This window comes from Virgibacillus ainsalahensis (assembly GCF_055380755.1).
Window position 1 is genome coordinate 3,748,642 of the sequence record NZ_AP043943.1, and the last position, 57,671, is coordinate 3,806,312.

Annotated in this window: 54 protein-coding genes and 2 riboswitches (2 of these 56 only partly in view); of the genes, 40 read left to right on the forward strand and 14 right to left on the reverse strand. The window is 41.1% G+C overall.

What is annotated here, in order from left to right; translation table 11 throughout:
• The 5 genes from ACZ427_RS18605 to ACZ427_RS18625 form a co-directional block, all read left to right on the forward strand.
• Positions 1 to 801, forward strand: the 3' portion of a protein-coding gene (locus ACZ427_RS18605) for an MFS transporter (protein WP_461177336.1). 330 nt of this gene lie to the left of the window's left edge; only the last 801 of its 1,131 coding nucleotides appear in the window; its start codon lies off the left edge, out of view; it ends in the stop codon at positions 799 to 801.
• A gap of 99 nt (positions 802 to 900) precedes the next feature.
• Positions 901 to 1,047: a hypothetical protein gene (locus ACZ427_RS18610; RefSeq protein WP_461177335.1), complete on the forward strand. Its 147-nt coding sequence runs from the start codon at positions 901 to 903 to the stop codon at positions 1,045 to 1,047.
• Between the two features lie 1,103 nt (positions 1,048 to 2,150).
• Complete coding sequence (locus tag ACZ427_RS18615) at positions 2,151 to 2,354, forward strand: hypothetical protein (RefSeq protein WP_461177334.1); 204 nt, start codon at positions 2,151 to 2,153, stop codon at positions 2,352 to 2,354.
• 45 nt (positions 2,355 to 2,399) lie between these two features.
• Positions 2,400 to 3,365, forward strand: a complete 966-nt coding sequence (gene argF, locus ACZ427_RS18620; protein WP_461177333.1) for an ornithine carbamoyltransferase — start codon at positions 2,400 to 2,402, stop codon at positions 3,363 to 3,365.
• A 184-nt stretch (positions 3,366 to 3,549) separates the two neighbouring features.
• Positions 3,550 to 4,194, forward strand: a complete 645-nt coding sequence (locus ACZ427_RS18625) for an SDR family oxidoreductase (protein ID WP_461177332.1) — start codon at positions 3,550 to 3,552, stop codon at positions 4,192 to 4,194.
• Between the two features lie 348 nt (positions 4,195 to 4,542).
• Here the strand turns inward: ACZ427_RS18625 and ACZ427_RS18630 are convergent, their stop codons facing one another.
• Together ACZ427_RS18630 and ACZ427_RS18635 are read right to left on the reverse strand one after the other, a co-directional pair.
• Positions 4,543 to 5,604 (reverse strand): NAD(P)/FAD-dependent oxidoreductase, encoded by a 1,062-nt coding sequence (locus ACZ427_RS18630; RefSeq protein WP_461177331.1) that lies wholly within the window; start codon positions 5,602 to 5,604, stop codon positions 4,543 to 4,545.
• Between the two features lie 177 nt (positions 5,605 to 5,781).
• Positions 5,782 to 6,459 (reverse strand): universal stress protein, encoded by a 678-nt coding sequence (locus tag ACZ427_RS18635; protein WP_461177330.1) that lies wholly within the window; start codon positions 6,457 to 6,459, stop codon positions 5,782 to 5,784.
• A 783-nt stretch (positions 6,460 to 7,242) separates the two neighbouring features.
• Between ACZ427_RS18635 and ACZ427_RS18640 the strand changes: the two genes are divergently transcribed.
• The 11 genes from ACZ427_RS18640 to ACZ427_RS18690 all read left to right on the forward strand — a co-directional run bounded on the left by ACZ427_RS18640 (position 7,243) and on the right by ACZ427_RS18690 (position 16,615).
• Complete coding sequence (locus tag ACZ427_RS18640) at positions 7,243 to 9,648, forward strand: Na+/H+ antiporter subunit A (RefSeq protein WP_461177462.1); 2,406 nt, start codon at positions 7,243 to 7,245, stop codon at positions 9,646 to 9,648.
• The gene (locus ACZ427_RS18645) at positions 9,638 to 10,060 is read left to right on the forward strand and encodes a Na(+)/H(+) antiporter subunit B (RefSeq protein ID WP_461177329.1); all 423 of its coding nucleotides are present in this window, start codon (positions 9,638 to 9,640) and stop codon (positions 10,058 to 10,060) included. The genes ACZ427_RS18640 and ACZ427_RS18645 overlap by 11 nt, the downstream gene beginning before the upstream one ends.
• A 3-nt stretch (positions 10,061 to 10,063) precedes the next feature.
• Complete coding sequence (locus tag ACZ427_RS18650; protein WP_461177328.1) at positions 10,064 to 10,402, forward strand: Na(+)/H(+) antiporter subunit C; 339 nt, start codon at positions 10,064 to 10,066, stop codon at positions 10,400 to 10,402.
• A complete protein-coding gene (locus ACZ427_RS18655; protein WP_461177327.1) occupies positions 10,395 to 11,873 on the forward strand; it encodes a Na+/H+ antiporter subunit D in 1,479 nt (492 codons plus the stop codon). The genes ACZ427_RS18650 and ACZ427_RS18655 overlap by 8 nt, the downstream gene beginning before the upstream one ends.
• A 36-nt stretch (positions 11,874 to 11,909) precedes the next feature.
• Positions 11,910 to 12,392, forward strand: coding sequence for a Na+/H+ antiporter subunit E (locus tag ACZ427_RS18660; protein ID WP_461177326.1), 483 nt, complete (start codon positions 11,910 to 11,912; stop codon positions 12,390 to 12,392).
• Complete coding sequence (locus ACZ427_RS18665) at positions 12,392 to 12,676, forward strand: Na(+)/H(+) antiporter subunit F1 (protein ID WP_461177325.1); 285 nt, start codon at positions 12,392 to 12,394, stop codon at positions 12,674 to 12,676. Before ACZ427_RS18660 ends, ACZ427_RS18665 begins: the two co-directional genes overlap by 1 nt.
• Positions 12,654 to 13,022 carry a Na+/H+ antiporter subunit G gene (locus ACZ427_RS18670; RefSeq protein WP_461177324.1) on the forward strand — a complete coding sequence of 123 codons (369 nt, stop codon included), beginning with the start codon at positions 12,654 to 12,656 and terminating at the stop codon, positions 13,020 to 13,022. The genes ACZ427_RS18665 and ACZ427_RS18670 overlap by 23 nt, the downstream gene beginning before the upstream one ends.
• A gap of 88 nt (positions 13,023 to 13,110) precedes the next feature.
• Positions 13,111 to 13,554, forward strand: coding sequence for a small multi-drug export protein (locus ACZ427_RS18675; RefSeq protein WP_461177323.1), 444 nt, complete (start codon positions 13,111 to 13,113; stop codon positions 13,552 to 13,554).
• 99 nt (positions 13,555 to 13,653) lie between these two features.
• Positions 13,654 to 14,262, forward strand: a complete 609-nt coding sequence (gene wrbA, locus ACZ427_RS18680; protein WP_461177322.1) for an NAD(P)H:quinone oxidoreductase — start codon at positions 13,654 to 13,656, stop codon at positions 14,260 to 14,262.
• Positions 14,263 to 14,370: 108 nt separating this feature from the next.
• Positions 14,371 to 15,642, forward strand: a complete 1,272-nt coding sequence (locus ACZ427_RS18685) for a cytochrome P450 (protein ID WP_461177321.1) — start codon at positions 14,371 to 14,373, stop codon at positions 15,640 to 15,642.
• A gap of 172 nt (positions 15,643 to 15,814) precedes the next feature.
• Entirely contained in the window at positions 15,815 to 16,615 is an 801-nt protein-coding gene (locus ACZ427_RS18690; protein ID WP_461177320.1) for an ion transporter, read from the forward strand.
• Positions 16,616 to 16,714: 99 nt separating this feature from the next.
• On the opposite strand, the gene ACZ427_RS18695 is transcribed toward ACZ427_RS18690, so the two are convergent.
• On the reverse strand, positions 16,715 to 17,734 hold the full coding sequence (locus ACZ427_RS18695; protein WP_461177461.1) for an LLM class flavin-dependent oxidoreductase: 1,020 nt from the start codon (positions 17,732 to 17,734) through the stop codon (positions 16,715 to 16,717).
• Between the two features lie 170 nt (positions 17,735 to 17,904).
• On the opposite strand from ACZ427_RS18695, the gene rlmN reads away from it, so the two are divergent.
• Positions 17,905 to 18,990, forward strand: coding sequence for a dual-specificity RNA methyltransferase RlmN (rlmN, locus tag ACZ427_RS18700; protein WP_461177319.1), 1,086 nt, complete (start codon positions 17,905 to 17,907; stop codon positions 18,988 to 18,990).
• 449 nt (positions 18,991 to 19,439) lie between these two features.
• Here rlmN and ACZ427_RS18705 read toward each other — a convergent pair whose 3' ends face one another.
• The gene (locus ACZ427_RS18705; RefSeq protein WP_461177318.1) at positions 19,440 to 20,333 is read right to left on the reverse strand and encodes an EamA family transporter; all 894 of its coding nucleotides are present in this window, start codon (positions 20,331 to 20,333) and stop codon (positions 19,440 to 19,442) included.
• Between the two features lie 154 nt (positions 20,334 to 20,487).
• Between ACZ427_RS18705 and ACZ427_RS18710 the strand changes: the two genes are divergently transcribed.
• The 11 genes from ACZ427_RS18710 (at position 20,488) to ACZ427_RS18760 (ending at position 33,176) form a co-directional block, all read left to right on the forward strand.
• On the forward strand, positions 20,488 to 21,282 hold the full coding sequence (locus ACZ427_RS18710) for a DUF4097 family beta strand repeat-containing protein (protein WP_461177317.1): 795 nt from the start codon (positions 20,488 to 20,490) through the stop codon (positions 21,280 to 21,282).
• A 135-nt stretch (positions 21,283 to 21,417) separates the two neighbouring features.
• Positions 21,418 to 23,466, forward strand: a complete 2,049-nt coding sequence (locus tag ACZ427_RS18715; RefSeq protein WP_461177316.1) for a catalase — start codon at positions 21,418 to 21,420, stop codon at positions 23,464 to 23,466.
• 483 nt (positions 23,467 to 23,949) lie between these two features.
• Positions 23,950 to 25,131, forward strand: a complete 1,182-nt coding sequence (locus ACZ427_RS18720; protein WP_461177315.1) for an Alp7A family actin-like protein — start codon at positions 23,950 to 23,952, stop codon at positions 25,129 to 25,131.
• Positions 25,132 to 25,140: 9 nt separating this feature from the next.
• Positions 25,141 to 25,707, forward strand: a complete 567-nt coding sequence (locus ACZ427_RS18725) for a hypothetical protein (RefSeq protein ID WP_461177314.1) — start codon at positions 25,141 to 25,143, stop codon at positions 25,705 to 25,707.
• A 276-nt stretch (positions 25,708 to 25,983) separates the two neighbouring features.
• Positions 25,984 to 27,192 carry a carboxylate--amine ligase gene (locus ACZ427_RS18730; protein WP_461177313.1) on the forward strand — a complete coding sequence of 403 codons (1,209 nt, stop codon included), beginning with the start codon at positions 25,984 to 25,986 and terminating at the stop codon, positions 27,190 to 27,192.
• A gap of 17 nt (positions 27,193 to 27,209) precedes the next feature.
• Positions 27,210 to 27,953 (forward strand): cysteate racemase, encoded by a 744-nt coding sequence (gene cuyB, locus ACZ427_RS18735; protein WP_464883484.1) that lies wholly within the window; start codon positions 27,210 to 27,212, stop codon positions 27,951 to 27,953.
• A gap of 216 nt (positions 27,954 to 28,169) precedes the next feature.
• Positions 28,170 to 29,651 carry a Mur ligase family protein gene (locus tag ACZ427_RS18740; protein WP_461177311.1) on the forward strand — a complete coding sequence of 494 codons (1,482 nt, stop codon included), beginning with the start codon at positions 28,170 to 28,172 and terminating at the stop codon, positions 29,649 to 29,651.
• Between the two features lie 6 nt (positions 29,652 to 29,657).
• Positions 29,658 to 31,166, forward strand: coding sequence for a UDP-N-acetylmuramoyl-L-alanyl-D-glutamate--2,6-diaminopimelate ligase (locus ACZ427_RS18745; RefSeq protein ID WP_464883485.1), 1,509 nt, complete (start codon positions 29,658 to 29,660; stop codon positions 31,164 to 31,166).
• A gap of 23 nt (positions 31,167 to 31,189) precedes the next feature.
• Positions 31,190 to 31,381, forward strand: a complete 192-nt coding sequence (locus ACZ427_RS18750; protein WP_461177309.1) for a hypothetical protein — start codon at positions 31,190 to 31,192, stop codon at positions 31,379 to 31,381.
• Between the two features lie 112 nt (positions 31,382 to 31,493).
• Complete coding sequence (locus ACZ427_RS18755; protein WP_461177308.1) at positions 31,494 to 32,111, forward strand: DUF421 domain-containing protein; 618 nt, start codon at positions 31,494 to 31,496, stop codon at positions 32,109 to 32,111.
• A 225-nt stretch (positions 32,112 to 32,336) separates the two neighbouring features.
• A complete protein-coding gene (locus ACZ427_RS18760; protein WP_461177307.1) occupies positions 32,337 to 33,176 on the forward strand; it encodes an MBL fold metallo-hydrolase in 840 nt (279 codons plus the stop codon).
• A 102-nt stretch (positions 33,177 to 33,278) separates the two neighbouring features.
• Here the strand turns inward: ACZ427_RS18760 and ACZ427_RS18765 are convergent, their stop codons facing one another.
• Entirely contained in the window at positions 33,279 to 34,874 is a 1,596-nt protein-coding gene (locus ACZ427_RS18765; protein ID WP_461177306.1) for a BCCT family transporter, read from the reverse strand.
• A 504-nt stretch (positions 34,875 to 35,378) separates the two neighbouring features.
• On the opposite strand from ACZ427_RS18765, the gene ACZ427_RS18770 reads away from it, so the two are divergent.
• From ACZ427_RS18770 to ACZ427_RS18795, 6 genes are all read left to right on the forward strand, one after another.
• Complete coding sequence (locus ACZ427_RS18770; protein ID WP_461177305.1) at positions 35,379 to 36,272, forward strand: beta-keto acid cleavage family enzyme; 894 nt, start codon at positions 35,379 to 35,381, stop codon at positions 36,270 to 36,272.
• Between the two features lies 1 nt (position 36,273).
• On the forward strand, positions 36,274 to 37,251 hold the full coding sequence (locus ACZ427_RS18775) for a 3-hydroxyacyl-CoA dehydrogenase NAD-binding domain-containing protein (RefSeq protein ID WP_461177304.1): 978 nt from the start codon (positions 36,274 to 36,276) through the stop codon (positions 37,249 to 37,251).
• A 15-nt stretch (positions 37,252 to 37,266) separates the two neighbouring features.
• Positions 37,267 to 37,743 carry a thioesterase family protein gene (locus tag ACZ427_RS18780; protein ID WP_461177303.1) on the forward strand — a complete coding sequence of 159 codons (477 nt, stop codon included), beginning with the start codon at positions 37,267 to 37,269 and terminating at the stop codon, positions 37,741 to 37,743.
• Between the two features lie 313 nt (positions 37,744 to 38,056).
• On the forward strand, positions 38,057 to 39,064 hold the full coding sequence (locus ACZ427_RS18785; RefSeq protein ID WP_461177302.1) for an ABC transporter substrate-binding protein: 1,008 nt from the start codon (positions 38,057 to 38,059) through the stop codon (positions 39,062 to 39,064).
• A gap of 161 nt (positions 39,065 to 39,225) precedes the next feature.
• Positions 39,226 to 40,209 (forward strand): ABC transporter permease subunit, encoded by a 984-nt coding sequence (locus ACZ427_RS18790; protein ID WP_461177301.1) that lies wholly within the window; start codon positions 39,226 to 39,228, stop codon positions 40,207 to 40,209.
• 2 nt (positions 40,210 to 40,211) lie between these two features.
• Positions 40,212 to 41,006 (forward strand): ABC transporter ATP-binding protein, encoded by a 795-nt coding sequence (locus ACZ427_RS18795; RefSeq protein WP_461177300.1) that lies wholly within the window; start codon positions 40,212 to 40,214, stop codon positions 41,004 to 41,006.
• A gap of 73 nt (positions 41,007 to 41,079) precedes the next feature.
• Here the strand turns inward: ACZ427_RS18795 and gdhA are convergent, their stop codons facing one another.
• Entirely contained in the window at positions 41,080 to 42,468 is a 1,389-nt protein-coding gene (gdhA, locus tag ACZ427_RS18800; RefSeq protein WP_461177299.1) for an NADP-specific glutamate dehydrogenase, read from the reverse strand.
• 151 nt (positions 42,469 to 42,619) lie between these two features.
• On the opposite strand from gdhA, the gene ACZ427_RS18805 reads away from it, so the two are divergent.
• The 4 genes from ACZ427_RS18805 (at position 42,620) to ACZ427_RS18820 (ending at position 47,745) form a co-directional block, all read left to right on the forward strand.
• Positions 42,620 to 43,525: a LysR family transcriptional regulator gene (locus ACZ427_RS18805; RefSeq protein ID WP_461177298.1), complete on the forward strand. Its 906-nt coding sequence runs from the start codon at positions 42,620 to 42,622 to the stop codon at positions 43,523 to 43,525.
• Between the two features lie 89 nt (positions 43,526 to 43,614).
• A riboswitch (cobalamin riboswitch) is annotated at positions 43,615 to 43,811 on the forward strand.
• A gap of 256 nt (positions 43,812 to 44,067) precedes the next feature.
• Entirely contained in the window at positions 44,068 to 46,290 is a 2,223-nt protein-coding gene (locus ACZ427_RS18810) for a ribonucleoside-diphosphate reductase subunit alpha (protein ID WP_461177460.1), read from the forward strand.
• Positions 46,287 to 46,721 carry a flavodoxin gene (locus ACZ427_RS18815; protein ID WP_461177297.1) on the forward strand — a complete coding sequence of 145 codons (435 nt, stop codon included), beginning with the start codon at positions 46,287 to 46,289 and terminating at the stop codon, positions 46,719 to 46,721. Before ACZ427_RS18810 ends, ACZ427_RS18815 begins: the two co-directional genes overlap by 4 nt.
• Complete coding sequence (locus tag ACZ427_RS18820) at positions 46,702 to 47,745, forward strand: ribonucleotide-diphosphate reductase subunit beta (RefSeq protein ID WP_461177296.1); 1,044 nt, start codon at positions 46,702 to 46,704, stop codon at positions 47,743 to 47,745. Before ACZ427_RS18815 ends, ACZ427_RS18820 begins: the two co-directional genes overlap by 20 nt.
• Before the next feature lie 97 nt (positions 47,746 to 47,842).
• Here the strand turns inward: ACZ427_RS18820 and ACZ427_RS18825 are convergent, their stop codons facing one another.
• Complete coding sequence (locus ACZ427_RS18825; protein WP_461177295.1) at positions 47,843 to 49,108, reverse strand: hypothetical protein; 1,266 nt, start codon at positions 49,106 to 49,108, stop codon at positions 47,843 to 47,845.
• Between the two features lie 242 nt (positions 49,109 to 49,350).
• On the opposite strand from ACZ427_RS18825, the gene ACZ427_RS18830 reads away from it, so the two are divergent.
• A complete protein-coding gene (locus ACZ427_RS18830; protein ID WP_461177294.1) occupies positions 49,351 to 49,539 on the forward strand; it encodes a hypothetical protein in 189 nt (62 codons plus the stop codon).
• Between the two features lie 958 nt (positions 49,540 to 50,497).
• Here ACZ427_RS18830 and ACZ427_RS18835 read toward each other — a convergent pair.
• Together ACZ427_RS18835 and ACZ427_RS18840 are read right to left on the reverse strand one after the other, a co-directional pair.
• Complete coding sequence (locus ACZ427_RS18835; protein WP_461177293.1) at positions 50,498 to 52,096, reverse strand: amidohydrolase; 1,599 nt, start codon at positions 52,094 to 52,096, stop codon at positions 50,498 to 50,500.
• Positions 52,097 to 52,309: 213 nt separating this feature from the next.
• A riboswitch (Lysine riboswitch) is annotated at positions 52,310 to 52,484 on the reverse strand.
• 95 nt (positions 52,485 to 52,579) lie between these two features.
• Positions 52,580 to 53,734, reverse strand: a complete 1,155-nt coding sequence (locus tag ACZ427_RS18840; protein ID WP_461177292.1) for an N-acetylmuramoyl-L-alanine amidase — start codon at positions 53,732 to 53,734, stop codon at positions 52,580 to 52,582.
• A 199-nt stretch (positions 53,735 to 53,933) separates the two neighbouring features.
• On the opposite strand from ACZ427_RS18840, the gene ACZ427_RS18845 reads away from it, so the two are divergent.
• Positions 53,934 to 54,164 (forward strand): hypothetical protein, encoded by a 231-nt coding sequence (locus ACZ427_RS18845; protein ID WP_461177291.1) that lies wholly within the window; start codon positions 53,934 to 53,936, stop codon positions 54,162 to 54,164.
• Positions 54,165 to 54,268: 104 nt separating this feature from the next.
• On the opposite strand, the gene ACZ427_RS18850 is transcribed toward ACZ427_RS18845, so the two are convergent.
• The 5 genes in view from ACZ427_RS18850 to ACZ427_RS18870 are tightly spaced (at most 10 nt apart) and all read right to left on the reverse strand, a layout consistent with a single transcriptional unit that may run on beyond the window.
• Positions 54,269 to 55,516: an ABC transporter permease gene (locus tag ACZ427_RS18850; RefSeq protein WP_461177290.1), complete on the reverse strand. Its 1,248-nt coding sequence runs from the start codon at positions 55,514 to 55,516 to the stop codon at positions 54,269 to 54,271.
• Positions 55,509 to 56,441, reverse strand: coding sequence for an ABC transporter ATP-binding protein (locus ACZ427_RS18855; RefSeq protein WP_461177289.1), 933 nt, complete (start codon positions 56,439 to 56,441; stop codon positions 55,509 to 55,511). Before ACZ427_RS18855 ends, ACZ427_RS18850 begins: the two co-directional genes overlap by 8 nt.
• Positions 56,442 to 56,451: 10 nt before the next feature.
• Positions 56,452 to 56,895, reverse strand: a complete 444-nt coding sequence (locus tag ACZ427_RS18860) for an ATP-binding cassette domain-containing protein (protein WP_461177288.1) — start codon at positions 56,893 to 56,895, stop codon at positions 56,452 to 56,454.
• On the reverse strand, positions 56,892 to 57,305 hold the full coding sequence (locus tag ACZ427_RS18865) for an ATP-binding cassette domain-containing protein (RefSeq protein ID WP_461177287.1): 414 nt from the start codon (positions 57,303 to 57,305) through the stop codon (positions 56,892 to 56,894). The genes ACZ427_RS18860 and ACZ427_RS18865 overlap by 4 nt, the downstream gene beginning before the upstream one ends.
• 3 nt (positions 57,306 to 57,308) lie before the next feature.
• Positions 57,309 to 57,671 carry the 3' portion of a GntR family transcriptional regulator gene (locus ACZ427_RS18870; protein ID WP_461177286.1) on the reverse strand. 39 nt of this gene lie beyond the right edge of the window, so only the last 363 of its 402 coding nucleotides appear in the window; its start codon lies off the right edge, out of view; the stop codon is at positions 57,309 to 57,311.

Genomic DNA, 57,671 nt, shown 5'->3' on the forward strand with positions numbered 1-57,671 from the left:
GCCTATATTGGTGACCAGTCAAGAAAAGGTAAACGGGGAAAAGCGATGGCCTTGACCGGTGCCTGTATAGGTATTGCGGCAATCGCTGGACCGGCAATCGGTGGAATAATGGCTGCAAGGTCTGAGATTGACTATGTATTCTGGATGGTTGGCATTCTGTTTCTGATTAGCTCTGTACTGATTGCTGTATTTGTGGAAGAGTCCTTTAAAGCTGGAGAAAGAAATAGAGTAACCCTGAAACATTTTATTCCATTATTAAAGCAGCCATTACTAATACAGGCTTCCTTGGCCGCCTTTGCACTTATGGTGAGTAATGGAACACTGGCATTTGCATTGCCATTGAAAGTAGGGGAAATGGGGCTGGATTCCAGTACGACCGGTATGCTTTTAAGTACATTCGGAATTGTGGCTGTCATTATCTTTGTCTCACCTTTAAACCGGATATATGACAAATTTAAACCTATTCATTTGGTTGTGATGGGACTGACAATGATAGGTCTTGTCCATCTCACACTGAATTTTATTGCTATTGCGTGGATCGGCTTTCTATTAATGGTTGTTTACGGAATCGGTTTTGCCTTCGTATTTCCTTCCATGAACCAGATCGTGACAGAGGTTTCTTCCAAGGTTGACAGAGGCAAGGCGTATGGAATCTTCTATGCCTTCTTTTCGTTGGGCTCGGTGGCTGGATCAAGTATATCCGGTGCTACTTCAGAAGTATTCGGTCTGCCTTTTACATCAAGCGCGACAATCATGCTGGGGATCAGCGTCATTTTATTATTCATGTCCAGAAAAAACTGAACTAATTCGCAGCCGGTTTTTGTCATCTGGTCTCTGCATAAATTCACCTTTCGTTTCAAAGGCTATATATAAGCTTTGAAGGAAAGGAGTACGAGGCGGATGGTTAATAAGGAAAAGGAATTTAATAATATGTTTAAAAAGAATGAACAGAGCGGCGAACGTCGCAATGGGCGCAAGAGTCAATTTAAAAATCATAATGCACAGGAAAATGAAGCCCCGAACGAGTACATTAGTAAAAAGGACTAAAACAAAAAAGCAGTATGATACCTCGATTGGTGTCATACTGCTTTTTAGCAGTTAAGAAAGCATAAAACTGTCTTACTGCATAAGTGCGGGATTTGGCTTTATCGCCATAAAGCTTGGGCGTTTAGCCAAGTTTGGTAAGAAACCTACTTGGTGGCTAAGAGCATGCCGCCATAATCTATAATGAAAATAGCTAATTTAACCAGAAAACTGTTCTCTAAACAGTGGGACTGCGATTACTCGTCCCATCAAAAGATATGTTATTTTTGACGTAAAAGATATAAAAGACGACGTATCTTTATCGTGATTTTGCTTCTTCCATTTCTTTTGAACCCTAGTGTTATCACAATCGCTTCGGCAGAATACTTCGCTTTCCGCGGGCACGGCTTCAGCCTCCTCGCGGAAGATCGCCGCTGCGGGGTCTTACGTAAAGTGCTGTTCCCGCAGGAGTCTACGTATTCTGCCTACGCTGGGAGTGGTGTCCTGATTATAGAAAGGATAAAGCTCATAGAATTTATGTTTCATGAACGTATTCTCCCTTAAAACAGAAAGCTATTCTAAGCTGCTAAAAAAATGCGAGACTCCTAAGGGAAAAGGAACAGTCTGAAGACCCCGCAGTGAGCGAATTAAAGAACATAGGCTAAGAACGCCCCGTCCTGGGGCAACGCCTATGTGACCAACATCGTGTTGGCCCGAGGCTGAAGCGTTCCCCGTGGAAAGCGAGTGTTTTTTAAGCAGCGTTGCATTAGCACCTATTTTGTAAGGGATGAAAGGAAATCACTGTTAAATTACTTCGTCTTTTATATCAACACCGACATTTAATAGTTGTTTCATACAAAAGTAAAAAATTTGGTAGTATACATTTTTACTACAATGTAAGCCGGTTCCAGTGAAAGTGGAGTACCCCCGAGCTTTTGTTTTTTAAAATAAATATATTTAAATTTTTTTGTGTTTTCTATTGAATTATTATACAAAATGATGCATAATAATTCATAACAACTTAGACGAGAGGAGTATTTAATTTTAGTGAAGGTAAAATTGTTATAGTATATTCCGGAGCTTGATACTTCTGTCGGGATTAAATGGTTACAGAATAAATATGATACTTGCCGGATTTAACCCTGGAAGAGTTCCAGAATTTCTCTCAACTGATTGAAGCGGACATTTTTGATGTACTTACACCAGAAGCGGTTGTTAATGCACGTAATGTTGCAGGGGGGACGGCAAAAAACCCGTATAAAACACCAGCTGAAAAAGCAGCTCAGTTGTTTGATGCTACAGAAGAATGGATTCAAAATCATGAAAAATAATCGGGGAGAAGGAAATTATTAATGCAGGGAAAGGGTGAATGTGATATGGAATCGGTACAGGAGAAAGAATTTAGTATTCATAATCAGCTGGTTGGACGTGATTTCCTGACACTTGCTGATTTTACAAAAGAAGAACTCAGCTATCTGCTGGAATTAGCTCATCATTTGAAGAAACAGCACAAACTTGGTAAAAATGAACAACCTTTAAAAGGAAAAACGCTTGGTATGATTTTTGAAAAGTCTTCCACGAGAACGCGCGTATCTTTTGAATCTGGAATTTATCAATTGGGAGGCATGGGGCTTTTCCTGAATTCGAATGACCTTCAGATTGGCAGAGGAGAACCAATCTCAGATACAGCTAAAATACTTTCCGGATATTTGGACGGTATTATGATCCGGACTTTTTCACAAAATATGGTGGAGGAACTGGCAGAAAATGCGCATATTCCGATTATCAATGGGTTAACAGATATGTACCATCCATGCCAAGTGATGGCAGACATGCAGACCATACAGGAAGTGAAAGGCGGACTTAATGGTGTAAAAGTTGCCTATATTGGAGATGGAAACAATATGGCTCATTCCCTAATGCTCGGCTCAGCTATTATGGGTATGGACATTAGCATTGCAGCACCGGATGGATATCAGCCAGATATTGGAGTAACACAGAAAGCAGAGCAGCTGGCCAAATCTTCGGGAAGTAAAGTGGAAGTGACGACAAACCCACAGGAAGCAGCAGAACAGGCAGATGTTATCTATACAGATGTCTGGGCAAGTATGGGGCAGGAAGAGGAACAAGCGTTACGAGAAGAAAAGTTTGCCGGTTTTCAGGTGAATGAGGAGTTATGTTCCTTTGCTAAAAGCGATGCCGTGGTGCTGCATTGTCTTCCAGCACATCGTGGGGAGGAAATTACAGCTGAAGTCCTGGACGGAAAGCAATCTGTCGTCTTTCAGCAGGCAGAAAATCGGCTGCATGCACAGAAAGCGTTGATGGCAGTTTTGATGGGATGAATGCGTTGGGGTTTTTAAAAAATATTTTTCAATAGTAGAATCAGGCTTCCACTCTAGAGGGTGCCTGATTTTTGTTTTGACCTTTAGGCTAGTTTATTTTCATTCATAATCGAATGGTTTGCTAATGTGTTACTGGTATGCCACAATCTAATTATTATAAATTTCAAAAAATGGAGGGTGTTTTGTGAAAGTTCTTGTGATAGGAGCCAATGGTCAAATCGGAAAGCATCTTGTCAATATATTGCAGGATAGCGCGGAGCACAGTGTAAGGGCAATGGTGCGAAAGGAAGAACAGGAAATGGAACTGAGGCAATCCGGTGTTGAATCCGTGTTAGCCGATTTGGAAGGAAGCGTGGAGGAAATTGCAGATGCAGCAAAAGGCTGTGATGCAATTGTCTTTACTGCTGGGTCAGGTGGAAGTACCGGTCCGGATAAAACATTATTGGTTGATCTGGATGGAGCTGTGAAATCGATTGATGCAGCTGGAAAGGCAGGAGTGAAACGGTACATCATGGTTAGTGGTCATCAGGCACATAATCGAGAGAACTGGTTTGAGGAACTTAAACATTATTATGTTGCTAAGCATTATGCAGACAGGACGCTTGAGGAAAGTGGTCTGACGTACACGATTGTGCGTCCTGGTTATCTTCAAAACGTACCAGGAACAGGAAGGATTTCCGCAGCTAAAAATCTGGAGCGTGGTTCTATCCCCCGTGAAGATGTGGCGCGTACAATTGTGACGGCATTAGGTGAGGAAAATACATTTAATCGTTCGTTTGATCTTATAACAGGAGATAAGCCAATTGTGGATGTATTGAATACTTTGTGAGAATGAAAACAAGGGGGAAAGGCTTCTGAATTTAAACCCAAAAGCCTTTTGGAATTATATAAAATCATGAAATTTTCTGCGAGAATTATACGGGCGTGTTTCTCTGCCCTTAGAAGATAGGATTTCTATAACATATACAAAAGGACAGCGGCAAGACAGACACTTACTTTTGCAAGAAATCGCATGGTGCACCTCCTGGGGTGATGTAATGTTATCTTCTGATTAAATCTTAACAGGTAGACATTAAGGAAGTGCGAAGTTCAGGTAAATTTTCGGTGAAGATTTGGAAATGAAGTACTTAAAAAGCCATGTTCTTAAGTTTTAAAGTACATGGCTCTTTCTAATGGATTAATGTCGCTTATTTAACCACAGCAAACCAGATTTAGCCAAACGGGGGAGGTAGCCGGTTACTGATTTTTGCATCATATCTCCAAAGCCGTCCGATTTTCCGAGCGATCCGAGTGTACCTTTTAATTTAATCGGTTTTGGCTTTTTCGGTGTTTTATCTGTCAGTACTGCAGCAAGCACATCAATAATCTGCTCACCCTGTTGCCCTGCAAGTTGTCCACTTGGGGAGTGTTCCGATGATGCACAGTCGCCTACGACATATACATTTTGCTGCTCAGGCACTTGGTAATAGTCGTTTACTACAATTTTGTCCTGAACATCTTTTTCAAAAGGAAGTTCTCTTACCAGATAATTCGGCCGAACCCCTGCTGTCCAGATGGTTACATCATCAATATAGCATAGACCATTATTACAGACGCCATTTTTTTCCACATATTCTACATTGGAGTGATGGAATACGTTCACTCCATTTTTCGAAAACCAGTCTGCCACATGGGCCTGAATTTTCTCATCGAATGCTTTTAAAACGGATGACCCCCTGTCGAGCAGTCGGATGTTCAGATCGGATCTGCTTTCCCGAATTTCCGCTGCTACTTCAATCCCGCTTAAACCTGCACCTACAATGGTTACATTTCCATTAGCTCTGCAGTTCCCTACTGCCATACCGGTTTTCCTAGCCTTTGAGAAGGTCTGTACACTATGTGTAAATTCCTCTGCTCCAGGAACTCCATGATAATTGTCTTCGCATCCCAAGCCAATGACCAGGTAATCATAGGGAATAGGATCAGTTTTACCGTCAACTAATATCTGTTCATTGCTTGTGTCGATTTTTGTTATTTCACCATACACCGTCGTGAGGCGTTCATTGGTCGGAAAATTTTCACGGTTGTCGATATCAGCAGCTGTTCCTGCTGCAACTGTATAGAATTCTGTTTTTACAGAATGATACGGATTTCTGTCAATTAGTGTAATATCAATATCCTCAGGGAGCTGTTCCTCCAGAAGACCATAAATGATTTTCAGGCCGCCATAGCCTCCACCTAAAACGACTAACCTTTTCATAACATTACCCCCATTACTAATAATTACATGAAACTTTCTGCTTGACCCAATACAAGGGTACCAAAAAAGTCCTCCACTAACCAGCCGGAATTCATAGGGATGTCGAAATATCAGGTTTAAAGTGAAGACAAATTTAAAAAGGGCTGCTCCCATATTTACAGGTGCAGCCCTCATTCATTAACTTCTGACATTCGGTGGTTCTTTCATAACGCCTGTTATTTTATCTTCCGATACATGAACCTGGCATGTTTTGCCGTCTTTGTTTACGAATTTAAATACTCCATTGTTAAAGTCTGTGCCAATTTCCTTATAGAAAATGCCTTCATAGAGATTCTTTTTGGATCTTGCAAATCCAAGCCGGTATTTATCTCCATCCTGCTGCAGAAAAGCACGTACTCCTTTTTCATAGGAAGTATCAGCTGTACTTTTTAGAGTTCTGTCTATCGATACGATATGGATATCAACGAAAGTCATTTGGCGTAAAAGCGCATTTGAAAAGGAACCCTTTGTGATTTCTTCCCATCTTTTTTGTGGACTTTGGCCAATAACGATTTGTGTAATATTATAGTTATGAGAAAACTCTGCAATCACCTTGCTGGAAGGACGTTTATCGTTATCCCGGATAATGAATTCATCTACATCCAACTCTTCACATAAATCCTTCCAATGCTCGACATAACTGGTCTTGTCAGCATCAAATTCGTCAAATGGCAATGGGTCAACAGTTAATACATACAAAGGACAATCAAGCATATTCGCCAGCTTGTGGCCGCGTTTGATCAGTCTTTCGCCATTAGGGCCATAGTATACACAGACGAGAATACTTTCGTCCATCCGGCCTTTTACCTTTCTCATGACGGCAATCACCTCTTTAAATGTTCATGTAATACGTTTATTCAGTAATACTTTTTTCGTTAGGGACGGTTTAAACTGTATTATTGTAACACGAGAATTGGCTTTGTCAAACCCCAAATTATAACTTCGATTTTCGTGCTACTTTACCCGTCTTTTCTGTGTTCATCCCAACTTTCATATATCATAAGCCATGTATGAAAAAAATACTAGGGGTAAAAGCGTTTTAGCATGCTTTTTATATCATTTAAGAAAGTATAAAATTTTGGCAGCAAATCAATTCCTTGTCAGTAAATGCCACGTCCAGCTCCAGTCCCTCGAGGTCTGAAGTAAGAACTCCCTCATGAGCAAAGAACGCGCATGTTGAGTTCTTACTTAAAGCTATGCCTTAGGGTGTTCAAGGCGCTTGCTTGCGCTTTTGCTCTAGACATATACTACAGCATTATAAATGCAATGAAATTCAGTTTTGTGTATAATAAAACTATTAATGTTTTTCGTTTATTAAACGCAATCAATGTCTTATCCTCTCCAGGATCCGAGAAAGGACTTTTCATCGTATATGCCGCTCTAAATTAGTGGGTGGTCTCCTTTGAACATGAATTTTTTTTAATTCCACCAGCCTCAGTTTTTCTCAAGTGTCCCTCTGCCTTTGTAGCAGGCATTAATAAAACTTTTCAACTTAATTTATGCACTTTAATGAGTATGTGGAAGAAAGAAACGTCCTATTGTCCTGGTTTTTATATTGCTTTTTATCAACGTGAACAGAGTATGAACGGAGGTTTGAATTTGTTAACAGCGGTTATCGCGATTATTGTTCCTTTTTTAGTTGCCGCAATGATCCCTTTATTAAATAAACGTGTAAAACAATTACATATTGGCTGGTTTATTCTTCCGTTTCCGGTGGCATTGTTTCTTCTGCTAATTCGTTATATTCCATCCATCGCTGACGGAGAAACGTATTTGCATACAATCAATTGGATCCCTTCATACGGTATAAACTTCACAACTTATCTTGACGGACTCAGTATGATTTTTGGATTATTGATTACTGGTATTGGAGCACTGGTTATTCTCTATTCTATCTACTATTTATCCCCCGAGGAATCATTTACGCACTTTTATATTTATTTAATGTTATTTATGGGATCGATGCTTGGGGTCGTATTTTCAGATAACATGATGGTTTTATATGTCTTCTGGGAATTAACCAGTATTTCATCTTTCCTCTTAATTGCTTTTTGGTTTCACCGGAAAAGGTCAAGACAGGGTGCAAAGAAGTCTTTGCTTATCACCGTAAGTGGTGGATTTGCGATGCTTGTTGGTTTTATTATGCTGTCTGTTATGACAGACACTCTAAGTGTACGTGAGACCATTTCAGTGATCTCTGAGCATACGGACCATACGTTGTTTGTGCCTGCAATGTTATTGATTCTTTTAGGCGCATTTACTAAATCTGCGCAGTTTCCATTTCATATCTGGCTGCCTGATGCGATGGAAGCCCCAACACCAGTCAGTGCCTATTTACATTCCGCAACAATGGTGAAAGCCGGGATTTATCTGGTAGCGCGCTTTACACCGGTATTCGGTGGGGAGGAAGCATGGTTCTGGCTTGTCAGCGGTGTTGGATTGTTGACATTATTCTGGGGGTCCTTTAATGCTGTAAGACAAACGGATCTTAAGGCACTGCTTGCCTATTCAACGGTTAGTCAGTTAGGTATGATTATGTCCATGTTTGGAATTGGTTCTGCCGCGCTTCATTTTGGATATTCTACAGACTCTGTTGTCTATACGTCAGCGACATTTGCTGCACTATTCCATCTTGTGAACCATTCCACTTTTAAGGGAGCACTTTTCATGATAATCGGAATTGTAGACCATGAATTGGGTACCCGTGATATCCGCAAGCTTGGAGGGTTGGTTACATTGATGCCAATCACCTTTACAATTGCACTGATAGGGAGCTTTTCCATGGCTGGCCTGCCCCCTTTTAATGGATTCCTGAGTAAGGAAATGTTTTTCACTTCGCTACTGAATATAAACGAGTTAAGTGCTTTCTCATTAGATACATGGGGCCTCTTGTTTCCAATTATTGGATGGGTGGCAAGTGTTTTCACATTTATCTATTGTATGATTATTGTTTTTAAAACGTTTTTCGGACCTTATCGGGAGGAAAAGCTTGAACGTCCAGCAAAGGAGCCTCCTGTGGGGATGTTAATTGCACCAGGAATACTGGGGCTGCTAGTTATTGCCATTTTCTTCTTTCCGAATGTGTTAGGAGATAACCTGTTGCATCCGGCAATTGCCGGGATTTTTCCAGCCTTTCCAGCAAGTGAATTGGGTGTAAGTATTTCAGCATGGCATGGCTTTAATATGGAATTATTTATGACATTCGGGGTTGTGGCTTTTGGAATCATCATGTATTTAACACTCCACTACTGGAAAGGTATCTACAACCTGTTTCCGGAGAAATGGACATTTAACGAGTTATACAGTTTTGCCCTTGATCAGCTGGAAGAGAAATCAAGTGTTGCAACAAAAGTGTATATGACGGGATATTTACGTGATTATTTCGTATATATTTTCTTGTTTTTTATTGTGTTGATTGGAGGTACCATGGTCTTCACAGGGGCGTTTGATTTTGAAATATCCGGGAACGCACCAGTTACTGCCTATGAATGGATCATCGCGCTTGTTATGATGATTGCCGGAATTTCAATTCTTTTTGCCAAATCAAGACTGACAGCTATTTTGCTTAACGGGGTGCTAGGTTATTCGATTGCAGTGTTCTTTGTTTTATTACGCGCGCCGGATCTGGCACTTACCCAATTGGTGATTGAGACGGTCACAACTGTCTTATTCCTGGTTAGTTATTATTTCTTGCCGGAATGGGAAAGAGAGGATGCTCCGAGGCGGTCAAAAAGCCTGAATGTAATTATTTCCATTTCCTTCGGGGCGATTTTTACAGTGATCGCACTTGCTGTGCAAAATGGAAGGCTGTTTGAAACAATATCTTATTTTTATGAAAACGCCTATGAACTGGCGGGAGGAGATAATATTGTTAATGCAATTTTAGGTGATTTCCGGGCATTTGATACGATGCTTGAGGTGGTTGTACTCCTCATTGCAGGAATTGGTGTATATGCCTTTATCAAGCTGAAATCCGGAAAGGGGGATGACAGCCTTGAAGATTAATGATGTTATATTGCATGCAGTAACGAAGATAGTCGTATTTATTATATTAACGCTTGCGGTGTATTTATTTCTATCTGGCCACAATAATCCTGGTGGAGGATTTATCGGGGGACTGGTTCTGGCCTCCGCCCTTGTTCTCCTTTTTCTGGCCTTTGATATGGAGACAATAAAGGATGCAATCCCATTTGATTTTAAGCGGGTTGCAGCAATTGGGGCATTAATCGCTGTCGGTACCGGTTTTGGTTCGATTTTCCTGGGTGAGCCTTTCTTAAGTATGGCTTTTGGTTATTTTGACCTTCCTTTTTTTGGTGAAACTGAACTCGCCACAGTGACACTTTTTGAAGTTGGTGTAGCATTAGTTGTTGTAGGTGTAGTTGTAACAATTATTCTAAGTATCGGGGAGGATGTATAAGCTATGGAAACGTTGATAACCATCCTGGCAGGTGTGCTGGTATCAGTGGCTACCTATCTGATTCTCTCCAGAAGTGTAATTCGGGTTATTTTAGGAACGGCTATTCTCTCCCATGCTGCGCATCTCTTGATTATGACAATGGGCGGATTGAAAACGGGGAGTGTTCCGCTTTTGGGAGAAGATGCTTCGTCTTATACCGATGCTTTACCACAGGCATTGATATTAACCTCTATTGTCATTAGTTTTGCTGTTACGGCATTATTGCTTGTATTGGCATTTCGTTCGTATCAGGAGTTGGGAACAGATAATCTTCATAAAATGAGAGGTTTTGATGATGAGTAATTTGCTTGTACTACCAATGGTTCTCCCTATCCTGATTGGTATTATCCTGATTTTTTTCCGTCATTATATACGAGTTCAAAGATGGTTAAGTTTCAGTGTCATGATTGCCAACATCGTAATTAGTATTTATATATTGAATCAACTACAGACAGATGGAGTATTACGGCTGGATTTTGGCGGTTGGGAGCCACCTTTTGGGATACTCTTTGTAGCAGATTCTTTTTCCATGCTTCTTGTCCTGACAACAAGTATTGTAACAGCAGTCTGCTTGCTTTATGCCTTTTCCTCGATTGGGGAAAAGCGGGAAAAGATGTTTTTTTATCCATTTGTGAATTTCCTTGTAGCAGGTGTAAATGGTTCCTTTTTAACCGGAGACTTCTTTAATCTCTATGTCAATTTTGAAATCATGCTTCTTGCTTCTTATGTGCTCATTGCGCTTGGCGGTGAAAAGGTACAATTTAGAGAATCAATCAAATATGTAGTCATTAACGTGGTTTCCTCTTTCTTCTTCCTGATTGGGATTGCTTATTTGTATGGAACGTTAGGTACATTGAATATGGCACATATATCCCAGCGTGTTGCTGAATCCGGCCAGACACCGTTATTGACGGTAATTGGTATCGTATTTCTGGTTGTTTTCAGTTTGAAAGCAGGGCTCTTGCTTTATTACTGGCTTCCTGGTTCCTACAGTGCGCCACCGACAGCGGTCGCTGCTTTGTTTGGTGCACTCCTGACAAAAGTCGGGATCTACGCCATGTTCCGTGTGTTTACACTCATTTTTTATCATGAACCTTCCATCACCCATACGATGATAGGTGTCATGGCTGCACTAACCCTGATAGGGGGAAGCATTGGAGCTATTGCCTATAAAGATATCCGTCTGATTGTTTCGTATAATGTGGTGATAGCGGTTGGTTTCATTTTAGTGGGGCTCGCTGTGGCTACACCGTTGGCAATCGAAGGATCTATCTATTATTTAATCCATGATATGATTGTAAAAGCTTTATTATTCCTGGTTGGCGGTACGATGATTGCATTGACAGGCACCGCAAGAATCGATTATATGAGTGGACTTATCCGGAACTATCCTTTACTGGCCTGGATATTTTTCATTGTATTGATGTCTCTGGCTGGTATTCCGCCGCTTAGTGGATTTATAGGGAAAGTACTGGTAGGGCAGGGGGCAGTTGAATCAGGTGCATATCTTTTACTTGCCCTTGCATTTCTGTCTAGTATATTTGTCCTGTATTCATTGCTGCGTGTATTCCTAAACTGTTTCTGGGGTGAAACAATCATCAGTGAGGAAGATGAACTGCCAATGAAAAACGGCTGGATCATCCCATGTGTCCTGCTTACAATTGGTACGATTGGATTAGGATTGGGATCAGAACCGCTTGCTGCTTATGTTACAGACGCAGCAAATACTTTATTAAACCCCGATATCTATATTGATGCAGTGATGAACAATTGATGTTGGGGCGTTATTGGAAATAGGAGGTGAATGCAGATGCCGGGCCAGTTTTTATTGAATTTAGCTATCGCGTTTCTCTGGATGTTTTTTCAAGATGAAGATGAACTAAGGTTTTCAACATTTGTTGCAGGATATCTTGTTGGTATTGGAATCGTATTTCTGATGCACCGGCTCTTCGGAGAACGCTTTTATTTATATAGACTTTACGCTACACTCAAGTTGATTCTTATATTCACTTCGGAGCTGATACAATCCAGTGTCCATGTGTTAAAACATATTTTACGTCCGAAAATAAGGATTAAACCGGGTATTTTTCGATATGAAACAGAACTGCGTGGGGAATGGGAAGTACCTGCACTTGCCCTGCTGCTGACGTTGACACCGGGGTCTGTTGTGATGGAAGTAACACCTGAAGGGAATGCTTATTATATCCATGCAATGGACGTGGAAGAATCTAAAGAAATGCTGTTGAAATCTCTTTCCAAATTTGAAAAAGCAATCATGGAGGTGACCAGGTAATGGTAGCAATTATGCTTTCTTCTGCACTTGTATTATTCGGAATAGCCGGTGCAATTGCACTTATACGCATTATCATTGGTCCAAGTTTACCTGATCGCATTATTGCCTTGGATATGATTGGGGTTATTCTCGTTTCTGTGATTGCAGTAATTTCTGTTTTGCTTGATACTACGGCATTCCTTGAAGTTATACTGATATTAGCTATTTTAGCTTTTATCAGCACTATTGCCTTCTCCAGATATATAGAGAGGGGTGTTGTCATTGAACGCAAGCGAAATAAGTGAATTCATAGCTGCATTTCTCATTTTGATTGGTTCAGTAATGGCAGTTATCAGTGCAATAGGAATCATACGCTTTCCGGATGTTTATACCCGTTCGCATGCTGCTACGAAAAGTTCGACATTGGCGGTGCTATTAACACTGTCGGGTGTGTTTTTATATTTTTGGGTAGTACAGTCATTTCTAAGTGTACGTATTCTGCTTGGAATCATATTTGTGTTTTTAACTGCACCTGTTTCCGGTCATCTGATAACCAGGGCTGCATATCGCAGAATGGTGAAGATGGCAGATGCTACAGTAGAAGACGAATTATATGATGTATTGCATAGAAAAAAGGATGAAGGCAGGTAGCCTGTAGAACGTTACAAATACTTTTTGAAGTATGTGTAACTATGATTTATTGCCGGAGGCTGGTGAAGGCCTTTTAAAGGAGGCGCTTATGTTAGTTGAATATGCATTGGTATTTATTGCGGCTGCAATTCCCTGGTTCGAAATTGCTTTTGTCATTCCTGTGGGAATCCTCCGGGGACTGTCACCATTCTGGGTGATGCTGCTCGCATTTGTTGGCAATTTGGCCACGGTTCTACCTGTTATTATTGGGTTTGAAAAGATGAAAATCTGGTTTGCAAAGCGACAGGAGAAAAAAGGAAAAGCACCTTCAAAGCGAAATGAACGTGGAAAGAATATCTGGAACAAATACGGGCTTCCTGGGTTATCACTTTTGGGGCCGATTTTAACGGGAATCCATATTGCTGCATTCATTGCAATGTCCTTAGGTGCTGAGAAGAAAAGTTCGATTTTCTGGATGACACTCAGTCTTGCGGTATGGACATTAGTGTTTGGCATAGGAACCATGCTTGGATTGGATATTTTCTTACAATGATCGGTACAACTCATTTATGAATAATTACATGAGGTGTGGGGAAAATAATATAGGTGTAAGTATCTGAAAAATTTGTGCGATGAAGGGGAGGCAAATAAAGTGGAAAACGTTAAATTAGCGATCATTTATTACAGCTCAACAGGAATAAACCATCAAATGGCAAAATGGGCTGAAGAAGCAGCGAAAACTGCCGGCGCAGAAGTGAAATTGGTAAAAGTACCTGAACTTGCCCCTGACGCCGCAATCGACTCAAATCCTGCCTGGAGAGAACACGTGGAAGCAACAAAGGATGTACCGGAAGCTACGTCCGATGATGTTGAGTGGGCGGACGCCATTCTTTTCAGTACACCGACCCGATTTGGAAATGTGGCAGCACAAATGAAACAGTTTATTGATGTACAGGGTGGTCTTTGGGGCGCTGGAAAAACAATTAATAAAGTTGTAAGTGCCATGTCATCTGCATCAAATCCGCATGGTGGTCAGGAAGCAACGATTCTTTCTCTATATACGTCCATGATGCATTGGGGAGCGGTTATCGTACCACCGGGTTATTCCGATCAATCTTTATTTGGTGCTGGAGGTAATCCGTATGGTACGAGTGTCACCCAAGGAGAAGATGGAAAAATGATAGAAGATGTTCAAGCCGCAGTAGAGCACCAGACAAAACGAACAATCGATATTGCAGCACGGGTTAAAGCTGGTAATTAGTAAAGAAAAAAGCTGATGGATCATCAGCTTTTTTAATTTGTTTTATATTCTGTTCTCAGGGAAAGCTATCTAGAGCAACTATCATGATTAAAGGAGAGCGTGTTCCAGATGAATTCAACAACTTCAATCCCTAGAGAGAAAGGGCTGGATAACAGCATGAAATTGCTGTCAGAAGGCTACCGGTTTATACCTGATAGGATGCAGCGCTTTAACTCGAATATTTTCCAGACAAGATTACTGGGGCAAAAGGTAATTTGTATCAGTGGCAAGGAAGCAGCTGAAGTGTTTTATGATAATGAGTTGTTTAAACGAAAGGGTGCTGCACCAAAACGTATCCAAAAGTCCCTGTTTGGTGAGGGTGGTGTACAAGGAATGGACGGGGAAGCGCACCGCCACCGCAAGCAGCTGTTTATGTCTTTGATGACTAGGGAACGGCTGGTTTCACTCAACGATATAATGAAAGACCAAATCAATATTGCGCTGAAGAAATGGGAGAACATGGACGAAGTTGAACTTTTCTCGGAAGCTGAGGAAATGTTATGCAGAACAGCCTGTCAGTGGGCAGGGGTACCTTTATGGGCCAAAGAATTAACACTGCGCACAAAGGATCTTGGTGCAATGATTGATGCATTTGGTGCAGTTGGCCCAAGACATTGGCGGGGAAGAACAGCACGCCAACGGACAGAAAAATGGATCAAGTATCTGATTGAAGAGGTACGTGAGGGAAAGCAGAAGGCAAGTGAGGATACAGCATTACACGCAATGAGCTGGCATCGCGATTTGAATGGTGAATTGCTTGATTTAAAAACAGCTGCTGTGGAACTTATTAATATATTACGCCCGATTGTGGCCATTGGACGTTACATCACATTTGGCGCGGTGGCTTTGCATCATTATCCAGAAGAACGTGATAAATTAGCAGCGGGTGATAGCAATTACAGCCGGATGTTCGTTCAGGAGATTCGCCGTTTTTATCCGTTCGGACCGTTTTTAGGGGCAAGAGTACGTAAAGACTTCGAGTGGAAAGGACATACATTCAAGAAGGGAAAGTTAATTCTCCTTGATATCTATGGAATAAATCACAGTCCGAAACGATGGAAAGATCCACATACATTCCAGCCGGAGCGGTTTAAGGATTGGGATGGCAGTCCCTTTGATTTTATCCCACAGGGTGGTGGAGCGTATGATATTGGTCATCGCTGTGCAGGGGAGTGGATTACGATTGAATTGATGCAAGTAATCTTAAAATTTTTAACGAAGCGGGTAAGTTATGATGTTCCTCCACAGGATTTGAGCTATAGTATGGTTCGAATGCCCTCGATTCCGGAAAGCAGATTTGTGATAAAAAACGTCAGACGAAAGAAAGAAACAGTTTCCTGAGATATAGAAGTCCCCCTTAAAGGAAGACAGATAACTTTTGTTTTCTATTAAGGGGGGATTTTTTGTTTACTACATGTTAGACCAAACAATGCAAAAACTGTCTTAGTGATGGGATAGATGACAATCATACAGATAGACAGTAAAATAAATGGGAAGGAGGATAGAATGAATCATGAACAATTTTAGAAAAAAATGTGCAAAAATTGCCGGCCATCCATTATTTTTAAATGTGATTATCGGTCTAATTCTTATCAATGCAGTTTTGGTCGGACTGGAAACATACAGTTACTTCGCTGAAAATTACGCGGATTGGATATACATAGTTGATCAAATCCTGCTTTGGATATTTACAATTGAAATCGTCATACGGTTAATTGGCAGCAAATCGATTGGCTCTTTTTTCAAAGAACCATGGAATGTATTTGATTTTGTAATTGTGGCCAGCGGACATATTCTGATTGGAGCCCATTATGTGACTGTTTTACGGGTGTTGCGGGTACTTCGAGTCTTGCGGGCAATTTCGATTATTCCATCACTCCGTAAGATGGTAAATGCATTATTGCTTACAATCCCCTCAATGGGAACAATCATGTTGTTACTCGGTATATTTTTCTATATTTACGCAGTGATTGGGACGATGTTATTTCAGTCTATTGCTCCTGAATATTTCGGTACACTCCATATGTCTTTATTAACCCTATTTCAGGTGATCACGCTCGAGTCCTGGGCAAGTGGCGTGATGCGCCCGATACTAGCGGAAGACCCTTCTTCATGGTGGTACTTTGTTACATTCATCACGATTGGAGCATTTGTGATTATTAACTTGTTTGTTGGTGTAGTGGTAAATAATGTAGAAGAAGCAAACAGGGAGGATAATCCTTCACGTGAAGAAATTAAATTGGCAGAAGTTCAGAAGGAATTGCAGGAAATTAAACAGCTGTTGGGAAAAGATGACAGGCGCACACCTTCTTAGTTAGGCTAATAAGGAAATCGAGCGAGACGGCCGAAAAGGCTTCCTCGCTCGATTTGTGTGCTGTAGTTCGCTCGAATCCATCCACAACCACGATTCACATTAGTTTTCGGACATTAATTCCGATACAATCTCATAGGAACGCAATCGATCTTCCAGATTATAAATCTGTGATGTAATAATCATTTCATCTGCCTGTGTTTCCTTTTGGAACTTCTCAAGCCCTTGTTTAACCGTTTCAGGGCTGCCGATGATTGTTGTAAGTGGATCAAGAGATTCTTCAACAGCTGCTTTCTCCATCGGGGACCATTCCATCTTTTCAACTGGCGGCTGCAGCTTGGACGGCATTCCTTTACGGATATTCAAGAAGTTCATCTGCTGGGATGTAGCGAGATACTTCGCCTTTTCATCGGTGTCTGCGGCAATAACATTCACACCCACCATGGCATATGGCTTCTCCAGTGTCTCAGAAGGCTGGAAATTATCCCGGTACAGTTTTAACGCCGGAATTGTATATTGTGGTGCAAAATGACTGGCAAAGGAGAAATATAATCCTTTTTGTGCGGCAAGCCTTGCACTGAAGTCACTTGATCCCAGGAGCCAGATTGGGATGTCCAACCCTTGTCCAGGAACTGCCTTTACACGTGAAACTGGTTCATCTGCAAAGTAATCTTGCAATTCATTTACCTGCATTGGGAAATCCTCAGGGCCTGTGTTTAGCGTACGACGCAATGCATAAGCAGCAGCCTGGTCACTTCCCGGTGCACGTCCTAACCCTAAGTCAATTCGCCCCGGATAAAGCGATTCAAGTGTGCCGAATTGTTCCGCAATTACAAGGGTGGCATGGTTTGGCAACATAATCCCGCCGGAACCGACGCGCATGTGATTCGTTTTTTCCGCAATATGTCCAATGATTACTGAAGTTGCTGAGCTGGCAATACCTGGCATATTGTGGTGTTCTGCCAGCCAGAAGCGGTGAAACCCGAATTTTTCGACAGCCTGAGCCAGTTTTACACTTTCCTTAAACGACTCTCTTGGACTACCGCCTTCTTTGACTGGAGCTAGATCCAGTACAGAGAGGGGGATATTGTTGAATTTTTTTATGTTCTGGTTCGTCAAAATGACCCACTCCTTCAAAATGTTTCTTATTATGTAATGATACGGGTTTGCTAAAGCATCGTCCAATGATTGGTTTTAGAATCCGCAGGCAAATATTACAGCAAAAACCATTTGCCTCAAGTGCGTACATGAAGTAATATGTAAGATAGCAATAAACTGAAAGAAGGTATACAATGAGTAAAACCTCCGTTTACGGACTGACATATGACCAATTGACTGACTGGCTGAAAGAACACGGGCAGAAACGTTTTCGCGTAGATCAGGTCTGGAATTGGCTTTATAAAAAAAGGATTACCCATTTTTCTGAAATGAAAAATGTTAATAAAGAAACGATTGAATTGCTGGAAGAGAATTTTGTCCTGCACACGTTGGATCCGGAGATTAAACAGGAATCCAAAGACGGAACGATTAAGTTTCTATTCAGGCTGGCTGATGGTAATCTGATTGAAACCGTGCTGATGCGCTTTAATTACGGGCTTTCCGTTTGTGTGACCACACAGGTTGGCTGTAATATTGGCTGTAGTTTCTGTGCGAGTGGCCTGCTGACGAAGAGCCGCGACCTTTCAAGTGGAGAAATCGTTGAACAAATCATGAATGTACAGAAACATCTCGATACACAGGGTGGAGATGAGCGTGTAAGCCACATCGTCGTTATGGGCATCGGAGAACCGTTTGACAACTTTACGAACCTTATGGACTTCCTTTATGTTGTAAATGACGACAGAGGGCTTAATATTGGCGCTAGACATATTACAGTTTCAACAAGCGGTCTGGCCCATAAAATTTATGAGTTTGCCGATACAGGCATCCAGGTAAATTTGGCTATCTCCATTCATGCACCTAATAATGAATTGCGTTCTAAAATTATGAAGATTAATAAAGCATTTCCAATTGAGAAACTCATGAAATCTGTGGACTACTATCTGGAGAAAACGAACCGTCGGATTACGTATGAATATATTATGCTTAGGGACGTAAATGACCACAAAGAAGAAGCGGTTGAATTGGCGAAACTGTTAAAGGATCACCGTCATCTCGCATATGTTAATCTGATTCCATATAACTCTGTTGATGAACATAATCAATACCAGCGAAGCGAATCAGAAACCATCCAGACCTTTTTTGAAACCTTGAAAGAGAATGGTATTAATTGTGGAGTGCGCTGGGAAAACGGTGCTGACATTGACGCTGCTTGTGGTCAGCTTCGCAGTAAACAGATTAAGAAGAAAAAACAACCAAGTAAATCAAAAGCGGTATAAAGTGAAGGAAAACGCGTCTACTCGGACGCGTTTTTTAGCGTTTAAGAAATCAGCATGGCGCCATCATCTATAATGAAAACAGCTAATTTAACCAGAAGCTGTTCTTTAAAAGATTGGGACAGCGGTTACTCGTCCCACCAATCCCCCCTGTTGCTTTTGACACAAAAGATATAAAAGACGAAGTAACTGCTGGGTTGATTTCCGCTGCGGACCGTTGCTTTTTAGCGGGCACGGCTTCAGCCTCCTCGAGAAACCCACTCTGCGGGGTCTTCAGACACGTGCTGTTCCCGCTGGAGTCAACGGTCCTCCGCTTCAATCAACCATCATAAGAGTGTATGACTATGCTTGTTATATAATTAAGCAACACAAGTGTGCTGATGAAATTGCAGAACATCTAACCAGCGTAGTGTATTTCCGTAGCGAGTAATCGCATCAACCATAATTTCAAGTTACTTCGTATAATACCGTAATTTTGAGCTGCCAATCTCATTCAGTATTATGGCAGCAAGAATTAAGACAATACCTCCCCATTGCCAGGCTGTCACAGTTTCGGAAAGTATTAGACTCGCAGAAATTATTGCTACAGGCAACTCTACGGAGCTTAATATATTTGATAGTCCATCCGGAACAAGATGAGCTCCCATTGCAAAAAAGAGTGGTGGTAAAACTGCTCCAAACAGTCCTACACCTGCAGCTATCAGCCATAATGTATCACCAAATGCAGGAATGGCCGGGATTTCCTGCATGAATATCACCAGTACCAGGATAAGCGACCCTGTTACCATAAGCGAGCTGCGGATCCAGGGATCAACATCCGTTGCCACCTTACCACTAAAAAAGATGAACCCGGCATAGCAAAAAGCTGCAAGCGTACCTAGAACAAACCCGATAATAGGCAAGTCTTGTATGGTACCTCCGATAACATTGGAAGCAAAAAACACCCCTGTTAAAATCAAGACAATTGCCCCTAATGTAACAATTGTTGGTCTAATTTTCGAAAACACCCACTCAAATAATATCCCGATCCAAACAAATTGGAAGAGTAAAATAATCGCCATAGAAGCAGGTAAATACTGAATGGATCCATAATAAAAAATACTTGTCAACCCGACGAATGCTCCTGTAATCATTACCCGGGAAATGTTTTTTTTCGTTAATCCTTTGAAACTCGAACGCCTGGCGAGAGCAATTGTCCATAAAAATAAAAAAGAAATGATCATCTGGGCAATATTTAGCTGTCCCAATGAATAACCATTACCAAAAGCCAATTTAGCAAAAATAGGTGTGAAACCGAAACTCGCGGCTCCTATTAGTACAAAAATAATTCCTTTGTTTTTATGCATGCTCAGTCGCCTCCTCTCTGTCAACAAACCTATCTTATCATATCCGTATCTCTATTTGGCGGGAAAACGTTATATTTTTGAACTGGTCAACTTGATAAAGGTTATCTATATTTATGAAAGGGACGGAACGAAAAGGGGAGGGGGAGAAGAAGTCATGCGTAACTTAGTAAAGGTAATTGCTATTGTACTTATGATTGTATTTGTTATAGGGATGTTGAAGATTGCCTGGGGGTTTGCTTCATATGAAACTTTAAAGGGAAGCGAGGATTTTCCTGCAGATGACGTAGACCAGTTGAGAATATCGAGTGAAATAGCTGATGTTCATGTATTACCATCGAATTCTGATGCTATTGAAGTTGTCTGGACAGGAAAAATCAGGGGCAATACGAAAGTAGACCTGGAGTTGAAATCAAACACGCTAAATGTGGATATTGAAAGGAAAAATATCTTTAATTTTTTCCAATTCGGCTTTCATTTCGGATCATTAAGTGTCGATGTATTTATACCTGAAAAACAGTTCACAGAAATTGATATGGAAAACAATATCGGTGACTCACATATTTCTGATGTAAGTACCAGGGAATTGATTGTTCATACGGATGTAGGCGATGCAACCATTGAAAATGTGGAAACAGAATTGCTTGAGGTTGAATCGAATGTCGGGGATATGAGAATCAATCATTCAAGCGGGTTTCTCTCAGCCGTTAATGATGTTGGAGATATTCATATTATTGCTGAAAGCATTTCAGACGATATGGAACTCCAGACTGATGTCGGAGGTATTCATATCAGCCTTTCCAGTGTTCCTTCCGATGTATCCTTTCGTGCAGATACAGAAATAGGATCGACATCCGTATTCGGAGAAAATGGCAGCTATATCATCAAAGATGGTGATTATTCAGTGGACATGAAAACAGATGTAGGAGATATCGAGGTAGTGGCGGAATAACCCTTGTCTAGTAGATTTCCTCATCCTAACATTAACACTTAAAAAATCCCACTTATCGCTTTAATTCATTCATAATATCCCAACCTTTGGAGAAAATAGCAAAATGTAAGCAACACATAAGGAAGGGGTAGTTCTATGAGTGATGAGAATAATAAGGTAAATGAAAAAAGCAAGCAAGACCAGCTGGAACAGTTTAAGGTAGATGATTCAAACAAAAAAATGACTACAAACCAGGGGTTAAAGGTCTCTGAGGATGAACTTTCTTTAACAGCAGGTGAGCGCGGTCCGACGTTGATGGAGGATTTTCATTTTCGTGAAAAAGTGATGCATTTTGATCATGAGCGGATACCAGAGCGGGTTGTGCATGCACGCGGATCTGCGGCACATGGTTACTTTGAACTGTACGAGTCGATGAAACCATATACAAAAGCAAAATTTCTCCAGACGCCGGGAACAAAAACCCCTGTATTCACACGGTTCTCTACTGTGGTTGGAGCTCGTGGATCAACCGATGTTCCACGTGATGTACGCGGTTTTGCGACAAAATTTTACACCGAGGAAGGGAATTACGATTTAGTAGCCAACAATATGCCGGTATTCTTCATACAGGATGGAATGAAGTTTCCAGATATTGTACACGCAATTAAACCTGAACCACATAATGAGATTCCTCAAGCCACAGGGGCACATGATACATTTTGGGATTGGGTCGCCAACAATCAGGAATCTGCTCACCAGGTCATGTGGCTGATGTCTGACAGGGCATTACCGAGAAGTTTTCGGATGATGCAGGGATTTGGAATACATGCCTTCCGTTTTGTGAACGAAGAGGGTACATCACATTTTGTAAAATTTCATTGGGCACCAAAGCTTGGCGTACATTCCTTAGTGTGGGATGAAGCACAGAAAGTTTCCGGGAATAATCCAGATTTCAACAGGCAGGATTTATTTGATTCCATTGAAATGGGGAATTATCCGGAGTTTGAATTAGGTGTCCAGATTATTGAGGAAAAAGATGAATTTGCTTTTGATTTTGACATATTGGATCCAACAAAATTATGGCCGGAAGAGGATGTTCCTCTCAAAATAATCGGTAAGCTTGTATTGAATAGAAATGTTGATAATTTCTTTTCAGAAACGGAGCAAGTCGCTTTTCATCCGGGCAATGTCGTTCCAGGTATTGATTTTACCAATGATCCACTGCTTCACGGAAGGTTATTCTCATACACGGATACACAGTTGCTTCGTCTGGGTGGTCCGAACTTTCATGAAATACCGATTAACCAGCCTGTATGTCCTTTTCATAACAATCAGCGTGGAGGTTTTCACAGAACTACGATTAATAAGGGGCAGGTCTCTTATCATAATAATTCCCTCTCAGCAAACCATCCAGCACCTGCTACGGAAAAAGAGGGTGGATATGCTCATTATCAGGAAAAGGTGGATGGAAAGAAAATTCGCCAAAGAAGTGCCAGTTTCGAGGATCATTTCTCCCAGGTCAAGATGTTCTGGAACAGTATGAGCTCTCATGAAAAGCAACACATCATTGATGCTTTCAGTTTTGAAGTCGGAAAAGTAAAGAGTATGAGTGTCCGGCAGCAGGTCGTGGAAATGTATGCAAATGTTGACACAGAATTAGCAACAGCCTTTGCAAAAAATGTTGGAGCTAAGCCACCAACGAAAAAGGGTTCTGATGTGACAAAATCTTCTCCTGCTGTGAGTCAGGCTAACACTACTAAAACAGCGGCAACCCGTAAAGTGGGTGTAATCATGACAAACGGTTTTAATGATGCAGTGATTAAGGAAATTTTACATGGGCTGCATGCAGAAGGTGTTGTATACGAAATCATCAGCGGCACTCAGGAAATGATAACAGGAGCCGGTGGAGAAGAATTAATGGTTAACCATAGTTTCTCGACGACCGATTCTGTTTTATATGATGCGCTCTATGTTGTTGGCGGAAGTGGAGAAGATGCTGAGTTCCATAAAAATACAACCTATTTTGTGAAGGAAGCCTTTAAGCATTACAAGCCAATCGGAGCAACTCATGAAGGCATACGCTGGCTAGAAGCGAATAATATGATCGGTAGCCCCGGTGTAGTAAAAGGGGACGATCAGCAGTTTGTTAAACAGTTTGTGGAAGCAATTGCGATGCACAGGCACTGGGAACGACAGGTTATTTAACAATAAAATAAGCTGGGAGTATAATGCTCTCGTCTTATTACTTAAAGCTTCAGTGTCAGTAAGAGTGAGGATAATTCAACCCTCACTCTTTTCTTTTGGCTAATATGTATATCTAAGGGCCTTTTTATTAATTTACCATGATTTATATCTAAATAAGGAGAGGTAGATTCGTCAGATTTTCCTCGATTAAATTTTAAATTTTATCGATAGTTTATAGAGAAAAAGCATGTTTTCAATTGTGATTACATGTACACATAAAAAGAAAACATGTTTACAAAATAGTTTACAAAAGTACACAATTATGAAAACATGTAAACAAATAAGCACACATGCTGTTCTAACAACGTAGACAAATAAGTAAACTTGTATACATTAATTGATTACAAGTAAACATAAAAGAACACGAAAAAAGTCTGATTGATTATTTTTCCAAAAACTATTACCCTATTAATAGTAAGTTTATTTTGAGAGGAGAAATATAATATGACAAAATCAAGAATCGCTGCAGTAGATGTTGGGAACGATGCACTAAAAGCAAATTTCGGACAGCTGGAGAATGATTTTTACATACCAAATGTTATTGCCCCTGATTTAGAAGACCGGCCGGTAATAGGAATTGAGGAATTGGATGAAAAAGAAGTAATGGATAATATCCATATACGTGTACACTCTCCGGCACTTGAAGAAAACAATATCATTTATCGTGTTGGTAACCTTGCAGCAAAGAGCAATAATTCAACAGAGCTTGATCCGGGAAGCAGTAAATCAGAAGAAGATCAAACACTTATTATGCTTTTCGCATCACTTGCACTAGATGCAGTATCAAGCAGAGCGTTCAGACCTTCGAATAATAATGTTATCGATGCAAATTACACCCTTGGTACAGGACTTCCATTACGTGAAGTAAAAGAAGGGAAAGATGTAGGTTATCGTTCTCAGTTACTTGGTTCCGTCCATCAGGTTGAGTTTCTTGTTACACCACAGCATCAAGGTAAGAAAGTGAATATAAAATTTGACGAAGTAAAGGTATACCCGGAAGGTTTTGCAGCATATGTAAACCTGATCATGGATAATGATTTGAAAGTTATTAATAAGGAATTAATCGACAAACAAATTTTAATCCAGGATATCGGTGGGCTTTCGACAGATATCGCTGTCATAAGAAATCGAAACGTGGATGATGATAAAGCACAGGGCTTCAATCTCGGTGTGTCGGAATCACTCGAAGAAATTCGTGAAGAAATCCGCTCCAAACATGGTGTTGAACTTGATAGCCGTCGTGATGTAGTCGATGTGATTACCCGTAAGAATGATCGTAACCATATTATGGTTAAAGGAAGCAGAACAAATGTACATGATATAACGGATCATATTTTGCTGGAACTTGCGAAAAAAGAATATCGCTTCCTCAGAAATGTCTGGCAGAAAAACTCACAATCTGAAATCTGCTATTTCGTAGGTGGAGGATCAGCGGTATTAAAAGAATATATTAAAGCACTAAATAATAAAATGGATGGTTTCAACATTGAATTTTTTGAGAATGAAAATGAAAGTATTTGGATGATGGCAAACGCGTATTACAAACTGATTAGCGATTTTGCACAGAAATCTGCTAAGCCTGAGAAGAAGGAAGAAGACAAAGCGACAACAAAAGCAACTAAGTAGGGTGAGATAATGGCTAACAAAAGTATAGAGCGGGGGCAGTCGATCACTTTTCGAGTCCCTTCTGATACACCTGATTACCTATTAAAACAATTGCAAAAGCTTAAGGATACGGAGCGCAGAAATTTCTCCAGCCAAATTGCGCAGTTTGTCCTAAAAGGCGTGAATGAAACCTACTCAAGAGAAAAGGAAACGATCACAATTCCTTTACCGAAACAGCTAACAAGGGAACAAAAAAGCTGGTTGAAGCATGAGCATTCCGAAGCGCTGATAGGTACGATTCTTTATCAGCTGCTGAGCGACCCTATGCGTGCAACGACGCTTCTTGCTTCCTTGAACAGTAATACAACGAATATTGATGAGGCTTTGTATTTGCAGGAGACAGAGCCGGTGGTTGAACAGGATAACGAGGAAGAACCACCGGAGGAAGTGGAGGAGGAAATCGCTGCTGCACAGGATAATCTGGATGATGTGAATATGGACATCCTGGAAGACATCCATGAACAGCAGGAAGAACCGGAGGAAGAAAATGTAGATGAAGATCCTCTGGCTGACTTTTTCTCAAGTATGAATAAATAAAGATTGGCTGGCCAAAAAGTAGGGCAACTTTTTGAGCCAGTCTTTTTTCATGCAATGTTTAAATACGAAATCGGTTTCGTAAATTCAAAGGTACCGTATGAGAAATATTGAAATGTTAATTTTATGTCGAAAACAATCCAAATGACCTAGTTATTCTATCCTTTTTATGTTAAACTTTTGAAAAGTTAAAAAAGTTGTCAATTATATAATCTATCGAGATCTAACTATACATCAATTAAAGGTGACATGATTACGATATTTTCTAGGGGGGACAATATGCGTAACAAAGCGGTTGTTTTAGGGACTAATTATTACATCGGATTAAGCGCAATAAGGTCTTTAGGTGTGCATGGGATTCATACGGTTGCAGTAGACTACTCTGAAAATGAAAGATACGGGGCAGAATCAAAATATTGTACAGAAAAAATAATTGTACCGCATTATAAGGATAAATCCCGGAACTTCATTGATGCTCTCATCAATTATGCAAAGAAACAAGATGAGAAGCCAGTTCTGATTCCTTGCCATGATTCATATGTCGAGGTGGTTGATGAATATTTGGACGAAATTCGAAACTACTATCTTATTCCGCAAACGGAGCAAGGTTTATATACAAGAGTAATGAACAAGGGAACCTTGCATTCCCTGGCGATGGAAAAGGGTATGAAGGTACCTGAAACTGTACATTTAAATGATGAAGATTTTTATAACAAGGTGGAAAATGAGCTTAAATTTCCTTGTCTGGTAAAGCCGGTAGATTCACCAAGCTTTGTGATGAAATTCAGAAGAAAATTATTCAAAGTACATTCAAGAGAAGAGCTTAATGAGGCCTTAGAAAAAGCTGAAGATGCAGGTTTGGAAGTAATCGTTCAGCGGATTATACCTGGTTCCGATGACCATATGCATACATTTGATGCCTACCTAAATCAGGATGCCAAGGTAACACATTGGGTTACTTGCCAAAAACATCGGCAATATCCTATAAATTTTGGGGCATCGGTTTATACTGTACAAAAGTATATACCTGAACTACAAAAGATTGGAACGGAATTTCTGGAGGCCATTGGATATAAAGGTTTTGCTGAAATTGAATTTAAAAAGGATGCGGAAACCGGTGAGTTCTACTTAATTGAAATCAATGCAAGAATTACGAATTTCAATCGCATGTTGCGCAAGGTTGGGATGAATGTTCCTTATATTACATATTTGGAACTTACCGGAAATCCTATAGAGTCAAGCGGCTTACAGAAAGACACGAATACTGCCTTTTGGTATGGCTATGAAGATATGTTAGCTATAAAAGGATACTTAAGAACAGGACAACTCTCATTGTCGACAGTGATGAAGTCATATTTCAGGCCTAAAGTATATGCTATATGGGATTGGAAAGACCCGAAACCTGCATTCTCGTATACTAGTAATCTTCTAAGGAAAATACTCACCAAGTCTGGAAGCAAAAATAAAAAACAAATGGTTAACAGGTAAAGTGGATGGCTATGAAGATGATGGAAGATAAAAAGTTGGGTGTGCTCGGAGGTATGGGCCCCGTGGCGACTTCGGTTTATTTTGAAAAGGTTATTGAGCATACAGATGCAGATAGAGACCAGGATCATATCGACATGGTTATTCTTAATCATTCCACATTACCTGATCGAACAGAAGTTATTCAGGAGCAAAAAGCGGAGCGGTTTTTGGGAGCTGTTAAAAAAGATTTGGAAGTACTTGATCAAATAGGAGTTTCCAACATTGCTATACCATGTAACACATCACATTACTTTTATAATGAAATGCAGGAAATGACAGATGCGAACATCATCAATATGATTGATGAGACCGCTAACTATATTTATGCAAACCATGGGGCAAATACAAAAGTTGGAATCTTAGCAACGAATGGAACAATTAATAGTGGGATATATCAAAAAAGTATCCATGCCCATAATCTCCAAGCTTGTATTCCAAGCACAACCGGACAGGAAAAAATCATGCGCACAATCTACAATGTAAAAGAGGACAAGCAGGTTTGTTCATCCGAGATTGAATCTATTATGGAGACGCTTATTCATAAGGAAAAGTGTGAATGTATCATCTTAGGATGTACGGAATTATCCTGTATCGAATGGAAGGATGAAATCAAGCCTTATTGCATAGATGCCATGGAAGTTCTTGTACATCGTTCGATTGAATTATCTGGAAAAAACATAAAACCGGCAGTAGAGTATACGTCCATTGCTGCAAATATATAGACGATTCGACTCACTCATTTATCGGGGTGAGTTTTCTTGTACCTCTTACCTATGGTAAAACGTGGGTGGGCTATGCTATAATTTACTGGTTTAGTATTGTATAATATGCGTAAATTAAAATGGCGAATCTGAGGAAATTTATATTTGAAATAAACGGGCAATGTATGGAATAGGCTTATGTATATAACAAGTGATTATTCGTAGGAGGCAGGAAAAATGAAATTAAAGCAGCTATTTCAATTCGTTGAACTCGCAGACAATCCGAATATTTATGATATTGATGTAAAAGGGGTATCCTATCACTCACAGAAGGTTTCTGAGGGAGATTTATTTGTATGTGTGCGTGGCTACAAGACAGACGGACATAAGTACCTTGCAGACGCCGCTAAGCGCGGTGCAGAAGTCGCTGTAGTAGAAGAATTTCAGGATCATATCGATATTCCGCAGTTTCGGGTAGAAAACGGCAGGATAGCCCTTGCGCGTTTAGGCGCAGCCTTTTACGGGAATCCGTCTGATAAATTGAAAATGATCGGTATTACCGCCACAAATGGAAAAACAACAACCTCGTATATGGTGGATGCTATACTGGAAAAAGGTGGGCTTAAAACCGGCCTGATTGGTACGGTGAACATTAAAAATGGAGAAACGTCCATTCCGGCAGAACTGACTACACCGGAGTCCCTGGACCTCCAGTACTATTTAAATGAAATGGTGGAAAACGATGTAACCAATGTAACAATGGAAGTCTCTTCTGCGGCATTGGAACAGCGCCGGGTAGAAGCGGTCAATTATGATATCGTTACATTGAACAATATCAGTGAAGAGCATGTTGACACACATGGTTCATTTGAAAAATATTTTGAAGTGAAATCCAGCTTGATAACAGATGCATCCGAAAACAGCTTTGCGGTTCTTAACCTTGATGATGCGTATTCTGCATCACTCATCGATAAAACAAAGGCGAAAGTAATTTCATTTGGCGTGAATAGCAAGGAAGGGCATGTACATTGTAAAGACCTTGACTTAAGTACAGGCAGGGCTAAATTCACATTTGAAATTTTACAGCCCTTTGACGTAAATGATGAAAAAATGGAACCGGGTGAATTTGCGGTTGAGCTGGCTGTACCCGGCCTGCATTCTGTCTATAATTCCATGGTTTCCATTGTTGTCGGCTTATTAAGCGGCGTTTCCGTTCCCAACATTCAGGAGGGATTAAAAAAGTTTGCTGGGGTGCCGAGAAGGTTCCAGTTTATTTATGAGGATAAATTCAAGATCGTTGATGATCACTTTGCGAACCCGGGAAATATTAATGTGACACTTGGTACGCTTGAAGTCATGGATTATAATAAGCTGCGGATGGTATATGCTATAAGGGGGCAAAGGGGCCCTGAAATAAACCGGGACAATGCTGAAGTAATTGCCCAATGGGCTGCAAAGCTTCATATAAATGAAATAATTGCAACGAGAAGTGTGTCACACACAACGGAAAAAGATAAAGTAACGGATGCTGAAGTAGAAGCTTTTTTAAACGTAATGGAAAAAGCAAATATTAACGTCATTCTATATGATGAGCTGCCTGATGCAATAAATGAATCCCTATCCCAGGTACAGGAAGAGGATCTGATTTTACTGGCGGGCTGTCAGGGTATGGACCATGCTGCAGAAGTAGTAAGTAATCAGCTTGGAGATTCGATGTAAGTGTGAATGAAAGATAATGTTTTAGGAGATGAAATAATGTTATTATCTTCCCTCGTACAAGGGCTTGAATATGACAGAATTCAAGGCAATTTAGATGTAGAAATACAGACCATTGCTTTCAATGATCAAGATGTTGTGGAAAATAGTGTGTTTGTCGCAATTTCAGGATTCACCGGAGATGGACATCTGTATATTGATGAGGCAGTTAAAAAAGGAGCAACAGCAGTCATTCTGGAAAAGGATGTCCCTGTTCATAAGGATATTACTGTACTGAGCGTAACCAATTCCAGAAAAGCATTGGCAGGAATGTCAGCAAATTTTTATCATAATCCATCAGACGAGTTGAATATGATAGGTATAACCGGTACGAATGGCAAAACATCCACCTCTTATTTTATTAAATCTATTTTTGAGGAGGCGAATGAAGCCATTGGTGTTATTGGTACAATGGGTACATTGATTAATGATAAGCTGATTGAAACGAAAAACACGACACCCGAGTCCCTGGATCTGCAGAAATCTTTTGTCAAAATGGCGGAATCAGGTGTAGACAATTGTATGATGGAAGTTTCCTCACATGCGCTGGATTTGGACAGGGTTGCTTTTACAAGCTTTAACACCGGTATTTTCACCAATCTATCACCGGACCATTTGGAGTTACACAAGAGTATGGATGAATATTTTGAAGCAAAAGCTAAATTATTTGAGATGACAAAAGACGTTAACATCATTAATGTGGATGATAAATATGGAAGAAAATTAGCTGATCGCGTAAAAGAGAAGCAGCCTGGCTTAATTACATATGGAATAAAAAACGCTGCTGATATCTATCCAACATCCATTGACTATGCATTTGATGGAACAACGTACACAGTCAACACACCGGAAGGAAATTTCAATGTGAGCGTACATCTCCCCGGAGAGATTAATGTGTATAACAGCCTGGCTGCGATTGCATGTGCCTATGCGAACGATATAGCATTTGAAACCATTCAAAAAGGCATCGAGCATGTTGAAGGAATCAAGGGTCGCATGGAAATGGTATATAAAAATAAGGATTTCAGAGTCATTGTTGATTTTTCCCATACAGAAGAGGCCCTTGAGAAAGCACTAAATACAATCAGGCCATATGTAAAAGGGAGACTCCTATTGGTATTTGGTGTTTATGCGGATAATAGTGAGAGCGGGAAAAGTAAACGCGCTGGCATGGCGAAAGTGGCGTCCCGCTATGCGGATTTGTCAATTGTCACCTCTGACAACCCGAAACAGTTTGATCCTGGATTAATTATTAAAGAAATCACAGAGGCGATGGACAAGCATCAGGGGGTATATCAAGCAGTTGTGGATCGAGAAGAAGCAATTCAATATGCCATAGAAATTAGCGAGGAGAATGACACAATATTGCTCGCTGGTAAAGGACATGAAACAACCCAGGTCATTGGTGACAGGGAGATCCCCTTCAACGAAACGGATATTGTATTGGAAACGATCAGAAGAAGTGAACAACCCGTATAACTGATGAAGTGAGGCGGTTAAAGATGAAAGCAATAAAGAAAAAAGAATTTGAAGCATTTTTGCTTGAATCATTTAAAGGTGGAAGCAGTGAAAGAGAGTTGCGATTGTCTGATGAAGAAGTAAATCAACTGCAATTGAAATTTCCGCAAGCCAAATTGACTGTGATGGAAGAGTCAGATACCTCGGGAAAATCCTGGTATGTAGTAAAACTATAATGATGAACTCACTCTTGGTAGGGGTGAGTTTTTTTTATTGCCCGGGGAATAATTCCGGCATAATTCGACAAGCTACTATAATAGAAGTCACTTCAAAGTGAGGTTGATGATTATGGAATTTGACTGGATTTGGAAAGCTGTCATCATTATTTTAGGTGGAACATTTTTACTGCGGATTGCAGGGAGAAAGTCAATCTCCCAAATGACACTGGCACAGACGGTGATTATGATCGGAATCGGTTCACTCCTTATCCAGCCGATAGCTGGTGAAAATGTATGGGTGACATTAGGTGTAGGGTTAATACTTGTACTAACATTGGTTATCATGGAACTGCTGCAGATTAAGGGAGACTTTTTCGAAAATCTGATTACCGGAAAATCAAAGGTTCTCATTGAAAATGGTGTGATTCAGGAAAAGAATTTAAGGAATTTAAGAATGACGGTGGATCAACTGGAAACAAACCTGCGCGTAAATAATGTAAAGCGCATCAGTGATGTGGAATGGGCGACACTGGAGCCGAATGGACAAGTGGGATTTGTATTAAAACAAGAAGCACAGCCTGTAACGAAGAAAGAACTGCAACAGCTCACAGAAAGAATTGAGCAGCTTCTCCATCAATCGACGCTTACGAATGCAAGTAATCCACTGCCACCCGAGGAGCAGGAGGATATATTTGCGGAAATACAACGCAAAAAGCATAAAACCACACCACCAAATCACTTGCAGTGAATTGGTGGTGTGGTTTTATTACATATAGGCAGGAAATAATGTTGTTAGATTTTAGTCCTGTTCGTCAGCTTCTTCTTTTTTTCTGGGGAATATCCCTAAGTAATAGACTGGAGACAATGCAAATACTACAGTTGAAAAAATAAAAGCACTCAAAGTTTTTTACTTAAGGTTAATTGGTTTGACTTTGGGTAAAATTTAATTGAAAGACATATTGGAGGTAAAAAAATGGCTGAAAATCGAAAGAAAGATATGTACATGCCAATGACTTCTGTAGGAAGCGGTAATCTGCAGATTGTAGCTGAAAATGTGCATTGCTATACCAATCAGATTGTCAATCTGTGCTTTGTGGGAGCGCCTGAGAAATCATCCGATTGGGTCTTAGTTGATACAGGAATGCCAACATCTGCTGAAAAAATTATCTCAGAGGCAGAGGAACTTTTTGGTGAAAAGACAAAGCCAAAAGCAATCATATTAACCCATGGGCACTTTGACCACGTGGGGGCTGTAGAAGAGTTAGTTGAAAAATGGAAAGTTCCCGTATACGCACATACATCGGAAATTCCTTATTTGACAGGTCAGAGGCGGTATCAAGATCCCGATCCAACAGTTGCCGGTGGCCTGGTCGCAAAATTATCTGGTTTTTTCCCGAATGAGCCGGTTGATTTAAGTGGCTCCATTCAAAAGTTGCCTGCTGATGGTACAGTCCCCCAAATGTCAGGATGGAAATGGATTCATACACCGGGCCATACATCCGGTCATATTTCTCTGTTCCGTGAATCTGATCGGACACTTATTGCAGGGGATGCCTTTACCACCGTGAAACAGGATGAAATGTTTGATGTAATGACACAGGAAAGAGAAATTAATGGGCCGCCAAGGTATTATACTCCGGACTGGGAGGCAGCAGAGGTATCCGTACAAAAACTCGTGACGCTAAGACCCGAGCAGGCTATTACAGGTCATGGTGTACCGATGGCAGGAGAAGAGCTTGCCAAAGGATTGGAGGAACTCGCAAATAATTTTAAAGAATTGGCAGTGCCTGAGCACGGGAAGTATGTGGAATAGAGTGGGAAAAAACAGTCCAAGCGTATAACAACGTTTGGACTGTTTTTTACTTTCTAAAAGGTTGCGACTGCGGTTACGCTTCCCACCAAAAAGCCAAGCTTTCTAATGTTTTCTATCCCTGGAATGTTCAACAATATCCCTCGGTTCCAAATGGATGGTTGGCGGCTGGTAATTTTTAGCCGCTCTTATGTCCCGGTTGGATGCTTTCATGAAAGACCAGGCGAGCAGGAGCATAATGAACATAACTGGGAACCCAGCCACAATACTCGCAGTCTGCAGCGTTTCCAGTCCGCCGATATACATAAGAACAAGTGGCATTAATGTCAAGGTGAAAGCCCAGAAAAGCCGATGCCAGCGCATGGGCTCTCCACCCTTAATATTCTTTTGCGCAACTGCGGCAAGAATATAGGAAGCGGAATCAAAGGTTGTTGACAGAAAGATGATGGCAAGGATGGTGAAGACAGCTACAATGATATTTGCCATTGGTAATTGATGAAGGATGGCAATGATAGCAGCAGGTGCACCAAATTCATTCATATGATGGATGACATCAAATGTTCCTGACAGCTGTAAATAAAGGCCGAAGTTTCCCATGATGCCGAAAAACAATACACAACCAAGTGTTCCATACACCATGGTTCCAAGGATCATTTCCCTAATGGTACGCCCCCGTGAAATACGGGCAACGAAAAGACCGACAAATGGTGCATAAACAACCCACCATGCCCAGTAGAATACGGTCCAGCTTTCCGGGAAATCCGTACCCTCAAAACCAGCTACATTAGCTAGCGGTTCCAGCCACGTGGACATACGAAAGAAATTATCCGCAATGACACCAAGACTTGTAAATGTTGTTTCACTAATAAAAACAGTTGGACCGAAAATGAAAATGAACAAAAGTATAAAAATAGTCAGCCATAAATTGATATCACTTAAGACCTTGATTCCTCTCTTTAAGCCGGAATATGCACTTACTGCGAAAATACCCGTACATAAGAGCATGATTGCCGTCTGGAGTCCGAGTGTGACCTCAAGTCCTGTAAGCTCGTTAACACCTTCCGCAATCATCGGTGTACCAAGGGCCAATGTCGTTCCCGCTCCTCCGAGTAAACCAAAGATAAATAAGACATCGATAACAACACCGAGCGGTCCATCGACATGCTTGCCTAAGACAGGCCGAACTGCTTCACTAATTTTAAGTACGGGATTTCTGCGGACGTAATAAAAGTAAGCAATGGGAAGTGCCGGTAACGTATAAATAGCCCATGCAAGAGGCCCCCAATGGAAGATACCATACGAAGATGCCCATTCAATTGCTTCATTTGATTCCGGTGTAGCACCAAACGGTGGCCCTTGATAATAATAGGCCCATTCAATCATTGCCCAATAAAGAATACTTGAACCAATCCCAGCAGAAAATAGCATCGCTGCCCAAGAAAAGGTGCCGAACTCTTTTTTGGATTCCTTTTTTCCAAGTTTAATGTTCCCATTTTTACTGAATGCTACAAACAAAAGGAAGATAAAAGCCCCAAACCCTAGAATGAGGTACAATACACCGAAATTGCCAGTCATAAAGCTGTTGGCCATGTTGATAACTTCCGTTCCTGCTTCAGGAAAAAAGATAAGTGGAAGTGTAACGCCCAGTAGAACTATTAATGCTCCAATAAATGTTGGCCAGTCTACTAATTTTGAATTCATATATAAAAATCCTTTCTGAGAGGTTGTGATAAAAACCAATCGTGTAATTTATAAAGTTTGTAAAGTTTATTGTTTATAAAGTTTACGTTGACCTATTTTCTATTTCCTTTATTATTCTCTAAAATACGGTGCAATATGCTGTTTTTAATTTTTTCCAAAGCATGGTAAAGTGTTCGGGAAGTGAAAATTAAGTGTATAAAGCGAATCATAAAAACCACCATATTGGAAAAATTAACAGCAGATGGGAATAAAAGCGCATGCGCCTTGAATACCAATACCCCCGACAACCTTTTAGGAAACTTGGCTAAATGCCCAAGCTTTTATGGCGATAAAACCAAAGTTCGCACTTAGGCAGTAGGATAGTTTTATACTTGATTAACTGCAGAGAAAGCCCGGGATGAAATACAGCAAAGAAATGAATGGGTGGATTATGATGACTGGAAGGAACATTTCGTTACCTTTTTATACCTGAAAATATAAATGATGATACAGGAGGAGATTATAATGAATAAAAATGTTATTTTGTCATGTGCGGTAACTGGAGCAGGAGAAACGACAGAAAAGAGTCCACATGTACCCGTAACACCGAAAGAAATTGCAGATTCAGCGATAAAAGCAGCTAAAGCGGGAGCAACAATCGCTCATATCCATGTTCGCGACCCGAAAACTGGAAAATTGAGCCATGATGTTAATCTTTTTCAGGAGACGGTTGAACGAATTCGTGAAGCTGATACAGATGTCATTATAAATATTACTGCAGGCGGTGGTGGAGATTTTGTCCCGAACGAGAAAAATCCTACAAGTGGTGGGGAAGGGACAGATATCCAAACACCTGAAGAACGCCATGAACCAGTTGGATTGCTTCAGCCTGAGATTTGTACACTTGATTGCGGCAGTGTGAATTTCGGAGAACAGGTATATTTCAGCCCGACAGATTGGCTTCGCAAACAAGCTCAATTAATTAAAGATAGTGGTGTAAAACCTGAACTGGAATGTTTCGATACAGGACATATTCGTTTTGCTAACCAATTGGCTCAGGAAGGACTCGTCGAAGGCAATCCAATGTACCAATTCTGCCTAGGGATTCCATGGGGAGCAGATGCGGATGCGGAAACGATTTCCTATATGAAGAGCCGTATCCCTGAAAATGCAGACTGGGCAGCGTTCGGTATCGGCCGCATGCAGATGCCGATTGTTGCAGAATCCGTACTGCAAGGAGGAAACGCGAGAGTAGGTTTGGAAGATAACCTGTATTTGAAGAAAGGACAATTGGCCACAAATGAGCAGCTTGTAGATAAAGCTGTTGGCATTGTGCAAAGTCTTGGAGCAGATATTATGTCACCAGCTGAAGCGCGGAAGCATTTAAATTTAAGAAATCCAAATGGAAAGGTAGAATAATATGACTGCACAGGAATCATTACCAGAAGTGAAAAATATTACAATCGTAGGAACCGGAGTTATTGGAAATGGCTGGATAACCCGTTTCTTGGCAAATGGTTATCATGTCACAGCGAGTGATCCGGATCCTGCAGCGGAAGAACGTACCCGCGAAGCAGTGAAACGTGCATGGCCTCAGATGGAGAAAGTCGGGCTGGCAGAAGGTGCTTCAATGGACCATCTATCTTTTGAAAAAGATTTAAAAAAGGCTGTGGCAGATGCTGATTTTATTCAGGAAAATGTTCCGGAACGCGAAGAGCTAAAACGGAAGGTTATTGCTGACATTGATCAGTTTGCACCAAAGGAAGCGATTATTGCTTCAAGTACATCCGGAATCCTGCCAAGTACATTGCAGGCTGACTGTGAAGCACACCCTGAACGGGTAATTGTCGCCCATCCATTTAATCCAGTGTATTTAATGCCACTAGTTGAACTCGTTGGCGGAAAGAAAACGGAGCATACTTTTATTGAAAAAGCGAAGGCGTTCTATAATGACATCGGGATGAAGCCACTTGTCATTCAAAGGGAAATCGAAGGACATGTTGCAGACAGATTAATGGAAGCAATCTGGAGGGAATCCCTTCACATCGTTAATGATGGTGTGGCAACAACAGAAGAAGTGGACGCATCCATCGTTTATGGCCCCGGCTTGCGTTGGGCATTAATGGGACCGTTTCTGACATTGCATATGGGTGGCGGAAAACAGGGGATGGCGCATCTGTTGGAGCAATTCGGACCGGCACTGAAGCTACCATGGACGAAATTGGAGGCCCCGGAATTAACCGATGAACTTGCGGATAAAGTGATTAGAGGTACTGAAAAACAGACAGAAGGTACAACGATGGAGGAAATGGAAGAGCGAAGAGACCAATTTCTGATTGAACTGCAGGAATTACTTGAAAAATATTGGCCTGCAGCAACAATTAAAGGCAAAATGTAGAATGGGGGGAACGGCATGTCAAACGCAAAAGTAATTATCAATGACAAGGTTCGCAAAGAGTGGATTGATTATAATGGTCATATGAATGATGCAGAATATGTGCGTGTATTCAGCTGGGGTGTCGACCAATTTATGAAATTGATTGGAATCAGCGACAAATTCCGTGAAGAGAGAAACTATACCATCTATACATTGGAAACACATGTCTGTTACCTGGCAGAACTAAAGTTGAACGAGCCAATTGAAGTACGGATGCAATTCATTGATTATGATGAAAAACGTGCACATGTATTTTTCGAATTATATGGCGAGGACGGCAAGCGTGCAGCAACAAGTGAGCAGATGTTAATGGGGATGGACCAGACTACAGGAAGAGCAGCACCGTTTCCACAAAACATTTTACCGAATGTGAAAGAATTGGCTGAAGCACATACACCAACCGAGAAGCCGAAAGAAGTTGGCAGAGTGATTGGGATTAAAAAGAAAAAATAAGGCTTGGGAAAGGCAATTTTCTTAAAGTTTGTTGCTATGTTTATAAAGGACAAGTAAACGGTGATAAAACATTTAATAAAGGGAATATGCAAGTGACCGAGAAAAGACATTACCGCTTTAAAGTGTACTCCTGTAAAGGACATTTTAGCTGGTAGTGTCTTTTTTTCAACGAAAAGAGCCTTTTTTAACTACTTTATCACATAGATGCTTTAAATCGTAAAAGTTTTTTCAAAATTGTATCGATAATAGTCAGAAAGTATGATATAATCACGTTTAATATTTATTGAATAATTCGAACAGGGGGAATTGCAAAATGAATAGGCTTTTACAGGCGTTAGCAATATTAAGTATTATTATATTAGCAGCTTGCGGTTCAAACGATAATTCAGGTGAAGCACAGACTGATGATACGGCTACATCTGAAGGAGGAGAAACCTATACGGTAGGAGCAACCCAAATAGTGGAGCATCCTTCACTTGATGTTGCATATGAAGGTTTTCAGGATGCATTAGAAGATGCCGGGCTGGAGGTAGAGTATGACTTCCAGAGTGCGCAAAATGACCAGAATAATGTCAAACCGATCTCCGATGGGTTTGTTGCAGATAATGTCGATTTAATCTTTGCGAATTCAACGCCAAGTGCGTTGGGTGCATTACAGGCAACAAGCGATATTCCGATTGTTTTCACATCGGTTACTGATGCTGTTGATGCCGGGCTGGTGCCATCAATGGATGAAGCCGGAGAAAATATAACGGGTGTTGTCGACCTTCATCCGGATCAGATTGAAGCAACTGTTGAGTTTATTGATGAGAATTTTCCTGATTCAACTGTAGGGATGGTCTACAATTCAGGTGAGCAGAATTCTGTAAACCAGGTAGAAGCGGTAAAGACAGCCGCAGAGGAAACGAGTATATCGGTAGAGGAACGTACAGTGGCGAATTCATCAGAAGTCCAACAGGCAGCGACAACGTTAATAGAAGACGTGGACCTATTTTATATTATTACAGATAACACGGTAGTTTCCGCATTGGATAGTGTTACCAGTGTGGCAAATGAACAGGATATTCCACTCATTGTTGGGGAGCCCGATTCACTTGGAAAAGGCGGATTTGCTACATTCGGTATCGATTATCATACGATAGGCTACCGTACCGGGGAAATGGCTGCCAACATTTTAACAGGTGAAAAGACAGCAAGTGATATTCCGGCTGAGTATCCACCGGAGATTCAATTGTTTATCAACAAAGAGGGAGCTGAGGAGCAGGGAGTCGAATGGAATGAAGAATGGGATGATACTGCCGAATTTGTTGAAACGGAATAAATCGATTGGTGTTTTAAAGGAGCCGGTGTATAATCTGGATCCGAAATTTCTTGCAGTCAGGAAAGCATAAGTTTTGCCAACTGCATAACTATAACTAACGTGTATGATTACACTTTTCGAAGCCTAGTTTCCAACATCATGAATAATACGGGGGGAGAGTTATGTTTTTATCACTATTTGGTGCTGTTGAATCAGGTGTTATCTATGCTCTTATGGCACTAGGCGTTTATTTAACCTTCCGTGTTCTGGACTTTCCGGATTTAACGGTGGATGGAAGTTTTGTAACGGGGGCTGCTGTTGCTGGAATAGCTATTGTCAATGGCTTGCCTCCCGTTGTGGCTACAGGGCTTGCTGTGATTGCAGGATTCTTGGCAGGCTGCATTACCGGGTTATTGCATACAAAAGGAAAAATCAATGCATTATTGGCCGGTATTTTGATGATGACAGCATTGTATTCAATTAATTTACGAATCTTAGGACAGCCTACATTATCAATGCTCAATGAAACGACGTTATTTACACAATTAGAGTCGGTTTGGGCTGCCCTGGGAATCGACGCATTTTTTAATGGCGCATTGTCCGTATTCGGTTTGGAACGGCTGCCCGCAACCTGGGCGATTGTAATTCTTATGTTTATATTGACATTCATTATTAAACTATTGACGGATTTTTATTTGAAAACAGAAGTTGGTCTGGCACTTCGGGCGATTGGGGACAATAAGCGGATGATTCGCAGTCTCTCCGCGAACACAGATACACTGACAATTATCGGAGTTGGTTTATCTAACGGACTTGTCGCGCTTTCCGGTGGATTGATTGCTCAACTGGGTGGATTTGCGGATGTTAACATGGGGATTGGTATGATTGTTATTGGTCTTGCCTCTGTGATTATTGGTGAAGCATTATTTGGCACGAAGACGATTGCCAGAGCAACCCTTGCAGTAATTGGTGGTGCAATTATTTACCGGATAATCGTTACACTTGCACTAAGAGCGGATTTTCTGGAAACAGGAGATATGAAAGTAATCACTGCGGTTATTGTAATTGCTTCCCTGATTACACCAAAAATTCTCCGGGCAAGAAAAGAAAGAAAACGCCGGTTGCAAAAACGTGAACAACTCAATCGTCAAATAAGGGGGGCGTAAATATGCTTGAATTGAAAAATATTTCAGCTACCTTTAATGAAAATACGCCGGATGAGAAAAAGGCATTGGATAATATTAATCTGGAAATGGAATCAGGAGATTTTGTTACTGTCATTGGCAGTAATGGTGCGGGGAAATCTACGTTGATGAATGTTATATCCGGGGCTACTCTACCAGATGTCGGGGATATCTTTATCGGTGAGAGACAGGTTGTCCACCTGCCGGAATATAAGCGATCCACTCTCATAGGACGAGTGTTCCAGGATCCGATGGCAGGTACAGCACCTTCTATGACAATTGAGGAAAATCTGGCGATGGCCTTTTCCCGAAATAAGAAAAGGAAATTGCGGCTCGGGGTGACAAAAAAGCGCAAAGAAATGTTCCGTGCCTATCTGGAGTCATTAAATCTGGGGCTGGAAGACCGCTTAACGGCAAAGGTCGGGCTTTTATCGGGTGGGGAAAGACAGGCGCTTTCCCTATTGATGACTACTTTCACGGAGCCAAATATCCTCATGCTGGATGAACATACAGCAGCATTGGATCCTTCCCGTGCAGAGTTAATTACCAAATTGACTGCTGATGTGGTACGTGACTCCGGACTAACGACACTGATGGTAACACATAACATGCAGCAAGCCTTGGATTTGGGTAATCGATTAATTATGATGGATAAGGGACAAATCATTTTTGAAGCAAGTGGTGAAGCAAAACGGGAGCTGACCGTAGGAAATCTGTTGCATGAATTTCAGCGGATTCGTGGTACACAGATTGAAAATGACCGGGCGGTTCTGGGATAAGTACTCAATAAAGTATAGAAAAACACAGGAGCATGTGAATGCATCCTGTGTTTTTAATAGATTCGTATTTATTTTAAATAACACCCTGTGCGATCATGGCATCAGCAACTTTCTTAAATCCGGCAAGATTAGATCCTGATTCCAAATTGCCTGGAGTTCCAAATTCGTCTGCTGCAGTTATACAGTTTTGATAGATATCTTTCATGATTTCCTGTAACTTTGCATCAACATCCTCAAAACTCCAAGCCAACCGCATGCTGTTTTGTGCCATCTCCAGAGAAGATACTGCAACACCGCCGGCATTTACCGCTTTTGCAGGGCCAAATAAAATATCATTTGTTATAAATACATCGATCGCTTCTGCAGTTGAAGGCATATTTGCACCTTCTGCTACTGCTTTTACACCATTATTAATAAGGATTTGAGCAGTTTCCTCATCAATCTCATTCTGTGTTGCACATGGCAGGGCAACATCACAAGGAATAGACCAGATACCTGCACATCCCTCAAAGAAAGCTGCTTTCGGATGTTTCTCTAAATACTCATTGATTCTTCCATTGTTCTCTTCTTTAATTTCTTTTACGGTATCAAGATCAATACCGTTCTCATCATAAATATAGCCGTTTGAGTCACTGCAGGCAACAACTTTGCCGCCTAGTTGTATTGCTTTTTCCATTGCATAAATGGAAACATTTCCGGAACCTGATACAACTAGTCTGGATCCGTCAATGGACATCCCTTTATCTTTTAACATTTCCTGTACAAAATAGATTGTTCCATACCCGGTAGCTTCTTTACGGGCCAAGCTGCCGCCATAATCCAGTCCTTTTCCGGTAATAACACCACCTTCAAAACTTCCGCGGATTTTTTTGTACTGTCCGAACATATAACCGATCTCTCTAGCACCTACGCCAATGTCTCCTGCTGGTATATCTGTATCCGGTCCAATATATCTGGCGAGTTCTGACATGAAGCTTCGGCAAAAGCGCATAATTTCATTATCTGATTTTCCTTTCGGATCAAAGTCAGCTCCGCCTTTACCGCCACCAATAGGCTGGCCTGTCAGGGAGTTTTTGATGATTTGCTCCAGTCCGAGGAATTTGACAATACTCAGGTTTACAGAGGGGTGAAAACGCAATCCGCCTTTATATGGCCCAATTGCACTATTAAACTGTACTCGATAACCACGGTTCACCTGTACATTTCCCTCGTCGTCGACCCACGGAACACGGAAAGTAATCACGCGTTCAGGTTCAACAAGTTGTTCAAGGATTCCTTTTTCCATATAAACCGGATATTTTTCAAAAATGGGGATAAGCGATTTGAAGATTAATGCGACCGCCTGATGGAATTCAGATTCATTAGGGTTTCGCATTACTACGGTATTATAAACTTTATCCATATATTCTTGGACGATTTTCTTTCTGCCAGTGTTACCTGTTTCTTTTGTAATACTTATCATAATGGATCTAGAACCTCCTAAATTATTTTATTTTAATGTGTCCGTAAATACAACATATGATATACTTTACATTAAAAAATTAATCGAAACAATATAAATAATAGATAAAACTGATGCCATTATGAGATAATAAAAGGAAGGGGGGAGTATATTGGAACTAAAACAGATCAAATATTTTATTGAAGTTGCGAAACGGGAACATGTGACAGAGGCTGCCCATGCCATGCATATCGCGCAATCTGCAGTGAGTAGGCAGATTTTTAATTTGGAAGCGGAACTTGGTGTTGATCTTTTTATACGAGAAGGGCGTACTGTGCGTCTAACAACAATTGGCAGAGTTTTTCTTGAACATATGGAACAAGCGATGTATGTTATTGATGACGCAGCACAGGTGATTGAAGAATATACAGATCCGGAGCGGGGAACTATTCATGTCGGTTTTCCCAGCAGTTTATCTGCATATATTCTCCCAACTGCCATTTCAGCATTTCGGGACCACTACCCAAATGTTAAATTTAAATTAAAACAAGGATCCTATCATAAATTAAAAGAAGCCGTAATTAATGGGGAAATTAATATGGCGCTATTGGGGCCTGTCCCCATGAATGAAAAAAAACTGCAGGGATCTATTTTATTCACAGAAAATATCTTCGCATTATTGCCGGTGAACCATTCTCTTGCAGAAGCTTCCTCCTTAAATTTGAATCAATTGCGCGAGGATTCATTTATATTGTTCCCTCAGGATTATGTGCTAAGGGATCTCATCATCAATGCCTGCACGCAGCTGGGGTTCAGCCCAAATGTCTCCTTTGAAGGGGAGGACATTGACGCAATTAAAGGTCTTGTTTCAGCAGGGCTCGGGGTTTCCCTGATTCCGGAAATTACCTTAATTGATAATTTGCCGCGTTCGACTGTTAAGATTCCGGTCACCGAACCAGATGTCACCAGAACGTTAGGTGTTATTATTCCTAAAGACCGTCAATTATTGCCGACAGAAAGAGTGTTTTATGAATTTTTGAAGGAATTCTTTATGCGTCTGGAAAAATTCCAGCATTAATTTGTGTTGGTTAAATGTTTGCTTTCCATAATTTAATATGATAATGTTTAATACAAGATATTGATAACTAATTAAAATTTAATACCATATGTTGTGTAATGAGTTAAGGTGACATATTGATGTCTGAAAAGGGAATCCAGTTATAAGCTGGAACTGCCCCCGCAACTGTACGTGTGGACGAAAAAGATATCCACTGTATCGCAAGCTGAAAAGCGATGATGATACGGGAAGGACTTTAGTAGGGAGAAGCATAAGTCAGGAGACCTGCCATAACTTGAAGTTTCATTTCTCCGGGGTGAGAGAAGGTGAGGCGGTGGAGATATTGACTTTTGTCGTCTGAAAACCGTTCATCCCAGGGGTGAACGGTTTTCTTAGCTTGGACGAAGGAGCGCGGAACTAGCAGCATGGAGCGCAGGAGTTTTTACGATGAACGCCGGTGTTCACGGAGTAAACGCTGGCCCTTGGAATCTAAAAAATAGAACTGCACTCAACCGGGAAAAACTGTTTTATACATACGAGGAGGTACCACTATGCTAACAAAAATGACAACGTTGGAAGAAAGCATTAGTCAAATGATTGATAAAGCATCAATCGGTTTATCCATCAACACAGAAAGTTATAAAGAAAAATCTTTAAGAATGTTAAATACCGCCAATTTTTCAGCAAAAACAGTAGATATGCTAATTAAAAATGCATTGGAAAATATTGATGAGGCTGAGCCGGATTGGACATACCTGGCTGCAAGAATCTATTTACAGCAACTGTACCGGGAAGCTTCAGAGAATCGTAACGATGAATCTACTAATCTATATGGAAACTTTTATCAGCTTATCGAAACATTGACAGAGCAGGGGATATATTCATCCGCTATCCTTTCAAAATATACAAAAGATGAAATCGACCATTTTGCAGAGCAGATCCAACCGCAAAATGATTCCCTGTTTAATTATTTGGGTATCTACAGCCTCGCCACACGTTATCTAGCAACAGATCATGAGAAAAATACGTTCGAATTGCCGCAGGAACGCTGGATGATTATATCCATGTATCTGATGCAGGATGAGGACCAGTCGCATCGATCAAAGTTTGTAACAGAGGCTTACTGGGCGCTTAGTAATTTGTATATGACAGTGGCAACCCCGACACTTAACAATGCTGGTAAAACACATGGCCAATTGTCCAGCTGCTTCATTGATACGGTGGATGACAGCCTGCAAGCAATTTATGACAGTAACACAGATATTGCCAAGCTTTCCAAGAATGGTGGCGGAATCGGCGTATATATGGGGAAAATCCGCAGCAGGGGAAGTACAATTAAAGGTTTTAAAGGCATGTCGAGCGGAGTCGTTCCATGGATTAAACAACTTAATAATACAGCTGTAAGTGTCGATCAGCTTGGAACAAGAAAAGGGGCTATTGCGATTTATCTCGATATTTGGCACAGAGATATTGAGTCCTTTCTCGACCTCAAATTAAATAATGGTGATGATCGCATGCGTGCACATGATATTTTTACCGGTGTAAGTTTGCCGGATCTTTTCATGGAAAAGGTGGAGAAACGTGAAGACTGGTACTTGTTCGACCCTCATGAAGTGCGTCAGACCATGGGGTATTCCCTTGAGGATTTTTATGACGAAGAAAAAGGAAATGGGTCGTTTCGGAGAAAATATGAGGAATGTGTCGAAACAGAAATTTTGTCGAAACGAAAAGTTCCAGCAATCGACATCATGAAACGAATCATGAAGTCACAGCTTGAAGCAGGCACACCGTTCATGTTTTACCGGGATGAAGTGAATCGACAGAATAGCAATCCGCATCATGGGATGATCTATTGTTCTAATTTGTGTACCGAAATTACGCAAAATCAATCACCGACGGAATTTATTGAGGAATTTGTTGAAAATGAGAATACAATTGTAAAAAAATATAAGGCCGGGGACTATGTTGTATGTAATTTGAGTTCGATTAATCTGGGGAAAGCTGTACCCGATAATGTTCTGGAGCGTTTGATAAAAATCCAGGTCCGCATGCTGGACAATGTTATCGATTTGAATACACTTCCAATCAAACAGGCGCAGCTCACCAATCAGAAGTACCGTGCGATTGGGCTTGGAACATTTGGCTGGCATCACTTGCTGGCAAAGGAAAACAAAGAATGGGAAACAGAGGAAGCGGTCATTCGTGCAGATGAATTGTATGAAAAAATTGCGTATTTGACGATTAAAAACAGTATGGAACTGAGCAGGGAAAAAGGAAGCTATCCGGCGTTTGAAGGAAGCAACTGGAGCACCGGCGCATATTTTCGCAATAAAGGCTATAGTGGTGAGCAATGGGATGAACTCCGTGAAGATGTAAAAGAATACGGCATACGTAATGGTTATCTTATGGCTGTCGCTCCAAACTCTTCAACTTCAATGATTGCAGGATCAACGGCAAGCATCGATCCGGTTTTTAAACCGTTTTATCATGAGGAGAAAAAAGATTTTAAAATTCCTGTCACTGCACCGGATATGACGCATCAAACCTATGATATTTACCGCCGCTCTGCCTATATTCTCGATCAGCGCTGGTCAGTCAGACAGAATGCAGCTAGACAAAAGCATGTGGACCAGAGTATTTCATTTAATTTCTATGTACCGAATACCATCCGGGCATCGGTATTGCTTGATTTGCATCTACAGGCATGGAAGGAAGGATTGAAGACAACGTATTATGTTCGATCAACATCCAATGATGTCGAAGAATGTGAGTGGTGTGAAAGTTGAGAGCTTTAATTGCTTATTTATCATACAGTGGAAATACGGAGGAGGTTGCTCTTCTCATTTCTGAACGACTTCAAAGGGAAGCGACTGAAGTCGAAATGCATCGAATCGGGATTGATGCGCCAATTGATCCATCAAGCTATCATATTATCTTCCTTGGTACGTTCACCTGGGAGACTGGCAGCACACCAGATGAAGTGAAGGATTTCATTCTGGAAATCGGTTATAAACCGGAAAATATTGTCGTATTTGGAACAGGCGATACCCAATTTGGCGGGGAATCACTATTTTGCAAAGCTGTGGATAAATTGGTTACATTCTATAACAGTAAATATTCTGGTTTGAAAATAGAACAATCCCCACGAGGGAGTCAGGAACAGTTAATAGAAGATTGGATAGAAGGAGTGTTGCATGATGCCAAGAGCTATGCTTGAAAAGGTAAAAACATTGGAACCGCGGAATCCAAATAAATCGACAGCAATTTTTGGCGGAAAATCGAGTGGGATTTTAAATTGGAATGATATCGCTTATCCACATTGGTACAAAATGTACAAACGGCTTGTCGGCAACTATTGGCAAGCAGATGAGGTAAATATGTCCGGGGATGTGAAGCAGTTTTCCACATTATCCACAAAAGAACAGGATGCATACCTGAAGATAATTGGATTGTTATCCACACTGGATGGACCACAGACAAGGACTGCACTGCTTTTGTCCTTATATGCATCAGACCCGTCTGTTCAGTCAATTTTGGCAGTGATTGCTCAACAGGAAGCAGTGCATAATGAGAGTTATTCCTATGTGCTGTCATCTGTCGTGTCATTGGATGAGCAAAATGAATCGTTTCAGCTTGGCAGGGTGGACCCTGTCCTGTTGAAACGGAATGAAAATCTAATCCGACAATATAATGCTTTCGTTGAAGAACCGACAAAGGAGAATATACTGAAAACACTGGTATATACTTCGCTACTTGAGGGGATGTTCTTCTACTCCGGGTTTGCATTCTTCTATAACCTGGCACGCCATAATAAAATGGTCGGTACCTCCACAATGATTAGCTATATAAACCGTGATGAATTGGAACACGGGCGCTTTATCTCGGAATTATTCCGTGCCACCCTGGATGAAAATCCGGAACTGAATACGGAGGAATTTACAGAGTGGATTTATGACCATTTTAGAGAATCGGTAGATCTGGAAATTGAATGGTCCAACTATGTATTAGCCGAATTAGATGGCATTGATTTGGAGGAAATGGCCGGATATGTCAAATATCGGGCAAACAAGATGCTGCGAATGATGGGGTTAAGTGATATTTACCCACAGCATGTGGATAATCCGATGAAGTGGATCCGTGCATATGTGGATAATTTTGATGGAACCAAAACTGATTTCTTTGAACAGAAGTCGAGACAGTATACGAAGACGAGTGATATGAATGGATTTGATGATTTGTAGGTACGCCTATGGAGGCGATATTAAATCAGGCAATCAAAATATTGCATATCAGTAAAATAGTAAGAAGAGGAAATCGGCCTTGACCGATTTCCTCTCTTTATAATTCATCTAATAATACAAGCTCTCCACTAAATCCATCCACAGCATATCCACAATCAATTTTCCCGCAAAGGATATACGCGCCTTTTTCCTTATCGTAAACATAAACTGGAGTCACTTCGATGTAGTCGTACAGCTTATCAAATGCTTCATCTTTAGAAAGCTTGACTTCGTGACTTTCCTGGAATCGATTAAATATATCCACAATGATGGAATTATCTAGATAATCCACGGCATGAAAATTTTCCCTGTCCAGGATAATCCGGAGTTTCCGCTCAATGACCCGGTTCGTTCCTTCAGCGGGTTTAATATCTGCAAAAATATAACCATTCTCACGATACAATGCTGTGAGTCTCCATTTGCCATTATCAGCAGGGAATTCACGCTGGATAAAATTTCTTACTTCTTGTGATGCTTTTTTCTGATCTGTTTCTGTTAAAGGAAGCGTATCTGGATCAGCTTCCTGTCTCAGAGCTTGTTCTATCGTCACATCTACTGACAAATCGTAATCTTGTGCTTTGAACGCATGGACGTCTGTTGTTTCCCATTCTATAGGCAAATCTTTTTTTACGTACGAGCCCTGGTTTTCCACTTCTTCAAAAGAAATGGTGCGCTTCCCGTCATTTGTGAGGAAAATTGTTGTTGTGCCATAGACAGCGAGCCATTTCTTTTCATCCTCAATCGGTATCTGCAGCAGCTGTACTTGTTCTTTAGCAAGTGGAGCTGTTGATTCAGGGGTTAAATCAAAGGGTTCCCAATTAATCTGTTCTTCATGTGGAAAAACACCATCAATGGAAAATAATATAAGCTTTCCGTCTGCGTTAAACTTCACTTCAATTATGCCAGAAGGATAAACAGGTACATTATCCACAGCTGCCTGGAAATATAGTGAGTAATTGTCATCATTCATTAGTTTAAATTGACGGCCAAATTCCAGTCCGGTGAGCTCTTCCACCCATTCAATTGCATTTTCAGTATCGGCATCGGGAAAACCGCTTTGCTCTGCAAAAGTAACATCTTCAACAAAGATAACTCGCTTCACTTTTTTTGAATGGATATCCATATCAATGACCGCTGTGCCGGGAGGGTTGATGTCCTCATCTGTCTGATCGTTGTTCTTAGGAAACCATTCCATGGAAAGAATATAAAATGTATCCTGAAAATCGTCCGTTTGTCGAAAAATAGAATGTCGTTTTAAATAGTAACTGTCCAAACCAAATGTATCGGCAGTCTCATTCACGAGCTCCTCTAAAATTTCATGCATTTTAAAACCTCACTTTTATCGTTTTCTTAAGTATATCATTCAACATCTTACGTAAAAATAAAAGTCATTTAAAGACCGTTTTTTAAAGTGTCTTTTCACATAAACAGCATACGGAACTTTCTTGATTGAAAGGTTGGAGAGAATAAATATCAGTTTAATGGTATTTTGAGTATGATTTATTCAAAATTAAATGTAAAATGAAAGTAAGATGGTAAGTTGTACATAGAGAAGGGGGTGTTTGTTTGACTACGAAAGAGGAAGTCATTCAAATCATTAAAAGTTTACCGGATAGTGTATCAATGGAACAGATCATGCATGAATTATATGTTCATATTAAATTCCAGCAAGGTGCACAGGAAATGAATAACGGGAAATCCGAACCGAAAGATAAAGACACGATTAAATCAAAATCCGGAAAATGGCTGCACTAGAAAACGTGGTTTTTCACTAATTTTGAGATTGAACGATCGAACGCAGAGAAGAACCGCTTGTTCAGTCACTCATCGGGTAGATGAACGACAGAACGCAGAGGAGAACCGCTTACTCAGTCACTCATCGGGTAGATGAACGACAGAACGCAGAAGAGAACCGCTTGTTCAGTCACTCATCGGGTAGATGAACGACAGAACGCAGAGGAGAACCGCTTGTTCAGTCACTCATCGGGTAGATGAACGACAGAACGCAGAGAAGCACCGCTTATTCGGTCACTTATCGGGTTGAAGAACGCCCGAACGAAGCGGAGAACCACTTATTCGGTCACTCATCGGGTTGAAGAACGCCCGAACGCAGAGGAAGAGCCGTCATTCGGTCACTCATCGGATTGATGAACGCCCGAACGCAGAGAAGCACCGCTTATTCGGTCACTTATCGGGTTGAAGAACGCCCGAACGAAGCGGAGAACCACTTATTCGGTCACTCATCGGGTTGAAGAACGCCCGAACGCAGAGGAAGAGCCGTCATTCGGTCACTCATCGGATTGATGAATGCCCGAACGCAGAGAAGCACCGCTTGTTCAGTCGCTCATCAGGTTGATGAACGCCCGAACGCAGAGGAGAACCGCTTGTTCAGTCACTCATCGGGTAGATGAACGACAGAACGCAGAGAAGCACCGCTTGTTCAGTCACTCATCGGGTTGAAGAACGCCCGAACGCAGAGGAAGAGCCGTCATTCGGTCACTCATCGGGTTGAAGAACGACCGAACGCAGAGAAGCACCGCTTGTTCAGTCACTCATCGGGTTGAAGAACGACAGAACGCAAATGTTTTTTAGTATATCCACGAAAAAAGCATACCAATCACTATGTGGTTTGGTATGCTTTTTAACTTGTTCATTCAAAAGTGAACTATTTATCCTTTCATAAGCCTTCGTTTTTCGGCAGATGTTCATGAAATTAGTTTTTCTGGTATTTGATATCTCCACCGATAATTGTCATTTCGATTTCTGTATCGAGTAGATCATCCGGATCTTCCATCTCAAATGGGTCCTTTGAGTAAACGGTCAGATCGGCCAATTTCCCCCTTGAAATGGTTCCCTTTACAGTTTCTTCATTTGTTGGGTATGCTCCCATTTCAGAGAATAACCGAAATGCCTCCTCCATCGATAGTTTTTCCTTTTTATTCCATCCATCATGCGTTTGTCCGGGTGCTTTTCTTGTTACAGCTGCATGAATCCCCAGCAAAGGATCAACAGGTTCAACTGGCGCATCCGAACCACCTGCACAGATTACACCAGCTGATATTAGTGATTTCCATGCATAAGCAAGGTCAATTCGTTTTTCACCCAGTCTTTCTTGTACCCATGGAAAATCCCCAACCAAAAATCTTGGCTGTATATCTGCAATTCGGCCTGGCACTGCCAACCGATGGATTAAATTATCCCTTAATACCTGCACATGGATAAGCCTGTCACGGTGGGAGGCAGAAGAGAATTGATCCAGTACATCCAAAACATTTTCCAGAGCCTGGTCGCCGATGGTATGAACTGCGATTGGCATGGACAGGTCCCGTGCGCGTTTAACAATGTCGAAAAGTGTTTCCTGATCTAACATGGCTTCCCCGTAGTTTGTTGAATCATCGTGATAGGCTTCAGATAAAAGCGCAGTGCTTCTGCCAAACGCACCATCTGCGAAAATTTTTACAGCGCCAATTTGTAATGTATCATTTCCGTATCCGGCATACATACCAGATTCCCGTAAATCATTCAGGAACTCATGATTAATTAATAGATTACACCGGAGGCCAAGCTGCTCCTCATTCAAGAGTTCATCATAGATTTGATATGTCTGCGTAAGACCGCCTAAATAGAGCGGATCGTTTGTATGTACGCTTGTTAGGCCTTTCTCCATCGCAAACTTGATGGCTTTTCGCATTGCCGATTTCAGCTCACCATAAGATTTCTCCGGAATATGCTGATTTACGATATCTGACGCAGACTCCAACAGAAGTCCAGTCGGTTTTTGTGTATGTTCATCCAAAACGATCGTACCACCCTCGGGGACTGTTATATCCGGATGGTAATTGCTCATTTCCAGTGCTTTGCTGTTAACGAGAGAAGCATGTGAACAAATTCTTGATAAAAACAAAGGACAATGTGGTGCCACATGATCCAGCTCATGCAGTTCAGGAGCTGATCCATCCGTGAACAAATTTTCATCCCATCCGGTTCCAACTAGCCATTCGCCCGGTTGTAAGCTATTCGCTTTCTGTTGAATTTGCTCAAGCATTTCCTGTTTGGAAGTAATGCCAGTTAAGTCGAGACTCAGAAATGTATTGGCAAGCATGGAAAGATGGAGATGGCTGTCAATTAAACCTGGGGTAACCGTTTTTCCATCCAGATCGACTTTTTCACTGGAAGCATCTTCCCATTGAAGCAGCATGTCTTCTGTTGTCCCCATATCAATAAAGTGGCCATCTTCAATTACAACAGCTTGCACTTTGGGTTTTGATGGATCAAATGTATAAAAGTTCCCATGTGTATAGATTTTTTTCATGATGTGTGCCTCCTTTAGTAATATTGTTCATTTTTTGCCAATCGAATGGCTTTCTCATTGTATGCAATGAAACAGTTGATGTGTTTGTGTCAGGGATATGCTGAAGGAATGAAGGGGATGATGAGGTTGTTTCTCGTAATTGCTTTTTAAATATAAAAAAACAATGATAGAAAATAACTTACCATTGTTTTACAATATACGTTATCCTCCATTTCGATCAGTAGTTCTCCATGTATTGTTAAACATGGCAGTATCTCTCTTCTTCAAAGACATACCAGCAGTAATAAGGATGACACGTATTACGCTTCGGCAAATAATCCTTTCATCAATTATCATCGATGTCATTCTACTATTGAGTACTAGTATTATTTGCACCTCTACCTCACCGATCTGATAAGGTCTGATTTATGAAATTATGCTTATGTTATCAGAAGATATACCATTATTCAAGAAAAGCTGCCCTTGTCTGGACAGCTTTTCCTTTTAATTATGAAAATAATTTTTCAATCCGTTCGTAATCGCCTCTGCTGCTTTGTATTGATAGTCAGAAGTTTGCACAACAGACAGATCATATTGATTCGATATGAATCCAAGTTCAACAAGAACAGAAGGTGCGCTTGTATTACGTAGCACACGATAGTCTCCTTCCATAATGCCCCTGTTGTTCAAAGACGTAGTGGAAGCCATTGCAGACTGTACCTGTTGTGCCAGTGTACGGTCTGTATTACTGTAATAAAATGTGCTGTTTCCATTCACAGAAAGTAAAGGAAAGGAATTATAATGCAAGCTGACAAAAGCATGGGTGTTGTGATTATTACTGATGCCAACTCTCTCATCGAGTGAAATAAAGTAATCTCCGGATCTTGTCATTGTTACATTAGCCCCTGCACTTTCCAACTGTTGCCGGACGATATCAGCTGTAGATGAAACCAAGTCTTTTTCGTAGACGCCATTAATACCGATTGCACCGGGGTCCTTTCCACCATGCCCTGGGTCAAGAACGATATGATAGCCTTCCAGTGATCCATTTGAGTTCTGTGATACCGGTTCACTTACATCATTGCCTGAGCCTGTGCTTTCAGATTCACTTGTTTCCTTTTCGGAATTTACTGCTTCTGATTCAGTTGCTTTATCGGTTAGCCATGAAGCAATCCATCCCGTTGATCCGTTACCTAAGTTAACTTTATGCCAATCACCTGATGTTTCCACTATATTGTATGTATCTGGGGATGAAGTTAAACCAATGACCTTGTGATTTGTCCCGGGCCCGGTCCGGATATGTACACCGTTTGCTTTGACTGTAACTGACTCAGCTGATGCTGAAGTTTGTGAAACAGTAGGGGTACTGTTTTCTTCAGGTTGGCTAACCGCAATCAGATGATGTTTAGCTACCCAGGCTTCTTCACCACCGTAATAGGTTTGTACCCAACCGTATTTTTCCTGAAATGCGATAACGTTGTCACCTTTGCTTAGCGAACCGACAATTTCCGCACCGTCAGCAGGTTCACTACGTACATTCAGTAACGAATTGCTGACTTCGTATGTTTTTTCATTTGCTGCGTACACCGCGGTCGGAATAAATAGAAATAAAAATACCAGGAAACCAATCCCAACCGTCAGTTTGTGTGTGATTCTCATAAAGTCCTCCTTTGCTGTGGGTAAAATTAAGACTATTAAATTAATAATAATAGTTAATTGTATCCGTAACAAGTGAAAACTAAACACTTTTTGCAAAAAACCATCCGGAAGAACTATGGATAGATGATTATTGTGTTTTTTGTCCTATTTTGGTGTCGATTGTGAGGGGATCTGACATCGTTCCAACAATAATATTCGATTGCTAGTACTCATCGCCTGCATTCATCCAAACATCACCCTCAAGCCAGAGCTCATCACCTACATCCAGTCCAACATCACGCTCAATCCAGAGCTCATCGCCTGCATTCATCCAAACATCGCCCTCAATCTAGTGCTCATCGCCTGCATTCATCCAAACATCACCCTCAAGCCAGTGCTCATCACCAGCATCCATCCGAACATCACCCTTAATCTACTGCACATCGCCTGAATCCAGTCAAACATCACCTTCAACTCAGTAATCATCACCAGCATCCATCACTATACACAAAAAAACGGAGTTGCTTCCTTAAGCAACTCCGCTAATTACGTTTCTTATGCCCGAATCCATTTCCAAATCTCTCCAGGTGTTGCGTTCTTTCCATACATCAAAATACCAGTTTTAAAGATTTTTCCGGCAAGTTTCATAAAGATCCAGACACTGACGACTAAAATAGCAACTGCGATGATTATTTCAATCCACGGCCACTCTTCCATGATGGAGAGCCGTAGCAGCAATACGCCAGGGGAAGTGAATGGAATATACGTACCAATTTGAGCTATCAAGCCAGTTGGGTCGCCTATAACCGGGCCGATAAAGATAAATGGCAGGAATGGGAGCATCATCACCAAACCTTGGAAGTTCCCTGCAGTTGACACGTCTGTCATCGTCGCACCGATACCGACAAAGATGGATGCAAATAACAAATAGCCTAATATTGCAATAGCAATCAACAACAGGAGTTCAGGAACGAATAGATACTCCAGAATCGGCATATCCATACGCCATATGACTACTGGCAGGACGAAAACAATTAATACAACGACCTGGATGATTCCTAACACAAAATACCCGACAATCTTTCCTTGCATCAGTTCTCCTGGGGTTACCGATGATAATATAATTTCAGCAATTTTGTCCTTCTTTTCCTGGGAAGCACTCTGGAAAATTGCCATTCCTGTAAACACGATGGAAAGCATAATGATGGCAGCAAATGCTCCTGGTACGATTCGCTCCATTAAATCTGCACCCAATCCGGTATCTGCTTCTTCGCCACCTTCCTCATTTGCAGCAATATCCTCTGCTGTGGTTTCATCAAATACCACACCCCGGGAGATAACTGCAGCCTCTTCCTCCGTTAGTCCAAGCTGCTCGACTTGCATTGCCTGGATGGGTGCCTCTAATGCCTGGACCTGACTGCTGAAAAATGAATCAATTTCATCCGTTGTATAAACGGACACAACGCCATTTTCCAAGGTGCTTTCATTGATGAAGATATAAGCGGTGTTCTCCTGATCTTCTAATTCTGATTCGACCTCTGCTTCCGATATGTCTGTCTGCTGCAGTTCCCAGTCAAATTCAGTCTGTTCCACGGTATTACGCATAACATCCAAGACGCCAAGCTGATCATTTACATAGACAGTGGTAGAAGAAGTCTCCTCTTCATCCGACCCACCAAAAATCGTTGGCATCATAAAGAAAAACAAGAAAATAGCTGGTGTCAAAAATAACCCGATAATAAATGTTTTGTTTTTCATATTACGTTTGATTTCCCACTTGGCAACCTTCATCGTATTACGCATCTATTGCACCTTCTTCCTGTAATAAATTCTTATCTGTAGCAATATCAATAAATATTTCATGCAACGAAATCCGGTCTATCGATAATTCCTGGATGAACAAATCATCCGGCAGATTTTTTAACCAGACTGATGGCTGGACATCCTTTGACAAGTAAAGAATGGATATTTCTTCCTGCTGTTCGATTCTTTGCACATCTGGCAGGCGCTCAAGCACATCACGTTCATTTTTTCCACGGATGGTACATTTGAAGTTCGCATATTGTGTTTTCACATCATCCATCGCACCATAAATTACCTTCTGTCCCCGGTGGATAAGAAATAGTCGATCTGCCATTTCCTCGACCAGATTCATTTGATGGGAGGATAATAGAATGGCAGTTCCGTTGTTTGCAAGATTCCGTATTTCCTGTTTAAAAAGTTCCTGCCTGACAGGATCCAGACCTGAGAAAGGCTCATCCAATATAAGCAGATCCGGCTCATGGATGATTGATGCGATAAACTGTACTTTTTGCCCCATTCCTTTTGACAGCTCCTCGACGGAGACTTTTTCCTTTCCTTCCAGATCGAATTTTTTCAAATAGTTCAGGGCACGCTCTTTTGCCTTGTCGAGCGGATAGTCTTTGAGCTCCGCTAAATAAAGCAGAATATCCATCACTTTTACGTTTTTGTACAGGCCGCGCTCTTCGGGGAGGTAGCCGATTTTATGGCGCGGAATTTCCTGTGCCGCATTATTTTGGAATGTAATGGTGCCCTCATCCGGATACATAATCCCCATAATATTCCGGATTGTTGTCGATTTCCCGGCACCATTCGGCCCGAGAATTGCCATAATCTCTCCCTTTTGTACATGGAAGGAAATGTTTGAGATAACTTGTTTGTCTTTAAAAGATTTGCCTAAATTTTCTACAGCTAACATCGTTTCCATTGGTACTTAATCATCCTTTCTTTAATAGAAGTGTAATAATTTCTTCCAGCTCAAGTGCCGTTTGATCGATCAATTGCAGAGAATGATCCTGAAAATATTTCTCTGTGGCAGGTGGATCATTCGAAACAAGTTGCAGGTCCTTGCGGGAAATCTCGCCTGGAATATGTATGGCAGGCAGAGTTCCGCTCATCCAATAACGCCTAAAGCTTTCGGTCAATGCTTCTTTTTCGAAGTTTCCAATCACTTTCCCACTCTGTAGTACGAATAAGTAGTCTGCAAGTTTCCTAATATCTTCTACCTGATGACTTGTGATTACAATAGAACGTTCTTCCTGATCCATCCAGTCAACCAGAATATCCATTAAATGTTTTTTGGACGGAATATCCATGAAGGAAGTTGGTTCATCAAGCAGCAGAAGCGGTGTGTTCCTCGGAATTGTTAGAGCTAAACTCAATTTCTGCTGTGCTCCCTGTGAAAGTTTGCCAAACTTTTGTTTAAATCGATTTCGAATAGTTCAATGATTTGATTAAAAAGTGCCTCATCCCAGTTTGGATATAATTGGGAGATCAATGTATTTAACGTATGTCCTGTGTATGCATCCCAACCAATGATGGTCTGGGGATGGTAGGCCACTTTTGCTTTCCATCCTTCATCCTGGCCATGAACAGATTTACCGGAAATATGGATACTGCCCATGTCAGGAGAAACCAGGTTCATTAGTAATTTCAGCATTGTACTTTTTCCTGAACCATTATTACCGACAAGCGCAGTGATCGTGCCTGGTTCTATGGTTAAATCTACAGGGCCGAGATGGAAATCATCCACTTGTTTTTCTAAGCCTTTCATTTCAATCCATGCCTTCATCTGCTACTCTCCATTTCTGTTCTCTTTTTTCGATTGCAAAACTTCACGGAAAATATCTTCTATCTGTTCAACTGTATAATCATAGCTGAGTGCTGTTTCGACAGCTTGGTCAATTGTGTCGTAAACGGTGGAAACTTTGACCCGGTGCTTCAGGGAATCCTCAATTTGTGCAACAAACGTCCCTTTTCCCTGGGAAGTTTGAATAAATCCCTCATATTCCAAGTTTTGATAGGCACGTCGAATCGTAATCACACTTATTTCCAGATTCTTTGCGAGTGCGCGAATGGAAGGGAGTGGTGCCCCTGTCAGGAGATGTCCGCCAGCAATCAATGCTTTCAGCTGCTTCTCAACTTGATGATAAATCGG

What these genes read in the sequence shown, in the direction of transcription:
- ACZ427_RS18610 (WP_461177335.1), top strand. Translation starts at nt 901, where the DNA reads ATGGTTAATAAGGAAAAGGAATTTAATAATATGTTTAAAAAGAATGAA.
- argF (WP_461177333.1), top strand. Translation starts at nt 2,400, where the DNA reads ATGGAATCGGTACAGGAGAAAGAATTTAGTATTCATAATCAGCTGGTT.
- ACZ427_RS18630 (WP_461177331.1), bottom strand. Translation starts at nt 5,604, where the DNA reads ATGAAAAGGTTAGTCGTTTTAGGTGGAGGCTATGGCGGCCTGAAAATC.
- ACZ427_RS18635 (WP_461177330.1), bottom strand. Translation starts at nt 6,459, where the DNA reads ATGAGAAAGGTAAAAGGCCGGATGGACGAAAGTATTCTCGTCTGTGTA.
- ACZ427_RS18650 (WP_461177328.1), top strand. Translation starts at nt 10,064, where the DNA reads ATGGAAACGTTGATAACCATCCTGGCAGGTGTGCTGGTATCAGTGGCT.
- ACZ427_RS18655 (WP_461177327.1), top strand. Translation starts at nt 10,395, where the DNA reads ATGAGTAATTTGCTTGTACTACCAATGGTTCTCCCTATCCTGATTGGT.
- ACZ427_RS18660 (WP_461177326.1), top strand. Translation starts at nt 11,910, where the DNA reads ATGCCGGGCCAGTTTTTATTGAATTTAGCTATCGCGTTTCTCTGGATG.
- ACZ427_RS18665 (WP_461177325.1), top strand. Translation starts at nt 12,392, where the DNA reads ATGGTAGCAATTATGCTTTCTTCTGCACTTGTATTATTCGGAATAGCC.
- ACZ427_RS18675 (WP_461177323.1), top strand. Translation starts at nt 13,111, where the DNA reads ATGTTAGTTGAATATGCATTGGTATTTATTGCGGCTGCAATTCCCTGG.
- ACZ427_RS18685 (WP_461177321.1), top strand. Translation starts at nt 14,371, where the DNA reads ATGAATTCAACAACTTCAATCCCTAGAGAGAAAGGGCTGGATAACAGC.
- ACZ427_RS18690 (WP_461177320.1), top strand. Translation starts at nt 15,815, where the DNA reads ATGAACAATTTTAGAAAAAAATGTGCAAAAATTGCCGGCCATCCATTA.
- rlmN (WP_461177319.1), top strand. Translation starts at nt 17,905, where the DNA reads ATGAGTAAAACCTCCGTTTACGGACTGACATATGACCAATTGACTGAC.
- ACZ427_RS18705 (WP_461177318.1), bottom strand. Translation starts at nt 20,333, where the DNA reads ATGCATAAAAACAAAGGAATTATTTTTGTACTAATAGGAGCCGCGAGT.
- ACZ427_RS18710 (WP_461177317.1), top strand. Translation starts at nt 20,488, where the DNA reads ATGCGTAACTTAGTAAAGGTAATTGCTATTGTACTTATGATTGTATTT.
- ACZ427_RS18715 (WP_461177316.1), top strand. Translation starts at nt 21,418, where the DNA reads ATGAGTGATGAGAATAATAAGGTAAATGAAAAAAGCAAGCAAGACCAG.
- ACZ427_RS18720 (WP_461177315.1), top strand. Translation starts at nt 23,950, where the DNA reads ATGACAAAATCAAGAATCGCTGCAGTAGATGTTGGGAACGATGCACTA.
- ACZ427_RS18725 (WP_461177314.1), top strand. Translation starts at nt 25,141, where the DNA reads ATGGCTAACAAAAGTATAGAGCGGGGGCAGTCGATCACTTTTCGAGTC.
- ACZ427_RS18730 (WP_461177313.1), top strand. Translation starts at nt 25,984, where the DNA reads ATGCGTAACAAAGCGGTTGTTTTAGGGACTAATTATTACATCGGATTA.
- cuyB (WP_464883484.1), top strand. Translation starts at nt 27,210, where the DNA reads ATGATGGAAGATAAAAAGTTGGGTGTGCTCGGAGGTATGGGCCCCGTG.
- ACZ427_RS18740 (WP_461177311.1), top strand. Translation starts at nt 28,170, where the DNA reads ATGAAATTAAAGCAGCTATTTCAATTCGTTGAACTCGCAGACAATCCG.
- ACZ427_RS18745 (WP_464883485.1), top strand. Translation starts at nt 29,658, where the DNA reads ATGAAAGATAATGTTTTAGGAGATGAAATAATGTTATTATCTTCCCTC.
- ACZ427_RS18750 (WP_461177309.1), top strand. Translation starts at nt 31,190, where the DNA reads ATGAAAGCAATAAAGAAAAAAGAATTTGAAGCATTTTTGCTTGAATCA.
- ACZ427_RS18755 (WP_461177308.1), top strand. Translation starts at nt 31,494, where the DNA reads ATGGAATTTGACTGGATTTGGAAAGCTGTCATCATTATTTTAGGTGGA.
- ACZ427_RS18760 (WP_461177307.1), top strand. Translation starts at nt 32,337, where the DNA reads ATGGCTGAAAATCGAAAGAAAGATATGTACATGCCAATGACTTCTGTA.
- ACZ427_RS18765 (WP_461177306.1), bottom strand. Translation starts at nt 34,874, where the DNA reads ATGAATTCAAAATTAGTAGACTGGCCAACATTTATTGGAGCATTAATA.
- ACZ427_RS18770 (WP_461177305.1), top strand. Translation starts at nt 35,379, where the DNA reads ATGAATAAAAATGTTATTTTGTCATGTGCGGTAACTGGAGCAGGAGAA.
- ACZ427_RS18775 (WP_461177304.1), top strand. Translation starts at nt 36,274, where the DNA reads ATGACTGCACAGGAATCATTACCAGAAGTGAAAAATATTACAATCGTA.
- ACZ427_RS18780 (WP_461177303.1), top strand. Translation starts at nt 37,267, where the DNA reads ATGTCAAACGCAAAAGTAATTATCAATGACAAGGTTCGCAAAGAGTGG.
- ACZ427_RS18785 (WP_461177302.1), top strand. Translation starts at nt 38,057, where the DNA reads ATGAATAGGCTTTTACAGGCGTTAGCAATATTAAGTATTATTATATTA.
- ACZ427_RS18790 (WP_461177301.1), top strand. Translation starts at nt 39,226, where the DNA reads ATGTTTTTATCACTATTTGGTGCTGTTGAATCAGGTGTTATCTATGCT.
- ACZ427_RS18795 (WP_461177300.1), top strand. Translation starts at nt 40,212, where the DNA reads ATGCTTGAATTGAAAAATATTTCAGCTACCTTTAATGAAAATACGCCG.
- gdhA (WP_461177299.1), bottom strand. Translation starts at nt 42,468, where the DNA reads ATGATAAGTATTACAAAAGAAACAGGTAACACTGGCAGAAAGAAAATC.
- ACZ427_RS18810 (WP_461177460.1), top strand. Translation starts at nt 44,068, where the DNA reads ATGACAACGTTGGAAGAAAGCATTAGTCAAATGATTGATAAAGCATCA.
- ACZ427_RS18820 (WP_461177296.1), top strand. Translation starts at nt 46,702, where the DNA reads ATGCCAAGAGCTATGCTTGAAAAGGTAAAAACATTGGAACCGCGGAAT.
- ACZ427_RS18825 (WP_461177295.1), bottom strand. Translation starts at nt 49,108, where the DNA reads ATGCATGAAATTTTAGAGGAGCTCGTGAATGAGACTGCCGATACATTT.
- ACZ427_RS18835 (WP_461177293.1), bottom strand. Translation starts at nt 52,096, where the DNA reads ATGAAAAAAATCTATACACATGGGAACTTTTATACATTTGATCCATCA.
- ACZ427_RS18840 (WP_461177292.1), bottom strand. Translation starts at nt 53,734, where the DNA reads ATGAGAATCACACACAAACTGACGGTTGGGATTGGTTTCCTGGTATTT.
- ACZ427_RS18850 (WP_461177290.1), bottom strand. Translation starts at nt 55,516, where the DNA reads ATGCGTAATACGATGAAGGTTGCCAAGTGGGAAATCAAACGTAATATG.
- ACZ427_RS18855 (WP_461177289.1), bottom strand. Translation starts at nt 56,441, where the DNA reads ATGGAAACGATGTTAGCTGTAGAAAATTTAGGCAAATCTTTTAAAGAC.
- ACZ427_RS18865 (WP_461177287.1), bottom strand. Translation starts at nt 57,305, where the DNA reads ATGAAGGCATGGATTGAAATGAAAGGCTTAGAAAAACAAGTGGATGAT.